At 69.6% G+C, this 55521-nt stretch carries 54 protein-coding genes (2 of these 54 running past the window's edge); 26 read left to right on the top strand and 28 right to left on the bottom strand.

Going from position 1 to position 55521, the window contains the following annotated elements; genetic code table 11:
* Positions 1-791: the 5' portion of a LysR family transcriptional regulator gene (locus ABIC63_RS07930; RefSeq protein WP_354319325.1), read on the bottom strand. 199 nt of this gene lie to the left of the window's left edge; only the first 791 of its 990 coding nucleotides appear in the window; the start codon lies at positions 789-791; its stop codon lies off the left edge, out of view.
* 122 nt (positions 792-913) lie between these two features.
* Between ABIC63_RS07930 and ABIC63_RS07935 the strand changes: the two genes are divergently transcribed.
* The 4 genes from ABIC63_RS07935 (at position 914) to ABIC63_RS07950 (ending at position 5334) form a co-directional block, all read left to right on the top strand.
* Positions 914-1879 (top strand): Bug family tripartite tricarboxylate transporter substrate binding protein, encoded by a 966-nt coding sequence (locus tag ABIC63_RS07935; protein WP_354319326.1) that lies wholly within the window; start codon positions 914-916, stop codon positions 1877-1879.
* Positions 1880-1898: 19 nt separating this feature from the next.
* Positions 1899-2936 (top strand): zinc-dependent alcohol dehydrogenase, encoded by a 1038-nt coding sequence (locus ABIC63_RS07940; RefSeq protein ID WP_354319327.1) that lies wholly within the window; start codon positions 1899-1901, stop codon positions 2934-2936.
* Positions 2929-3501, top strand: a complete 573-nt coding sequence (locus ABIC63_RS07945; RefSeq protein ID WP_354319328.1) for a hypothetical protein — start codon at positions 2929-2931, stop codon at positions 3499-3501. The genes ABIC63_RS07940 and ABIC63_RS07945 overlap by 8 nt, the downstream gene beginning before the upstream one ends.
* 258 nt (positions 3502-3759) lie before the next feature.
* Positions 3760-5334 (top strand): TerC family protein, encoded by a 1575-nt coding sequence (locus ABIC63_RS07950; RefSeq protein WP_354319429.1) that lies wholly within the window; start codon positions 3760-3762, stop codon positions 5332-5334.
* Here the strand turns inward: ABIC63_RS07950 and ABIC63_RS07955 are convergent.
* The 3 genes from ABIC63_RS07955 to ABIC63_RS07965 all read right to left on the bottom strand — a co-directional run bounded on the left by ABIC63_RS07955 (position 5316) and on the right by ABIC63_RS07965 (position 8273).
* Positions 5316-6356, bottom strand: coding sequence for a lysylphosphatidylglycerol synthase domain-containing protein (locus ABIC63_RS07955; RefSeq protein ID WP_354319329.1), 1041 nt, complete (start codon positions 6354-6356; stop codon positions 5316-5318). The two genes, ABIC63_RS07950 and ABIC63_RS07955, sit on opposite strands and share 19 nt — an antisense overlap.
* A 249-nt stretch (positions 6357-6605) precedes the next feature.
* Positions 6606-7196: a DUF4142 domain-containing protein gene (locus ABIC63_RS07960; RefSeq protein WP_354319330.1), complete on the bottom strand. Its 591-nt coding sequence runs from the start codon at positions 7194-7196 to the stop codon at positions 6606-6608.
* 180 nt (positions 7197-7376) lie between these two features.
* Positions 7377-8273, bottom strand: coding sequence for a LysR family transcriptional regulator (locus ABIC63_RS07965; protein ID WP_354319331.1), 897 nt, complete (start codon positions 8271-8273; stop codon positions 7377-7379).
* Between the two features lie 266 nt (positions 8274-8539).
* On the opposite strand from ABIC63_RS07965, the gene ABIC63_RS07970 reads away from it, so the two are divergent.
* The 4 genes from ABIC63_RS07970 (at position 8540) to ABIC63_RS07985 (ending at position 13037) form a co-directional block, all read left to right on the top strand.
* On the top strand, positions 8540-9538 hold the full coding sequence (locus ABIC63_RS07970) for a Bug family tripartite tricarboxylate transporter substrate binding protein (protein ID WP_354319332.1): 999 nt from the start codon (positions 8540-8542) through the stop codon (positions 9536-9538).
* 46 nt (positions 9539-9584) lie between these two features.
* Positions 9585-11003, top strand: coding sequence for an FAD-binding oxidoreductase (locus ABIC63_RS07975; RefSeq protein WP_354319333.1), 1419 nt, complete (start codon positions 9585-9587; stop codon positions 11001-11003).
* Positions 11004-11066: 63 nt separating this feature from the next.
* On the top strand, positions 11067-12458 hold the full coding sequence (hglS, locus tag ABIC63_RS07980; protein WP_354319334.1) for a 2-oxoadipate dioxygenase/decarboxylase HglS: 1392 nt from the start codon (positions 11067-11069) through the stop codon (positions 12456-12458).
* A 111-nt stretch (positions 12459-12569) separates the two neighbouring features.
* Positions 12570-13037 carry a GFA family protein gene (locus tag ABIC63_RS07985; RefSeq protein ID WP_354319335.1) on the top strand — a complete coding sequence of 156 codons (468 nt, stop codon included), beginning with the start codon at positions 12570-12572 and terminating at the stop codon, positions 13035-13037.
* Positions 13038-13049: 12 nt separating this feature from the next.
* Here the strand turns inward: ABIC63_RS07985 and ABIC63_RS07990 are convergent, their stop codons facing one another.
* The 12 genes from ABIC63_RS07990 to ABIC63_RS08045 form a co-directional block, all read right to left on the bottom strand.
* Positions 13050-13883, bottom strand: a complete 834-nt coding sequence (locus tag ABIC63_RS07990; RefSeq protein ID WP_354319336.1) for a ChbG/HpnK family deacetylase — start codon at positions 13881-13883, stop codon at positions 13050-13052.
* Entirely contained in the window at positions 13880-15484 is a 1605-nt protein-coding gene (locus tag ABIC63_RS07995; protein ID WP_354319337.1) for an ArnT family glycosyltransferase, read from the bottom strand. Before ABIC63_RS07995 ends, ABIC63_RS07990 begins: the two co-directional genes overlap by 4 nt.
* The gene (locus tag ABIC63_RS08000) at positions 15481-16512 is read right to left on the bottom strand and encodes a glycosyltransferase family 2 protein (RefSeq protein WP_354319338.1); all 1032 of its coding nucleotides are present in this window, start codon (positions 16510-16512) and stop codon (positions 15481-15483) included. The genes ABIC63_RS07995 and ABIC63_RS08000 overlap by 4 nt, the downstream gene beginning before the upstream one ends.
* Complete coding sequence (locus ABIC63_RS08005; RefSeq protein WP_354319339.1) at positions 16509-17099, bottom strand: phosphatase PAP2 family protein; 591 nt, start codon at positions 17097-17099, stop codon at positions 16509-16511. The genes ABIC63_RS08000 and ABIC63_RS08005 overlap by 4 nt, the downstream gene beginning before the upstream one ends.
* A gap of 198 nt (positions 17100-17297) precedes the next feature.
* Entirely contained in the window at positions 17298-18266 is a 969-nt protein-coding gene (locus ABIC63_RS08010) for a Bug family tripartite tricarboxylate transporter substrate binding protein (protein ID WP_354319340.1), read from the bottom strand.
* 139 nt (positions 18267-18405) lie between these two features.
* Complete coding sequence (locus ABIC63_RS08015) at positions 18406-19125, bottom strand: nitroreductase (RefSeq protein WP_354319341.1); 720 nt, start codon at positions 19123-19125, stop codon at positions 18406-18408.
* A 36-nt stretch (positions 19126-19161) separates the two neighbouring features.
* Positions 19162-19617, bottom strand: coding sequence for a Zn-ribbon domain-containing OB-fold protein (locus ABIC63_RS08020; RefSeq protein WP_294376164.1), 456 nt, complete (start codon positions 19615-19617; stop codon positions 19162-19164).
* Positions 19614-20837, bottom strand: coding sequence for a thiolase C-terminal domain-containing protein (locus ABIC63_RS08025; protein ID WP_354319342.1), 1224 nt, complete (start codon positions 20835-20837; stop codon positions 19614-19616). Before ABIC63_RS08025 ends, ABIC63_RS08020 begins: the two co-directional genes overlap by 4 nt.
* Positions 20838-20848: 11 nt before the next feature.
* A complete protein-coding gene (locus tag ABIC63_RS08030; RefSeq protein ID WP_354319343.1) occupies positions 20849-21826 on the bottom strand; it encodes a Bug family tripartite tricarboxylate transporter substrate binding protein in 978 nt (325 codons plus the stop codon).
* Positions 21823-22629: a FadR/GntR family transcriptional regulator gene (locus ABIC63_RS08035; RefSeq protein ID WP_354319344.1), complete on the bottom strand. Its 807-nt coding sequence runs from the start codon at positions 22627-22629 to the stop codon at positions 21823-21825. Before ABIC63_RS08035 ends, ABIC63_RS08030 begins: the two co-directional genes overlap by 4 nt.
* A gap of 9 nt (positions 22630-22638) precedes the next feature.
* Positions 22639-23955: a Rieske 2Fe-2S domain-containing protein gene (locus ABIC63_RS08040; RefSeq protein WP_295381243.1), complete on the bottom strand. Its 1317-nt coding sequence runs from the start codon at positions 23953-23955 to the stop codon at positions 22639-22641.
* 156 nt (positions 23956-24111) lie between these two features.
* Entirely contained in the window at positions 24112-25806 is a 1695-nt protein-coding gene (locus tag ABIC63_RS08045) for an FAD-dependent oxidoreductase (protein WP_354319345.1), read from the bottom strand.
* A gap of 94 nt (positions 25807-25900) precedes the next feature.
* On the opposite strand from ABIC63_RS08045, the gene ABIC63_RS08050 reads away from it, so the two are divergent.
* From ABIC63_RS08050 to ABIC63_RS08095, 10 genes are all read left to right on the top strand, one after another.
* The gene (locus ABIC63_RS08050) at positions 25901-27157 is read left to right on the top strand and encodes a CaiB/BaiF CoA transferase family protein (RefSeq protein WP_354319346.1); all 1257 of its coding nucleotides are present in this window, start codon (positions 25901-25903) and stop codon (positions 27155-27157) included.
* A 58-nt stretch (positions 27158-27215) separates the two neighbouring features.
* Complete coding sequence (locus ABIC63_RS08055; protein WP_354319347.1) at positions 27216-28409, top strand: thiolase family protein; 1194 nt, start codon at positions 27216-27218, stop codon at positions 28407-28409.
* Positions 28406-28837, top strand: coding sequence for a Zn-ribbon domain-containing OB-fold protein (locus tag ABIC63_RS08060; protein ID WP_354319348.1), 432 nt, complete (start codon positions 28406-28408; stop codon positions 28835-28837). Before ABIC63_RS08055 ends, ABIC63_RS08060 begins: the two co-directional genes overlap by 4 nt.
* 48 nt (positions 28838-28885) lie before the next feature.
* A complete protein-coding gene (locus ABIC63_RS08065) occupies positions 28886-30046 on the top strand; it encodes an acyl-CoA dehydrogenase family protein (RefSeq protein ID WP_354319349.1) in 1161 nt (386 codons plus the stop codon).
* Between the two features lie 243 nt (positions 30047-30289).
* Positions 30290-31501 carry an ABC transporter substrate-binding protein gene (locus ABIC63_RS08070; RefSeq protein ID WP_354319350.1) on the top strand — a complete coding sequence of 404 codons (1212 nt, stop codon included), beginning with the start codon at positions 30290-30292 and terminating at the stop codon, positions 31499-31501.
* Positions 31502-31512: 11 nt separating this feature from the next.
* The gene (locus ABIC63_RS08075) at positions 31513-32328 is read left to right on the top strand and encodes an SDR family NAD(P)-dependent oxidoreductase (protein WP_354319351.1); all 816 of its coding nucleotides are present in this window, start codon (positions 31513-31515) and stop codon (positions 32326-32328) included.
* Between the two features lie 102 nt (positions 32329-32430).
* Positions 32431-33129, top strand: a complete 699-nt coding sequence (locus ABIC63_RS08080) for an ABC transporter ATP-binding protein (protein WP_354319352.1) — start codon at positions 32431-32433, stop codon at positions 33127-33129.
* A 37-nt stretch (positions 33130-33166) separates the two neighbouring features.
* The gene (locus ABIC63_RS08085) at positions 33167-34039 is read left to right on the top strand and encodes a branched-chain amino acid ABC transporter permease (protein ID WP_354319353.1); all 873 of its coding nucleotides are present in this window, start codon (positions 33167-33169) and stop codon (positions 34037-34039) included.
* Positions 34039-35082 carry a branched-chain amino acid ABC transporter permease gene (locus ABIC63_RS08090; RefSeq protein WP_354319354.1) on the top strand — a complete coding sequence of 348 codons (1044 nt, stop codon included), beginning with the start codon at positions 34039-34041 and terminating at the stop codon, positions 35080-35082. The genes ABIC63_RS08085 and ABIC63_RS08090 overlap by 1 nt, the downstream gene beginning before the upstream one ends.
* Positions 35079-35774, top strand: coding sequence for an ABC transporter ATP-binding protein (locus ABIC63_RS08095; RefSeq protein ID WP_354319355.1), 696 nt, complete (start codon positions 35079-35081; stop codon positions 35772-35774). Before ABIC63_RS08090 ends, ABIC63_RS08095 begins: the two co-directional genes overlap by 4 nt.
* A 28-nt stretch (positions 35775-35802) precedes the next feature.
* Here the strand turns inward: ABIC63_RS08095 and ABIC63_RS08100 are convergent, their stop codons facing one another.
* The 3 genes from ABIC63_RS08100 to ABIC63_RS08110 are packed head-to-tail and all read right to left on the bottom strand — an operon-like array spanning position 35803 to position 38226.
* Positions 35803-36363, bottom strand: coding sequence for a cupin domain-containing protein (locus tag ABIC63_RS08100; RefSeq protein WP_354319356.1), 561 nt, complete (start codon positions 36361-36363; stop codon positions 35803-35805).
* Between the two features lie 16 nt (positions 36364-36379).
* Entirely contained in the window at positions 36380-37324 is a 945-nt protein-coding gene (locus ABIC63_RS08105) for a zinc-dependent alcohol dehydrogenase (protein WP_354319357.1), read from the bottom strand.
* Positions 37321-38226 carry an alpha/beta fold hydrolase gene (locus tag ABIC63_RS08110; RefSeq protein ID WP_354319358.1) on the bottom strand — a complete coding sequence of 302 codons (906 nt, stop codon included), beginning with the start codon at positions 38224-38226 and terminating at the stop codon, positions 37321-37323. Before ABIC63_RS08110 ends, ABIC63_RS08105 begins: the two co-directional genes overlap by 4 nt.
* Before the next feature lie 344 nt (positions 38227-38570).
* Here ABIC63_RS08110 and ABIC63_RS08115 point away from each other — a divergent pair, with 344 nt between their 5' ends.
* The 6 genes from ABIC63_RS08115 to ABIC63_RS08140 all read left to right on the top strand — a co-directional run bounded on the left by ABIC63_RS08115 (position 38571) and on the right by ABIC63_RS08140 (position 45031).
* Complete coding sequence (locus ABIC63_RS08115) at positions 38571-39734, top strand: acyl-CoA dehydrogenase family protein (RefSeq protein WP_354319359.1); 1164 nt, start codon at positions 38571-38573, stop codon at positions 39732-39734.
* Positions 39735-39747: 13 nt separating this feature from the next.
* Positions 39748-40884, top strand: coding sequence for an acyl-CoA dehydrogenase family protein (locus ABIC63_RS08120; protein WP_354319360.1), 1137 nt, complete (start codon positions 39748-39750; stop codon positions 40882-40884).
* Positions 40881-42485, top strand: coding sequence for an acyl-CoA synthetase (locus tag ABIC63_RS08125; RefSeq protein ID WP_354319361.1), 1605 nt, complete (start codon positions 40881-40883; stop codon positions 42483-42485). Before ABIC63_RS08120 ends, ABIC63_RS08125 begins: the two co-directional genes overlap by 4 nt.
* The gene (locus tag ABIC63_RS08130) at positions 42485-43516 is read left to right on the top strand and encodes a phosphotransferase family protein (RefSeq protein WP_354319362.1); all 1032 of its coding nucleotides are present in this window, start codon (positions 42485-42487) and stop codon (positions 43514-43516) included. The genes ABIC63_RS08125 and ABIC63_RS08130 overlap by 1 nt, the downstream gene beginning before the upstream one ends.
* Positions 43513-43944, top strand: a complete 432-nt coding sequence (locus ABIC63_RS08135) for a DUF6285 domain-containing protein (protein WP_354319363.1) — start codon at positions 43513-43515, stop codon at positions 43942-43944. The genes ABIC63_RS08130 and ABIC63_RS08135 overlap by 4 nt, the downstream gene beginning before the upstream one ends.
* A 121-nt stretch (positions 43945-44065) precedes the next feature.
* Positions 44066-45031: a Bug family tripartite tricarboxylate transporter substrate binding protein gene (locus tag ABIC63_RS08140; protein WP_354319364.1), complete on the top strand. Its 966-nt coding sequence runs from the start codon at positions 44066-44068 to the stop codon at positions 45029-45031.
* Between the two features lie 61 nt (positions 45032-45092).
* Here the strand turns inward: ABIC63_RS08140 and ABIC63_RS08145 are convergent, their stop codons facing one another.
* From ABIC63_RS08145 to ABIC63_RS08185, 9 genes are all read right to left on the bottom strand, one after another.
* Positions 45093-45980: a crotonase/enoyl-CoA hydratase family protein gene (locus ABIC63_RS08145; RefSeq protein WP_354319365.1), complete on the bottom strand. Its 888-nt coding sequence runs from the start codon at positions 45978-45980 to the stop codon at positions 45093-45095.
* Entirely contained in the window at positions 45980-47770 is a 1791-nt protein-coding gene (locus ABIC63_RS08150; RefSeq protein WP_354319366.1) for an FAD-dependent oxidoreductase, read from the bottom strand. Before ABIC63_RS08150 ends, ABIC63_RS08145 begins: the two co-directional genes overlap by 1 nt.
* Entirely contained in the window at positions 47767-48741 is a 975-nt protein-coding gene (locus ABIC63_RS08155) for a Bug family tripartite tricarboxylate transporter substrate binding protein (protein ID WP_354319367.1), read from the bottom strand. The genes ABIC63_RS08150 and ABIC63_RS08155 overlap by 4 nt, the downstream gene beginning before the upstream one ends.
* Before the next feature lie 133 nt (positions 48742-48874).
* The gene (locus tag ABIC63_RS08160) at positions 48875-49381 is read right to left on the bottom strand and encodes a MaoC/PaaZ C-terminal domain-containing protein (protein WP_354319368.1); all 507 of its coding nucleotides are present in this window, start codon (positions 49379-49381) and stop codon (positions 48875-48877) included.
* Between the two features lie 147 nt (positions 49382-49528).
* The gene (locus ABIC63_RS08165; RefSeq protein WP_354319369.1) at positions 49529-50365 is read right to left on the bottom strand and encodes a FadR/GntR family transcriptional regulator; all 837 of its coding nucleotides are present in this window, start codon (positions 50363-50365) and stop codon (positions 49529-49531) included.
* 20 nt (positions 50366-50385) lie between these two features.
* A complete protein-coding gene (locus tag ABIC63_RS08170; RefSeq protein ID WP_354319370.1) occupies positions 50386-51213 on the bottom strand; it encodes a FadR/GntR family transcriptional regulator in 828 nt (275 codons plus the stop codon).
* A gap of 78 nt (positions 51214-51291) precedes the next feature.
* Entirely contained in the window at positions 51292-52086 is a 795-nt protein-coding gene (locus ABIC63_RS08175; protein ID WP_354319371.1) for an enoyl-CoA hydratase/isomerase family protein, read from the bottom strand.
* An 11-nt stretch (positions 52087-52097) separates the two neighbouring features.
* Positions 52098-52496, bottom strand: a complete 399-nt coding sequence (locus ABIC63_RS08180) for a Zn-ribbon domain-containing OB-fold protein (RefSeq protein ID WP_354319372.1) — start codon at positions 52494-52496, stop codon at positions 52098-52100.
* Positions 52497-52500: 4 nt separating this feature from the next.
* Positions 52501-53676 carry a thiolase family protein gene (locus ABIC63_RS08185; RefSeq protein WP_354319373.1) on the bottom strand — a complete coding sequence of 392 codons (1176 nt, stop codon included), beginning with the start codon at positions 53674-53676 and terminating at the stop codon, positions 52501-52503.
* A gap of 174 nt (positions 53677-53850) precedes the next feature.
* Here ABIC63_RS08185 and ABIC63_RS08190 point away from each other — a divergent pair, with 174 nt between their 5' ends.
* Together ABIC63_RS08190 and ABIC63_RS08195 are read left to right on the top strand one after the other, a co-directional pair.
* Positions 53851-54624 (top strand): SDR family NAD(P)-dependent oxidoreductase, encoded by a 774-nt coding sequence (locus ABIC63_RS08190; protein WP_354319374.1) that lies wholly within the window; start codon positions 53851-53853, stop codon positions 54622-54624.
* Positions 54621-55521, top strand: the 5' portion of a protein-coding gene (locus ABIC63_RS08195) for a phosphotransferase (protein ID WP_354319375.1). Its footprint extends 161 nt past the window's final position; 901 of the gene's 1062 nt are visible here — the first part of the coding sequence; its start codon is at positions 54621-54623; its stop codon lies off the right edge, out of view. Before ABIC63_RS08190 ends, ABIC63_RS08195 begins: the two co-directional genes overlap by 4 nt.

Genomic DNA, 55521 nt, shown 5'->3' on the forward strand with positions numbered 1-55521 from the left:
TTCTGGGTCATGGCGAGCGGACGCAGCCGCACCCGCGGCGCGGCCAGCAACACGCAGCTCGCGGGCACCAGTGCCACGCCCAGTCCGGCACCCACAAGGTCGAGCACGCCGTGCACCGTGCTGGCCTCGTAACGGATGCGCGGCGAGAAGCCCGCCTGCGCGCACAGGTGGATCGCCTGGTCGAAGTAGGCCGGGCCGCGGTGGCGCGTGAAGGCCACGAAGTCCGCTTCGGCGTATTCCCGCAGGTCTGCCGTGCCGCCGCGCGGCGTGCGATGCGCAGCAGCCACGGCGACGCAGAAGGGGTCGAGGATGCGGGCCACGGTCGCGATGCGCGGGTGGCGGGTGTCGGCGCGCGCGATGCCCAGGTCGATCTGGCCGCTGGCCAGGGCATCGATCTGCTCGCTGCTGATCATCTCGCGCAGCGCGAACTGCAGGCCGGGGTCGTCTGCACGCAGCGCGGCCAGCAACTGCGGCAGCACGGTGCTGCCGGCCGATGGCACGAAGCCCAGCGAAAGCCGGCGGGTCGGCGTGGCGCCGGCGATCCATGCCCGTAGTCCACCGACGCGGTCCACCAGCGCCCGCGCCTCGGGCAGTAGCGCTTCGCCGGCCTCGGTCAGGTGCACGCCCTTGGGGTGACGAACGAAGAGGGGTGTGCCCAGTGCCGCTTCCAGCTGGCGGATCTGCACCGAGAGCGGCGGCTGCGCGATGAACAGCTTCTGCGCCGCGCGGCTGAGGTTGCCGGCCTCGGCCACGGCGATGAAGTAGCGCAGATGGCGCATCTCGATGTTCATGGTGTCTCCATACCTGGCAGGTATGGGCAGCATAGCGAATCGGTGCTGGACGTATTGCCGGGCGGCACCAAGAATCCGGCCGACGCTGCTCGTTGCGAAGCGGCCCGAACGGAGACACCCCGATGACCATGAAGCGAATCCTCGCCCTCGCGCTCTTTCCCTTGTTGACGCTGCATGCCGCAGCCCAGTCCTGGCCCACCAAGCCCGTGAAGGTGGTGGTGCCCGCGCCCGCCGGCAGCTCGCTGGACTTCATCGTGCGCACACTCGGCAACCGCCTGAGCACCCGCTGGGGCCAGCCGGTGATCGTGGACAACAAGCCGGGTGCCGGCGGCATGCTGGGCATGTCCGCCGTGGCCAAGGCCGCACCCGATGGCTACACGCTGGGCATCGGCTTCAACGGGCCCATCGCCTTCGCGCCCTTCATGTACAAGCAGATGGCCTACGACCCGGTCAAGGACCTGGCGCCCATCGTGATGACCTCGTCGCAGCCGAACGTGCTGGCCGTGCCGGCCAGCCATCCGGCCAGGACGGTGCAGGAGTTCGTGAGCTGGGCGCGTGCCCAGCCCAATGGCGTGGCCTATGGTTCTGTCGGTGCGGGCAGTTCCTCGCACCTGACCATGGAGCTGCTGCGCACCACGGCGGGCTTCGAGGCCACGCATGTGCCCTTCAACGGCTCGCCGCCCGCGGGCATCTCCCTGGCCTCGGGCGAGACGCAGGCCCTGTTCACCGTGGCGCCGGCCCTGTTGCCGCTGGTGGCCAGCGGGCGCATCCGGCTGCTGGCCGTCACCAGCGCCAAGCGCATGGAAGGCATGGAGCAGCTGCCCACCATCGCCGAGTCCGGCTATCCCGGCTTCGAGGCGCTGGCGTGGAACGGCCTGTTCAGTGCGGCCGGCACCCCCGCTGCCGTCGTCGCCAAGGTCAATGCCGATGTCAACGCCACCTTGAAGGAGCCCGAGGTGCAGGCCGCCTTCGCCAAGCAGGGCCTGGTGCCGGGCGGCGGCACGCCCCAGGCGCTCGCCAGCTTCATGGCGCAAGAGCGCAGCAAGTGGGGCGCCATCATCCAGAAGACCGGCATCCGCCTCGACTGATGCCAAGGAACCCCCGACCATGCAAGCCCTGAGAAAGACCCGCGCTGCGGCCGGACTCGAACTGGTGGAGGTGCCCGCGCCACAGCCCGCCGATGTGCGGGACGGCGAGGTGCTGGTGCGCGTGCACGCCACCGGCATCTGTGGCAGCGACCTGCACGTCGACGACTGGACCTCCAGCTACACCTTCATCGCACCCTCGCTGCCCGTGACCATCGGCCACGAGTTCGTGGGCGTGGCACAGGCCGGGCCGCTCGCCGGCCGCCGCGTGGTGGTGCGGCCTTCGGTGACCTGCGGCGTGTGCGCGGACTGCACCGCCGGCGAGTTCGACCGCTGCGAGCAGCGCCGCGGCATCGGCATGACGCGCGACGGCGCCTTCGCGGCCTGGGTGCGCGTTCCGCAGCGCAACTGCGTGTCCGTGCCCGATGGCGTGAGCGACGAACTGGCCGCGCTGACGGAGCCGCTCACCATCTCGATGCAGGCCCTGCGCATCGCCGGCGACGTGAAGGGTGCGCGCGTGCTGGTGATGGGCCCGGGCACCATCGGCCAGGGCATCGCCGCACTGGCGCGGCGGGCCGGCGCGGCGCAGGTGGTGGTCAGTGGCTTCGACGATGCCGTGCGCCTGGAGGCGCTGCAGCGCATGGGCTTCACCCAGCAGGTGGACGTGGCCCGCGGCAGCCTGGCCAACGGCGTCGCTGCATTCATGGACGGCCAGCGCTTCGACGTGGTGTTCGAAGCCACCGGTGTGCCCGAGACCATCCAGGACGCGTTGCCGCTGCTGCGCCGCAATGGCGTGGTCGTGGTCACGGGCATCCATGCCCGCCCGCTGTCTCTGGACCTCACCCCGCTGGTGCGCAACCAGCACCAGCTGCGGGGATCGTTCCGGCCTCCGGAGTCGGACTGGCCGCTCGCCCTCGAGCTGATGCAGGAGCTCGCCCCGGTCCTCGCGCCGATGGTCAGCCATGTGCTGCCCCTGTCGCGTGCTGCCGAAGGCTTTGCGCTGGCGCATGGCAAGAAGGCCTGCAAGGTGCTGCTGGCGCCGGAGCCCTCGGATGGCTGATTGGCTCGCAGGGGCGGGCGCAGTGCTGGCGCTGTGGAACGACATCGATCCAGCGCTCGAGGCCGAGTACGAGGACTGGCATGCCAATGAGCATGTGCCCGAGCGGCTGACGGTGCCCGGCATCCTGGATGCCCGGCGCTACGCCGCCATGGCGCCCGCAACGCGGCCGCGCTATCTCACGCTGTACGCGCTGGCCGCGGCCGAGGTGCTCGATGGCCCCGCGTACCGGCATCTGCTGGCGAATCCCACGCCGACCAGCGCGCGCATGCGTCCGCACCTGCGCCATGTCGCGCGTTGGGTGTGTCGCGTTCGACACGCAGTCCCCGTCTGGGCTGGCGGACCGATACATGTCCGTACGTGGGGCGATGGTGCGGCCCCTCCTTCGGAAGGGCCGGCGCCCATGCTGCTTGCCGAGCATCTGCCGCAGGCCCAGGGCCTGCCCTGGATGGCCTCGGACCAGACGCGCGCGGTCGACGGGCGCTGGCTCTCGGTGCATGATGGAGCGGGCCGGCCGTTGCCTCCCGATGCGGACTGCTGCCGCCCATTGCCGATACGTCGCGCGTGAATAGCGCAACGGAGCGCACGCGCGTCAAATGCCCTTGGACGGCGCCGGCTTTGTGGAGGGTGCCACTCGACGCTCGCTAGACTGCCCGGAGATGTCCAGCGACTCTTCCGAGCCTCCCAGTCCGAGGCTGGCCTTCGCCAGCCCTTGCGCGTGCGCCGCGCGTCCCTTCCCCGACCCCGAGATCCCCGTGCGCAGTATGTCGCCCACGGCGCGACTTGCTGCGCACCCGCGCTGCCTCGGCGAAAGGGGGCACCGATGATCGAGCTTTTCAGCGACCCGGCAGTCTGGGCCGGCTTGCTCACGCTCGTGGTGCTGGAGATCGTCCTCGGCATCGACAACCTGATCTTCATCGCCATCCTGGCCGAGAAGCTGCCGCCGCATCAGCGGGATCGGGCGCGCGTCATCGGTCTGTCGCTGGCCCTGTTCATGCGCCTGGGGCTGTTGTCGGTGATCTCGTGGATGGTCACGCTCACACGGCCGCTGTTCTCCCTGGGGCCGCTGTCGTTTTCGGGCCGCGACCTGATCCTGCTGTTCGGCGGCCTGTTTCTTCTGTTCAAGGCCACCTCCGAGCTGCACGAGCGGCTCGAAGGCGCCGAGCATCAGACGGCGACCAATCCCGCCTACGCCGGCTTCTGGCTGGTCGTCGCCCAGATCGTGGTGCTCGACGCCGTGTTCTCGCTCGACGCGGTGATCACCGCCGTCGGCATGGTCAACGACCTGCCGGTGATGATGGCGGCGGTCGTCATCTCCATCGGCGTGATGCTGCTGGCGGCCAAGCCACTCACGCGCTTCGTCAATGCACATCCCACGGTGGTGGTGCTGTGCCTGAGCTTCCTGCTCATGATCGGCCTCAGCCTGGTGGCAGAAGGCTTCGGCTTCCACCTGCCCAAGGGTTATCTGTACGCAGCCATCGGCTTCTCGATCCTGATCGAGCTGCTCAACCAGTTGGCGCGTCGCAATCAGGCCCGCCAGCAGGCGCTGCGGCCGCTGCGGGAACGGACTGCCGAGTCGGTGCTGCGCCTTCTTGGCGGTGGCCGGCGCCTGCAGATGGCCGCTGACGCCGACGGAAATACCCACGCGCCGGTCGACGCCCCTGCGTTTGCGCCGGAAGAGCGCCACATGGTCAGCGGCGTACTCTCGCTTGCGGAGCGCACTGCGCGCAGCATCATGACGCCGCGTTCGGATGTGTCGTGGGTCGATCTCGAGGAATCGCCCGACGCCGTTCGTGAGCGTCTGTTGGGCTCGCCGCACAGCCTTCTGCCGGTATGCCGCGGAAGTCTGGACCAGGTCGTCGGCGTCGGGCGCGCGACTGAACTGCTGGCCGCGTTGGTGACGCACGGCCGCATCGATGAGCAGGGTGCCCACATGCGGGTGCCGCTGTACCTGCCGGAGAGTGCCAGCGTCACCCACACCATCGACGTCTTGCGCAAGGCCAAGGGTCAGCTCGTGCTCGTCAACGACGAGTACGGGCTCCTCAAGGGTCTGCTCACGCCCTTCGACGTGCTCGAAGCCATTGCCGGCGAGTTTCCGGACGAGGACGAAGTGCCGGAGATCGAACGTCTGGAAGCTGGCGGCTGGCGTGTTGCCGGTACGGCGGACATCCACCAGGTGGAGCGCATGCTGGAGACCGAAGGCCTGGTCAGCGAAGACGACAGCTACACCTCCCTGGCGGGATATCTGCTCTCACGCCTGGGTCGGATGCCGGCATCAGGAGAGACGCTGGTGCACGATGGCTGGCAGATCCAGGTGCTGGATGTGGAAGGTCAACGCATCCGGTCGGTGCGCATCCAGCCGGCTGCAGCCGATTCCACGTCTCACACGGAATCCGCCTGAGCAGCCGTTGGATCGGCCGTCTTCTCAAGGTACGCATAGAGACCCAGCGCGATGGCCAGCGGCAGCAGGTAGTACAGCGCGCGGTAGGCCAGCACGGCGCCCATCAGCTTGCCTTGGGGCACCGTGCCCGACAGCAGTGCGAGGTAGACGGCTTCCAGCACGCCGAGTCCGGCAGGAATGGGCATGCACACGCCCACCACGGAGGCCGCCAACAGAACGCCAAGCACATGTGCATAAGGAACGCTTCCGCCCAGCAGCAGGTACATGAGCGTGCCCATCAGACACCAGTTGCTGGTCGACAGGGCCAGCTGCACCAAAGCGAGGCGCGGCGTCGGCAGATGGACCGATTTGCCGCGCACCTTCCATGTCGCTCCCTGCCAGCGAAAACACGCAAGCAGATAGGCGGCAGGCAACAGCATCAGTCCGACGCCGATGATCTGCAGCATGCCGTTCGACAATGGCACCGAATCTGGCAGCTCGAGCATGCCGGAGGAGAACAATCCGCCGGCGACCAGTCCATAACCAAGCCAGTTGGTGCTCAGGCTCATGGCGATGATCTGGCCGACCTTGGTTTCGTCCAGCCCGGCTCGTGCATAAAGCCGGGCCCGCAGGGCCACGCCACCGACCAGGGAGCCCAGGTTGAGGTTGAACCCGTAGCTCGCCACCGCAATGGCCCAGGTTCGCATCGCAGGAAGGCCGTGCTTCGTGTGGTGCCGGCCCGTGAGGTCGAAGCAGCCATAGAGCGCATGGCTGGCCAGCGCGAGCACCGCGGCTTCCAGCAGCACGGTGCCGGGGTAGCGCTTGAGTGCCGCCCAGGCACCGGCCCAATCCACCTTGTGCGCATGTGAAATGAGCATGGCCAGCACGAGCAGGCCGAGCACGGGGACCGCCCACCGCCTGACCACGGGCCACATCCGCCCCCACCGCGAAGGATGGCTCGGCGTGCCATGGGATTCCACGTCGCGGCCCGCGCTGCGGGAGGAAGAGCTGTCGATCAGCACGGGCGCCTCGGTGTCTTGCATTGGCCGATGTTGATCAGCACGCCCGTCGAAGAACGTCGGCGCCCGGCATCGGCCGATGTAGGCGCCCGCGGATGGATGCGCGCAAGCTGGCGCGGATCCTGCTTGGATTCAGCGGTCTCCTCGCAGCACCCTTGCTGCGACTTCGCCCGGCGGCTCATTGGCCGACCGGGCTTTTTCGTGGGTGGATCTGCGGGCGCAACGGCGGTGCGGGGGCGGGGCGCCGTGCACCTGCCAGAGGCGGCAAAAGCGTCAACGGCGCGGTGCGGCCTTGTCCAGCCCCTGGAGCAAAGCCCGTCGATCATCCGCGGCGCGTCGCGCCAGGGCGGCCACTTCCTGGTGCTCGGCCTTCTCGGCGGAATCCGTGAATACACGCACCTGCTCTTCCAGCAGAGCCCGTGCGGTGCGCACCATGTCCCGGTCGAAAGCGGCGCCCTTGCTTTCGGCGACGCGGTCGACCATGCGCCGGGACACCTCCGACATGTCCAGCGGCAGGTTCGTCTTGTGGCGCTCGGCGTAGTCGGTCATGTCCCGATAGAGCGCGTCGGACTTCTTTTCCAGAGACGCAGCCCATTCGCGCAAGGCCGGCTTCTGAAACCGGCGCTGACCCAGTTTGCCGATCTCTCGGTCACGCACGACGAGGCCGCCGGCCGAGCGCAGGAACACACGATCGCCATTGCTCATGTCGCCGCGAAGGGTGGCATCGTCGGGATCCTTGCTGTTGGGCTGGGCCTGCGCCAGCGAGGTACCCAGCGCCGTGCAGCCCGCGAGCAGCGTCGACAGGAGCAGCCGGCGGTTGACGGATTGGGCGGCGGGAGAAAGTAGGGCGGAGCGCTGACGCATGGGGCGGTTGGGACGGTGTGGCATTGAATGCCGCGAGCATCGACCCTGACGCGGCGACGCTGCCTGCGGCTTCTCGCCCAAGATGCGTAGGACCGTTCAGCACGCGCCCCGTGATCTCGTCCGACGCACCGCCGTGCCTGCTGCAAAATCACGACGCGCAGCGATGTCGGAGCCGCGCGCTCAAGGTGGTGCCGTGGCCGCCTGCACGCCAAGCCACTCGCGGAACGCGCGAAGCGGCGGGTAGCGCAACTGGCTGCTGGCGCACGCGAGGTAGTAACTGCCTGCGCTGCCGCAGCGCCGGGCGACGGCCGGGACCAGCTCGCCGCGCTCCAGCTCGGAGCGGATCAGGAACTCGGGCAGCAGCGCCACACCCAGCCCTGCGGAAGCCGCCTGGGTGACGGTGGCGAACTGGTCGATGCGGGTGCCTGCCTCCTCGCCGGGTGCCAGGCCCTGCGCCGCGAACCAGTCGATCCAGGCCTGTGGGCGCGAGTTGAGGTGCAGCAGCGGAGCGACCTGGAGGTCGGCCGCCGCCGCAAAACCGTAGCGCGCCTTGAGTGCGGGCGAGCAGGCCGGAACGACCGTCTCGCCGAACAGAAGATCGAGTTCGGCCTGCGGCCATTGGGCAGCGCCGTAGTGGATCGCTGCATGCACGCCCTCCGCGTCGAGGTCAAAGGGATCCAGTCGCGTCACCAGGTTGAGCGTGATGCCGGGGTTGGCGCGCATGAAGTCCGGCAGCAAAGGTGCCAGCCAGCGCGTGCCCAGGGTCGGCAGGATGGCCAGCGTCAAGGTGCCGGCCCCCGGGTCGACGCGCAGTTGTACGGTGGCATTGGCGATGGCTCGCAGCGCATCGCGGATCTCGAGTGCGTACATCTCGCCCGCGGGGGTGAGCCGCACAGTCTGCCGGTCGCGCGTGAAGAGCGCCACACCGACAGCTTCCTCCAGGGCACGGATCTGGCGGCTGATCGCACTCTGGGTCAGATGGAGTTCGTGCGCCGCGGCGGTGAATTTCTGCAGGCGCGCACAGGCCTCGAACGCGACCAGCAGGCCCATGGAGGGAAGATATTTACGGGAATTCATGGGCATGCGTGAAAGGCCGGAAAGCGCGCACCGCGCTGTGTGCCCCTCGTCGAGAGAGCACAAGAAAAAATCGGGCCCCCTGAGCGCCGAGGTCATTCTCAAACGGAATGACCATCTTCCAAAACATTGATTGACGTCAAGGTGCGGTTTTCAAGACCATGCGCCCCCGACCTGCCCGCACGCCGCAGGCGCCATGCACCGCATGCGCCGCACCGGCCGCCGGGGCCTTGCGCCCCGTCGACGTGCCCGAACATGGAGACTCCCTCTTGACCCGCATCCTTTCGCGCAAGCATTTCCTGGGCGCTGCCGCACTGGCCGCCACGACCCTTCTGTTGCCCACCTGGGCCCAGGCGCAGGCGGGCGGCTATCCCGCCCGGCCGATCCGCCTCGTGGTGCCTTTCGCGCCTGGCGGCAACACCGACATCCTGGCCCGCATGGTGGGCCAGGGCCTGTCCGAAAGCCTGGGCCAGCCGGTGGTCGTGGACAACGTATCGGGGGCCAACGGCTCCATCGGTGCCAGTCGTGTCGCCACGTCGGCGGCCGATGGCTACACGCTGCTGTTCGGCACAGCGGGCACGCAGGCCATCAACCAGAGCCTGTACAAGAACCTGAGCGAGAAGAACCTCGACGACTACGAGTACGTCGCCATGGTCACCTCGATCCCCAACGTGCTGGTGGTCAGCGACAACAAGGGCGCACCGAAGACCGTCGCCGATCTGGCTGCCAGCGAGAAGGCGCGGCGCGAAGGCCTGAACTACGGCTCGCCCGGCACCGGGTCCACCGTGCACCTGTCCGGTGAACTCTTCAAGACCGCGACGAAGCTCAACCTCGTGCACGTGCCCTACAAGGGCAGCTCCCTGGCGCTCACCGACCTCATGGGTGGGCAGATCGACTTCATCTTCGAGAACGTGACACCGGCGCTGCCTTTCATCCAGGGCGGCAAGCTGCGTGCCCTGGCCGTGACCTCGGCGGAGCGCATTCCCGTGCTGTCCGACGTGCCCACCATGAAGGAGCTGGGCTATGCCAACTTCGTGACCGCCACCTGGAACGGCGTGCTGGCCCCCAAGGGCACGCCGGCCGCCATCGTCAAGCGCCTGGAAGAGGCCACGCTCAAGGTCGCGGCCAGCCCGGAGTTCAAGGAGCGTGTCAACGCGCTGGGCGGCGAAGTGAAGCCCCTGGCCGGCCCCGCCTTCCGCGACTTCACCCGCAGCGAATACCGCCACTGGGGCGCCATCATCAAGGACGCCAGCGTTCCGCGGCAGTGAATCGCGGCGAGCCCATCGACACCGACACGCAGGACGACGCCGACGCATGACGACGCTCACCGACACCCTGGCCGCCATCGTGGGCTCTGCCCATGTGCTCACCGGCGCCGACCTCGACAGCTATGAACAGGACTGGCGCGGCCGCGTGCGCGGCCGTGCCCTGTGCGTGGTGCGCCCTGCCAGCGCCGACGAAGTGGCGCGCGTGGTGCGCGCCTGCGCCGCCGCCGGCACCAGCCTCGTGCCACAGGGCGGCAACACTGGCCTGGTGGCGGGCTCCACGCCCGACGACAGCGGCACGCAGGTGGTGCTGAGCCTGCGCCGCATGAATGCCGTGCGGGCCATCGATCCGCAGAACATGACCCTCACCGTCGAGGCGGGTTGCATCCTGCAGACCCTGCAGCAGGCGGCGGATGAGGCCGGCTTCCTGTTTCCGTTGAGCCTGGGCGCCGAAGGCAGCTGCACCATCGGCGGCAACCTGGCCACCAATGCCGGCGGTACGCAGGTGGTGCGCTACGGCAATGCCCGCGAGCTGTGCCTGGGCCTGGAGGTGGTGACGGCACAGGGCGAGCTGTGGGACGGCCTCTCGGGCCTGCGCAAGGACAACACCGGCTACGACCTGCGCGACCTCTTCATCGGCAGCGAGGGCACGCTGGGCATCATCACTGCGGCCACGCTCAAGCTCCATCCGCGGCCTGCGGTGCAGCTCACGGCCTGGGTGGCACTGGCGTCGCTCGAAGACGCCACGGCACTGCTGGGCCTGGCGCACCAGCACCTGGCCGCCGGACTCACGGGCTTCGAGGTGATGAACCAGTTCGCGCTCGGCCTCGTCGACCGGCACTATCCGCAGCTGCGCGTGCCGATGTGGCGCGAGCATGCGTGGTGCGTGCTCATCGAGCTGTCGGACAACGAATCCGAGGACCATGCGCGCGTGCAGTTCGAGCGGCTGCTCGAAACCGCGTTCGAACAGGGCCTGGCGGCCGACGCCATCGTGGCCGAGAGCCTCAAGCAGGCCCACGACCTCTGGCACATCCGCGAGAGCATCACGCTGGCGCAGGCGGAGGAGGGCGTCAACGTCAAGCACGACATCTCGATCCCGGTGTCGCGCATTCCCGATTTCGTGCGCGAAGCCGATGCCGCGCTCGCTGCGGGCGTGCCGGGCGTCCGCTTCGTCAACTTCGGCCACCTGGGCGACGGCAACCTGCACTACAACATCCAGGCACCGGCCGAGGGCGATGCCCGGGCCTTCGTGGCCGCGCACGAGTCGACGATCAGCACCATCGTCTACGACACCGTCAGCCGCTTCGGCGGCTCGATCTCCGCCGAGCATGGCGTGGGCGAGCTCAAGCGCGAGAAGCTGCCCCACCACAAGTCGCCCGTGGCGCTGCAGCTGATGCAGGCCATCAAGCAGGCGCTCGATCCGCAGCAGCTGCTCAACCCGGGCCGCGTGCTGGCCCGCACGCCCTGAGAAGGTGTGAGCGCCGGCGCCCTCCGCATTTCCGCATTCCCCCGCTTTCCAGACGCTTCCACCATGTCCTCCTTCGTCAGTCCGGACCAGGTCCGCGACCGCTTCTCGCAGTCCATGTCGGCCATGTACAAGACCGAGGTGCCGCAGTACGGCGCCCTGCTCGAACTCGTGGCGCAGATCAACCAGGCCACGCTCGACGCGCAGCCCGCGCTGCGGCAGTCGCTCACGGAGGCCGGCGAGCTGCACCGCCTCGACGTGGAGCGCCACGGCGCCATCCGCCTTGGCACGCCCGAGGAGCTGGCGACCATGCGGCGCATCTTCCGCGTGATGGGCATGTTCCCGGTCGGCTACTACGACCTCTCCGTCGCCGGCGTGCCCGTGCACGCGACCGCCTTCCGGCCCGTGAGCGACGAGGCGCTGCGGCTCAACCCCTTCCGTGTGTTCACCTCGCTGCTGCGGCTGGAGCTCATCGCCGACGCAGGCCTGCGCGAGCAGGCGCGCGACATCCTCGCGAAGCGCCGCATCTTCACGGACGAGGCCCTGGCACTCACGGCGCGCTTCGAGTCCGAGGGCGGGCTGAGCGAAGCGCAGGCCGACGCCTTCGTGCGCGAGGTGACCGAAACCTTCCGCTGGCACAGCGAGGCCACCGTGAGCCTCGACACCTACCGCCAGCTGCATGCCGCGCACCGCCTGGTGGCGGACGTGGTGTCGTTCAAGGGACCGCACATCAACCATCTCACGCCGCGCACGCTCGACATCGATGCGGCCCAGGCCGAGATGCCACGCCGCGGCCTGGCCGCCAAGGACGTGGTCGAAGGTCCGCCGCGCCGCCGACATCCGATTCTGCTGCGCCAGACCAGTTTCAAGGCGCTGGAAGAGACCATCGTCTTTGCACAGGGCGCCGACGCCGGTTCGCACACCGCGCGCTTCGGCGAGATCGAGCAGCGCGGCATGGCGCTCACCCGCAAGGGCCGTGCGCTCTACGACCAGCTGCTGGCACAGGTGCGGTCGATGGAAGGCGCCGGCAGCGCCGCGGCCGACTATGGGCAGCGGCTGGCTTCGGCCTTCGTGGACTTCCCGGACGAGCTGGATGTGCTGCTGGACCAGGCGCTGGCCTTCTTCCGCCACCATGTGGCGGACGAGGCGGCTTTCGCGGCCCGCGCGGCCAGCGGCGCGGCCTTCGATCTCGCCGCTCTGCGCCGCGACGGCATCGTGGGCGCACGGCCGATCGTCTACGAAGACTTCCTGCCGGTGAGCGCGGCCGGCATCTTCCAGTCCAACCTGGGCGGGGAGGAGCAGAAGAGCTATGCCGCCAACGCCGCACAGGCCGCCTTCGAGCAGGCCCTGGGCGCGTCCGTGGCCGACGAGATCGCGCTGTACGAGGCCAGTCAGGACGCCGCCGTGGAGGCGCTGCGCATCCGCTACGCCGAACTGTGCCGCGCGCCGGCCCACTGAGGCGGAAGGAGGGCCGCTGCCTACAGCAGACTCGGCCATCTGCCTGGGGCATCGCCTACAGGGGCGCGCTAGGGTGGACATTTCTGCTGTGTTTTGCCAGGAGTCCAGCCCATGCATCTCGAAGGATCGTGCCATTGCGGGCGCGTGCGCTTCAGTGTGGAGTCGACGGAGCCCGTCCCGTTCATGCGATGCTACTGCTCGATCTGCCGAAAAACCGCCGGCACCGGTGGCTACGCCATCAACCTGGGAGCGGATGCCCGGACCTTCCAGCTGCACAGCGGACAGGATGCGGTGCGCGTCTATCGCGCGCGCATCGACGGCAAGGAAAGCACCGGCCAGCGCCACTTTTGCAGCCATTGCGGCACGGCGCTTTGGCTCTATGACAAGAGTTGGCCGGATCTGATCCATCCGCATGCGGGCGCCATCGACACGCCGCTGCCGGTGCCACCGGAGAACGTGCACATGCTGCTGGATTCGAAGGCCGCCTGGGTCCAGGTGGAAGGCGGACCGGGCGACGCGCACTTCGAGCACTTTCCAGAAGAGTCACTCGCGCAGTGGCATCGCCGCCACGGCTTCTGAGCCGTCCGGCGATCAGCGCGTGGCGCGTAAGGGTTGCGGCGAAAGCCGTACGCCCCAGCCCTGTTCCACCAGCGCGGGACTCAGTGCGCTGAGCGCCTCGAACTCGATCTGACGTGCAGCGGCAATGCCGTCATAAGGCGTCGACCCGATGGCGGGGTGACACATGAGGACGTCGCCGTCCTGGCACTGGGCGATCCATTCTTCCAGCGATCGCGCGTAGGCCTGCACGTCCAGGTCGAAACCGTAGACACCCAGGAGCCGGTGGCTCAGGGGAATGGACCTGCGGCGCGCGAGACGTCGCGTGCCCGGGCCGCCAAGACGGTGGATGAGGAGCTGCTTGAAGGCGACAGCGCCCGAGGCAGGGCCGGGCCGTGTGCCGCGCAGCCAGGGCAGGGCACGGCCGTAGCGCTGGTTCAGCAACTCGGCCAACGCCTCGCGCACGCCGGGAAGCTGGTGCACGTGCCGGTGACCATCCACATGACTGGGCGGGCGGCCCATCGCGTCCTCGAAGCGGTCCAGCTGCTGCCGCAGGATGGGCAGCCAGTGTTCGCGTCGCAGTGGCATGAGCATGCTGCGTGCAGCCAGTGGAGCGAGGCCCGCTTCGCGTGCGGTGCCGTCCACGTTAGTGAGGTCGATGTGCAGACCCACGTCGACACCGGCACCCGGACGGTTGCGCAGCTGCGGGGCATCGATCTCCCAGGCCTGGCGCAGCACCATGCAGCTGGTCGCGGTGACCACGCCCTGATCGATCAGCGCCAGGATCGCGCGGTCGATGGCCGCGCTCAGGCCGAAGTCGTCGGCACACACGCACAGGCGGCGCAGGAAGACTGGGTGCGGTGCGCTCATGAGCCACCGCTCCAGGCCGGCAGCGCGCCCGGGGTGCCATGGCCCGACAGGCAGTCCGGTCCCTCGCCCGCACGGCCATCGTGGCGCCAGACTGCGATTTCGCTGTTGAAGGCGACCAGCTTCATGCCCAGCACCCAGGGGGCGACGAGCTGCGCGTTGGAGGGCCCGATCACCCAGGTGCGGCCTGGGGCGCAGATCCGCGCCGGTTGGGCGTCGACGCCCTGCAGCCACGTGGCCCGGGTCGCGGGCTCGAAGGCGCCGGCGTCGGCCAGTTCCTTGCGCCAGTTGTCGCTGGCCTCGGCCACGGCTGGCCGCCAATCGGACGCCACGGTGACGGGGCCGGGAAGCTGCCAGTAGAAGGGCAATTCGTAGAAGTAGTGGTCGAGCATCACCACGCGATCCCCGGGCCGCACGGACTCGCCCGCGGGCAGCTGCAGCCGGGCGTCGGGAGGGGTGCCGTAATGCCCGGCCGCCGCCACGCCCCCCACGCACAGCAGGGCGGCGAGCGCGCCGGTGGCGCCCAGCACCTTGGCGCGCCGCGGCGAGCCTGCCAGGGCGCGCTCCAGGCCCAGCGCGACGAGGGCAGCCAGGGGCGGCAGGGCTGGCAGCACGTAGCCCACCAGCTTGGAGCGCGGCAGCGAGAAGAACACCACCACCACGCCCATCCACACCAGCATCAGCAGCGGCAGGCCCTGGGCGCCGCGCGAGGGCGCCGGCGCGGCCTTGCGCCACCACAGCAGCAGCCATGCCGTCCAGGGCAGGCACAGGCCCAGCACCACGGGTGCATAGAACCAGAACGGATGCTCGTTGTTGAAGCCGCTGGCCGCGAAGCGGCGGAAGTGCTGCGTGATGACGAAGTAGTCGAAGAACTCCGGGTAGCGCAGCTGCATGGCGACGAACCACGGTCCGGCGACGAGCGCCATCAGCAGCCAGCCCGGCCACCACACGGCCATGCGCAGCGCCACGCGGGTGCGGCGTGTGAGCAGGGCCCACAGCACGATCACGCCGCCCGGCAGCACCACGCCGATCAGCCCCTTGGCCAGCAGGCCCAGCCCCGCCGAGGCGAAGGCCAGCGCCAGGGCGGCGCGCCAGGGGCGCTCCTCGTCCAGGCACAGCAGTGCATCCGCGGCGCAGGCGATGGTGGCGGTGATGCAGCCGGCCACCAGCATGTCGAGGTTGGCGAACTGGGCGCCGACGAAGAAGAAGGGGCTGGTGCACAGCACCAGGGTGGCCCAACGCGCCTGGCGCAGCTCGGCATGTCGCCGCAGAAAGGTGTAGAGCGACGCGGCCGCCAGCCAGGCGCCGAGCACCGAAGGCAGGCGGGCGGCCCACTCGTGCATGCCGAAGACCCGCATGGCGCCCGCACCGATCCAGTAGAACAGCGGCGGCTTGTGGAAGAAGGGCAGGCCGTTGAGCCGCGGCACCAGCCAGTCCCCCGATGTCAGCATGGCCCGTGCCACGCCTGCATAGCGGCCTTCGTCGGGCGCGGTCAGCGGACGCAGGCCGGCCGTCCATGCCAGCCATGCGCCCACCATGAACAAGAAGGCGGCATGGCCCTGCCACCAAGACGACGTGCCGCGCGCGTGCGCGGCGGTGCTCACGGCGTGCGCTCCGCGAGCCCGTGGCCGTGCTCCTCGCGCACCAGGAACAGCGGCCGGGCCTTGACCTCTTCGAAGATGCGGCCCACGTACTCGCCCACGATGCCCACCGACACCAGCTGGATGCCCATGAAGAACATGAGGCTCACGACGATGGTGGACCAGCCTGGCACGTCGCTGCCCGAAATGAAATGGCTCAACACCAGGAAGACGCCATAGCCGAGCGCCGGCACGGCCAGCAGCAGTCCGATCACGCTGATCAGCCGCAGCGGCCAGGTGGTGAAGGATGTGATGCCGTCGAGCGCCAGGTTGAGCAGACGAAGTGCGCCGAAGCGGCTCTGGCCTTCGGCCCGCGGCGCCGGGGTGTAGGGCAGGGCCACGGTCTTGAAGCCGACCCAGGCGTACAGGCCCTTCATGAAGCGGTTGCGCTCGGGCAGCGCCAGCAGGGCGTCGACCACCTTGCGGTCCATCAGCCGGAAGTCGCCCGCGTCCTCGGGCAGCGGCGTGCGGCTGGAGATGTTCACGGCCCGATAGAAGAGCCGCGTGCCCACGCGCTTGAGCGCACCCTCGTCGGCCCGGTTCTCGCGCACGGCGTAGACCACCTCCGCGCCGCTTCGCCACTGCTCGACCATCTTGCCGATGAGCTGCGGCGAATGCTGCAGGTCGCCGTCGAGCAGCACCACGGCATCGCCGCGAGCGGCCTTGAGTCCGGCGCTCAGCGCGGCCTCCTTGCCGAAGTTGCGCGACAGTCGCACCAGCCGGAAGCCCGCCAGCTGGCACCAGGTGCGCGCCACGTCGGAGGTGTCGTCGCTGCTGCCGTCGTCCACCACGATGACCTCCCAGCGCAGGCCGATGCCTTGCAGCAACTGCTCCAGAAGCGGCAGAAGCAGGCGCAGGTTGGCCGCCTCGTTGAAGCAGGGGATGACGCAGGAAATGGCCGCCGCGGCGAGCTGGACGGGCGGTTGGGCGACGACCGCGTCGGTCTCGACGACCTTCAGGTGGGCGATGGATGCATGCACGGCGGCGTTCATGGCAGCGTCTTTTCTCGATGCGAAGGGGCGATGGCCGGCGAATGGGGTGTCGGCAGGTGCGGCGCGGCGGCCCGGGTTCCCAGCCGGATGCGCAGTTGCCATTGCAGGGCCAGGAAGCCGGTCAGCAGTGCAGCAGCGAGCCCCAGGCCCGCTACAACGTCCAGCGGGAAGTGCACGCCGACATGGATCCGGGCCCAACCGGTGGCAAAAGCCAGGATCAGGGCTGCAGCACCGTAAGGGCGCAAAGGCCGGCGTACCAGCATGCCGAACGCGACCAGTCCCATCACGGTCGCATGGGTGCTGGGCAGTCCGTCGCTGCCGCCATGCGCCAGATGGCTGGGCGCCAGGCCCAGCATGAAGGGGCGGGGATAGCCGAGGCTGCTGGCCAGGGCGTGGGAGACAAGGGAGCCGATCGCCGCCATGCACAGCAGTGCGAGAAGGTAGCCGCGCTCCTCCGGCTGGCGGAGACTGGCTGCGAGCATCACGACAGCGCTGAGCCAGGGTCCGAAGCGGGCGAGCGCGCTGGCGACGGACAGCAGCCAGGGCGTGGGCGAGTTGCCGGCCGTCATCGCGAGGAAGAGGGCCATGTCGGGGCGGATCAGCATGCGACCCCCCCGCTGCCGGCGCAGCAGCAGTCACGGCGCCGGCGCGTGAACGCTGGATGAACGGGCGCCCGGGAATGGTTGGTCAGCATGGCGGCGGATGCTAGGAGTCCGCCGTGAATCCTTCCTGACCGTGCGTTTCAGACGCCGTTCAGGCTGGCCGGCGCGGGCCGGCCGCCACGCTCACTCTTCCTTCATGCCGGTGGCCTTGACCACCGCGCCCAGGCGGTCCCGCTCCTCGTCGACGAACTTGACGAAGCTGGCGCGCGTGCCGCCGATGGGTTCGATGCCCATGCCCTTGAGGCGCTGCACGGTGGCCGGGTCCTTCATGGCCTTGTCCACGGCCTCGGCCATCCTGTCGAGGATGGCCGGCGGCGTGCCTGCCGGTGCATGCACGCCGGCCCAGTGAGCGATGCGGATGTCCTTGAAGCCCAGCTCCACCGCGGTCGGCAGCTCGGGGTAGGCCGAGATGCGCTGCGTCCAGGTGGTGGCGAGCGCCTTGAGCTTGCCCGCCTTGATGTAGGGCAGCACCACGATGCTGGCCTCGGAGGTCGCGTCGACCTGGCCGCTGAGCACGGCGGTGATCGACTCGGAGCCGCTCTTGTAGGGCACCACATCCAGCTTGGCGCCGTAGTTCTTCTCCAGCAGGCCTTCGACGAAATGCGGCGTGCTGCCCGTCCCTGCGGTGGCGAAGTGCAGGCCCTGACCCTGCTTGGACTTGTTCACGAAGTCGTTCAGGTCTTTGTAGGGCGAGTTGGCAGGCGCCACGATCACCGAAGGTGCCAGGCCGATCATGGCCACGGGCACCAGGTCGCTGTCCTTGTAGGGCACCTTGCGGATCATGCTGTTGGAGACCACACCTGCGGCGCTGATCAGGAAGGTGTAGCCGTCCGGTGCACTCTTGGCGACCACGTCGGTGCCCAGCATGGCACCGGCGCCGGGCTTGTTGTCCACCACCACCGGCTGGCCCAGCGCCGTGGAGACGCCGTCGGCCGCCGCGCGGCCCATCAGGTCATTGGCCCCACCGGCGGAGAAGGGCACGACGAAGTGGATCGGCTTGGTGGGCCATTGCTGCGCCGAGGCGCCGGCGGCCAGCAGGCCGGTGGAGAGGGCGACGAGCAGCGCACGGCGGCGCGAAGGGGCGAGAGTCATGGCGAGGGTCCTGTCTGTCTAGGTGTTGGAATGCTTCAGGAACCGGCCGGAGGCCGGGCCGGGATCATGCCACCCGGCCCACGCCCTGCCATGAGGGGAGACCGCAGCACAAGGCGCCCTGGCCTGTGCCCGCAGGCGCTCAGCTTTCTACCCAGGTCAGCACTTCGTCCAAGCCCGCGCGCGTGGTGCGGAAGCCGTTGGCCGGATGCGTGTCGTCCGCAAAGCCGAAGGAGATGCCGCAGACCACGCGCCGGTCGGCCGCCAGGCCCAGCTGCGCGCGCAACACGTCGGCGCGCGAGGCCAGCGCCGCCTGCGGTACGGTGGCCACGCCCAGGCTGGTGGCGGCCAGCATGAAATTGGAGACGAAGGCGCCGCAGTCCACCGCGCCGTACACGCCCAGCGCCTCGTCGCTGGTCACGATGGCCACATGCGGTGCGCCGAAGAAGCGGAAGTTCTCCAGCGCCTGCCGGGCCGAGGCCTCGCGGTCGCCCTTGGCGACGCCCACGGCGTCGTACAGCGCGAGGCCGCATTCGCGGCGCCGTGCCTGGTAGACGCCGTGGTATTCGCGCGGCCAGGGAAAGTCGGGCTGGGGCGGCTGGGCCTGCGCCGCGAGCAGCGCCTCGCGCAGGCGCTCGGTGGCCGCACCGCGGGTTACCACCACCTGCCAGGGCTGGGCGTTGCACCACGAGGCGGTGCGCTGCGACAGTTGGAGGATGCGCTCGATGATGGTGCGGGGCACCTCCTGCGGCAGGAAGCCGCGGCAGCTGTAGCGCTGGTCGAGCAGGGCCTGGAGGGCCAGGGCGGGCTCGGCGGCGGCGGGCGCAGGCTCGCCACGAGTGGAGGCTGGGTCGATGGGCATGGAGAGATGTTGCAGTGAAGGGGCAGGGTTCGGTGACTACCGCTCGCACAGCCGCCAGTGCAGCAGCGAGAACGCAGGTTGCGCGTCGCGATGGTGCGCGAAAACGCCCTGCACCGCAGCACCGATGGCGACATCCTGCATCGGGTCACCCAGCAGGTTGCCCACCATGCGCACGCCGCCAGCGTGCGGCAGCGCGACCAGCACCACGCGATAGGGGCCGTGCCCGCGCAGGGCCGCGTGCGCCGGATGCCACACCCGCGTCCAGCTGTGGATGACGCCCTGCGGCGGCACCTCGGTCCACGCCGGGTCGAAGGCATGGCAGTGGTGGCAGATCCATTCGGGGCCGAACTGCCACGTGCCGCAGTGCGTGCAGCGCTGCACGCGCAGCCGCTCTTCGCACAGACCCTGCCAGTACGGGGCCGAGAGGCCGTCCGGCTCCGACACGGGAATCGGCAGGCCGGCGGGCAGCGGCGGGATCGAGGTCTCGCTCACAGCGTGGCCTCCGATCCCAACAGAAGGTTGCTCACCGGCGACACCATGGGCGCCCCGATCACCAGCGCGGCATCGCGCCGCGGTGCCTGGCTGGTGGAGGTGCCGCGCACCTGCCGCACCGCCTCCAGCACCAGTTCGAGGCCGTGCATGTAGCACTCGGCCAGGTTGCCGCCGCTGGTGTTCAGGGGCAGCCGGCCATGGGGGCTGACGAGGTTGTCGAGGGTGAGGAAGTCGTTGGCCTCCTCGGGCCGGAAGAAGCCGTGTTCCGCCAGCGCCATGACCACGCCGCCGGTGAAGTTCTCGTAGCTTTGCACCGAGCCCACGTCCGAGGGCCCCAGGCCGGCCATGCGCCACAGGTCTTCGGCGACGGCGGCGTAGCCGGCGCTGCCGTAATCGGGCGCGTTGTGGGCCGTGGCTGCGGCGCGGTGCGGTGCGCCGGCCGCGGCGCCGAGCAGGTAGACCGGCTCGGCCGCGAAGTCGCGTGCGCGCTCTGCCGCGACCAGCACCAGCGCCGCGGCCCCGTCGTTCTCCATGCAGCAGTCGAAGAGGTGGAAGGGCTCGGTGATCCAGCGCGAAGCGTCGTACCGGGTGGCATCGAGCGGCCGCCCGTGCATGAGCGCGCGCGGATTGGCCTGTGCATGGTGGTAGCAGGCCAGGGCGATGGCGCGCAGCGCCGCCTGCTGCACTCCGTGCTCGTGCATGAAGCGTTGCACCCGCATGGCGAAGCGCTGCGGCGGGGCCAGCACGCCGTAGGGCATCAGGTAGGCCTTCTCGCCCGAGATGGTCGACACGCCCGACACCTGGCCGAAGCGCCCGTGCTCGCCCTGGGCCAGGGCCCGGAAGACCACCACGCAGTCGGCCATGCCGGCCGTGATGGCGGCGGCGGCATTGGCCACCGCGGCGCAGCAGCCGCCACCGCCGCCGCCCCACTGCATCGTGGCCGAGCGCAGGCGGTGGATGCCCAGGGCCGTCGCCAGCCGCGAGGCGTCGTTGCGGTCGTCGCCATACGAGGCAAAGCCGTCGATGTCCCGCGGGTCCAGACTGGCGTCCTGGCAGGCGGCCAGGATGGCCTTGAGGGCCAGCTTGAATTCGGGGTCGGGCGACTGGCCATGGCGCCAGTAGCCGCCCTCGCCGATGCCGATGACCGCCACCTGCCCGCGCAGCGTGCGGGTGGCGCGCGCCGCAGCGGTGGCGCCGGCCCGGCGCGTGTGCGCTTGCATGGGGGTGCCGCTCACATCTGGATGTTGGCCTTGCGCACCACCGGGCCCCACTGCGCCGCCTCCTTGCGGATCAGTTGCTCCAGCTGCTCGGGCGTGCTGCTGCGCGCCTCGACCTTGCGCTCGGCGAACAGGCGCCGCACCTCGGGTCGTTCCACCGCCGCCCGCACGGCCGCGTTCAGCCGCGCCGCCACGTCGTCGGGGATGTTCCGTGGGGCCAGCACCCCGAACCAGGCCACGCTCTCGAAGCCGGGAACGACCTCGGCGATGGGCGGCAGCTCGGGCACCGCCTCGCTGCGCTGCGTGGTGCCCACGGCCAGGTAGCGCACGCGGCCCGAGGCCAGCAGCGTCGCGCCATCCAGGCCCGTGACGAAGGCTGCCTGGATCTGCCCACCGACGAAGGCGGTGGTCATGGGCGCGCCGCCGTTGTAGGGAACGTGCTGCATCTGCGTGCCTGCCAGCTCGTTGAAGTAGGCGCCGGTGAGGTGCGACAGCGATCCGTTGCCCACCGAGCCGAAGTTGAGCGCCGGGCCCTCCTTGCGCGCGTAGGCGATGAAGTCCTTCAGCGTGCGTGCCGGGCTGTCGGTGGGCACGGCCAGGATCATGGGCGTGATCGCCACGGTGGAGATCGGCCGCAGGTCCTTGAGCTCGTCGTAGGGCACCTTGCGCATGAGCGAGACGATGGCGTTGGGGCCGCTGTTGCCGAAGACCAGCGTGTAGCCGTCCGGCGCTGCCTTGGCGACGCTGTCCACGCCGATGGTGCCGCCGGCGCCGGGCTTGTTGTCGACGATCACCGGCTGGCCCAGGAACTCGCTCATCGGCTGCTGGATGGCCCGCGCCAGCTGGTCGGTGCTGCCCCCGGCGGCATAGGGCACGACGATGCGGATCGGCTTGCTGGGATAGGGCTGCGCGAAGGCCGCGCCGACGGCGAGCAGGCTGACGGCGGCCAGGGCTGCGCGGCGGCTGAATCGGCTGGAAGGGGCGAGGGTCATGGGGCGTCTCCGGAATGTTCTTGGGATGAAGGGGCCGGCGCGGCATCGGCCAGCCGGTCGGTCCAGTAGCGTCGGGCACGCTGCATGTGGCGCAGGATCAGGGCCTGGGCCTTGGGTGCGCTGCGCGCGCGCAGGTGGCTCAGCATCTGGCGGTGGTCCTGCTCCGAGGCCTGGCCCTGCGCCAGGTCACGGAACAGGGCCTCGCGCCGCAATGCGGTGAAACGGTAGAAGGCGTTGAGCACGCGCACCAGCACCGAGTTGTGCGTCGCCTCGACCAGGGCAAGATGGAACTCGCTGTCGGCCTCGGCGATGTTGCCGCCACCCGCCAGGATCCCGCGGGTGCGGGCCAGGATGCCTTCCATGCGCTGCAGGTCGTCCTCGGTGCGGCGCTCGCAGGCCAGGCCGGCGGCCAGCAGTTCGAGATGGGCGCGCACCTCCATCGTCTCGGCCACCTCGGTGGGTGTGGGCGTGGCGCCCATGTCGGCCAGCATCACCAGCGCCTCGAAGCTGCTGTCGCGGCCCATGTGGCGCAGGTAGACGCCCGAGTTGGGGCGGCAGTCCACCACCCGCAGCGTGCCGAGGATGGCCAGGGCCTCGCGCACCGCATTGCGTCCCACGGCCAGGCTCTCCGCCAGGTCGCGTTCCGAAGGCAGGCGGTCGCCCGGCTGCAGCCTGCGTTCGCGCAGATAGGCCAGCACGCCGGAGATCACCGTGCCGATCTGGCCGCCGCCGTCGCGTGGGCGCGCGGGTGCCTGGGGTCCACGCGCGTGCATGGGCTCGATGGCGGTGCGCGGGTCGGGCATGAGGACGGCTCAGGGCGTGTAGCCGAAGTCCTTGCCCAGTTCGGCACGCATGTGATCGCCGCCGAGCGTCATCCAGTCGCCGCCGGCGGGAATGGTGATGGACACCGCGCGCTTCATGAACAGCCCGGGCTCTGCCGCCGACACGGGCGGCGTGCCGGCCTTCAGCTGGCGCACGCCCTCCAGCAGCACGCGCCGGGTGCGCGCGATGCCGCTGTCGCTGGTGCCCAGGTGCTCCTGGCTGCGGTCGTAGATGGGCTGCACGCCCGATTGGCAGGCCGCGTCCTGGATCCACAGCCCCGGCATGCCCGCGTTGTACTTGCTGACCTGCTGCGCGTAGTCGAAGTGGTAGGCATTGCCGCGGTTGAAGCGGCTCCAGTAGGTGTGATACGGCTCGGTCACCGGCCGCTTCTCGTAGGCGCCCTCGGAGTGATGGCCGGTCTCGCGGCCGGCATGCCCGTTCTTGAAGACCTGACGCGTCTTTTCGTAGAACGGCTGGGCCGGCGTGTACGAGAACATCACGCACAGCGTGTGCTCGTCGTCGATGGGCACCCAGGCATGGCCGCTGAGGTCGGGGAACTGGGCCTGCGGCGGAACCAGCGTCCAGAAGGGCAGCATGAACTGGTTGACGCGCACGTAGTTCTGGCCGTCCGGCGTCTTGCGGCGCGCGGCGATGCTCACGCCGGCATCGTGTTGCACGCATTCGAAGGTGGGCGTGAGGTCGGCGCCCTGCTTCCACTGGTTGATGGTGCCGCCGACATCGACGCGGCCGTGCAGGATGGCGGCATGGGCGGAGTCGATCTCGCCTTCGAGGGCCTGCAGCCAGTTGCACTCCTGGACACGCATGGAGATGGCCACCTGCGTTTCGGGCACCAGGTTCCATTCCACGGCGGGCAGCTCGGGCGGGTTCTCCTGGTCGGGGCCCATGTAGGCCCACAGCATGCCGTTGCGCTCGCGCACCGCATAGGCGGTCACGCGCATGCGCTTGCACATCGGACTGCCGGCCGGCTCGACGGGGATGTCGAGGCAGCGGCCGTCCACGCCGAACTTCCAGCCGTGATAGACGCAGCGCAGTCCGTCGGCCTCATTGCGGCCGAAGACCAGCGGCGCGCCGCGGTGCGGGCAGGCCTGGGCCACCAGGCCCACGCGGCCGCTGCTGTCGCGGAAGGCGACGAGCTCCTCGCCCAGCAGACGCACCCGGTAGGGCTGGCCGTCGGGCGCGACGTCCGAGGACTTGAGGAAGGGAATCCAGTACAGCCGCATGAACTGGCCCATGGGCGTCTGGGGACCGACACGGACGAGGGTTTCGTTGTCTTCTCGGGAGAGCATGGCGTTCGTGGGCCGGGGTAGGGTGGCCGGATTAGATTGGTTGATCCAAATTGGTAGAACCAATTCTATGGAACTCGTTTGGCACGTCAAGCGCCTCGGCGCGAGGCGCGCAGAAGGAGCGCGGGCCGGCACCTTGTGCGGGCCCCGGCCCCCGCCTCAACTGCTGCCGCGGCGCGCTGCGCTGGCGTGGAGCGCGATGCGATAGGCCTGGGCCATGCCTGGTCCCAGCGTCGTGCCGGGGCCGGGATAGTGGCCCCGCATCGGCGAGGCCGCATCGTTGCCGCAGGCATAGAGCCCACCGATGGGGCGAGCGTGCGTGTCGAGCACGCAGCCCTGGGCGTCGGTGGCCAGTCCGGCGCTCGACGCCGAATCCCCGGGCCATACCGCCATGGCGGCATACGGTCCCGGCCCTACCGGCCCGACACAGGGATTGGGTGCATGCGCCGGATCGCCGTTGAAGCGGTCGAACACCGAGGCACCCTTGTGGAAATCCGGGTCCTCGCCAAGCCGGGCCCAGTGGTCGTGGCGCTGTACGGTGTCGGCCAGGGTGGCGGCCGGCAGGCCCAGTGCCTGCGCCAGCGCATCGAGCGTCGGCGCCACCACCAGCGCGCGGCGCGCCACCCAAGGTCGCAGGTCACGCGTGCCGGGCGCAATGGCGCCCAGCCCGTGGCGCTGGATGAAGGCGGTGCTGCACACCAGCTGGGCGGGCACCGCGCCCGCACGCACCATGCCTTCGACGAAATGGTGGTACGAGGCCGCTTCGTCCACAAAGCGGCGGCCCTGGCCGTCCACGGCGATCAGGCCGGGCTTGGCCCGGTCCAGGAACAGGTGCGGAAAGAGCCCGGTCGAACCATCCTTGCGGTGCACCACCGACACCGGCTGCCAGAGGAATGGCCGCTCCAGGCAGGTGAGAGCCGCCCCGGCTGCGCGACCCGCACCCAGTCCGTCGCCGCGCACCGCCTCGGCCGCGAGCGCGAGCATGGTCGGCCCCTGCGGCGCAAGAAGATGCCGCAAGGCCGCGTCATGGCCCACGCCGCCCGTCGCCAGCACGACGCCCCGGCGCGCACGCATCACCCGCGTCTGGCCATGTGCCTCCACGCGTGCGCCCACCACGCGCCCGCCTTCCATCTCGAGCCCGCGCAGCCGGGTGCCGAAGTGCAGCTCCACGCCCGCCGCACGCAGGCTGTGCAGCAGCCGGCCCACGAGGGCATTGCCCATCACCCATCGGGCCCCGCGCGGATGCCGGATGCGCTCGCGGACGTGGCGCAGCACCAGCCGCGCGCTGTGGACGAAGGCCCGCCATGAGCGGTAGCGGCCGACCAGGGCGGCGATGTCGGCCTTGCCGACCATCATGCCCCCCAGCACCATGAACTCGGCCAGGGGTGGGCGCACGCGTCCGAAGTCGGCGCCCAGCAGCCGCCCATCGAAGGGCAGGGGAGAGACGGCCCGGCCCGTGACGGCCGCGCCGGGCTGGTGCGGGAGGTAGTCCGGATGCATGCCGGCACTGGCGAACTTCACGGCCGTGCGCGCTTCGAGGTAGCGCAGCATGGCGGGTCCGCTGCCCAGAAAGGCCTCGCGCCGGCCGTCGTGGTCGGGCTCGCCGATCAATGCATCGAGGTAGGTGCGCGCAGCGTCCACCGTGTCCCCATGGCCCGCGGCGACGCCGTGCGGATTGCCCGGAATCCACAGCGTGCCGGCGGAAGTGGCGGTGGTGCCGCCCACCTGCTGCGTGGCCTCGCACAGCACAACGCGCAATCCCTCCAGCGCGGCGACGAGCGCGGCCGTCATGCCTGCGGCGCCGGCGCCGATCACCAGCAGGTCCGCTTCCGTCTCAGGGATGTCCAGGGTCATTTACCGATTGCCTCGCGGCGAGCTTGTGCAAGAATGGTAGAACCATACACATTTTCGAGGACGGACAGTGTTCGATCAAGCAAGAATCAACGCCTTGCCCGAGCAGCCGGTGCCCCCAGCGCGCACGCCGCAGGCGCTCGCGGGCATCCGGGTGGTGGACTTCACGCACTTCGTGGCCGGGCCGCTGGCCACCATGACGCTGGCCGACTTCGGTGCCGACGTCATCAAGATCGAGGCGCCGGTCAAGGGGGAGGACTTCCGCTACTACCCGCCCATGGATCCGGAGCTGCCGGCTCAGGGCGCGCCCTACATCTGGACCAACCGCAACAAGCGCAGCATCGGCGTGGACCTCAAGTCCGAGGCGGGCCGCGAGGTGGTGCGCGCCCTCATCGAGACGGCCGACGTGGTGGTGGAGAACTTCTCCACCGGCGTGATGGCGCGCTTCGGCTTCGACTACGACAGCTGCGCGCGGCTGAACCCGAAGCTCATCTACTGCTCGGTGTCGGCCTATGGCCGCACGGGGCCGCATGCCGACCGGCTGGGCTTCGATCCCATTGCCCAGGCCGAAAGCGGCTTCATCTCGATGAACGGCTATGCCGACCGCCAGGGCGTGCGCAGCGGGGCCGCGGTGATGGACGTGGCCACCGCCATGTCCGCCACCAATGCGATCCTGCTGGCGCTGATGGCGCGCACCCGCGACGGCCAGGGCCAGTTCGTGGAGGTGGCGCTGTTCGACACGGCAGTGCTGATGACTGGCTTCGGCGCCATGCAGCACCTGACCACCGGCTACGAGCCGCAGCGCAACGGCAACACCAGCCCGGACACCTGCCCTTCGGGCGTCTTCCAGTGCCAGGACATGCCCTTCTACATCAACTGCGGCAACGACGGCATCTTCGTGCGGCTCTTCGAGCAGGTGCTGGAGCGGCCGGACATCGCGCACGACCCCGTGCTCTCCAAGCGCGCCAACCGCCTGCAGCAGCGCGACTACCTGTTCGACGTCATGCAGGCCGAGTTCGGCAAGCATCCCTGGCGCCACTGGCAGCCGCGGCTGCGCGCGGCCGGCGTGCCGTCGGGCGAAGTGCGCACGCTGGCGCAGGCCCTGGCCTCCGAAGAGGCGCGCGACCGCCAGTTGGTCACGCGCATCCCGCATCCGGTGAAGGGTTGGGTACCCAACGTGGCTACGCCGCTGCGGCTGTCGCGCACGCCGGCCGTGGTCGAGCGGGCGGCACCGGCCGTGGGGGCGGACACCGAGGCCGTACTGGCAGACACGCTGGGCATGGACGAAGAACGCATCGAGGCGTTGCGCGCGGCCGGTGCCTTCGGCGCACCTGCCCTGGAGCCCCAAGCATGAGCGCGCTTCGTCGCACCCAGGCGCAAAGCCCGCAGCGCCTTGCGCGGGGGGCTTTCCCATGAGCCGCGCCGTCGCCATCGTCGGTGCCAGCGCCATTCCGGTCGGCCGCCACCAGACCGCGGACGACGTGGCTCTGCAGACGCTCGAGCACGAGATCATGACCCGCCTGGTGGTCGAGGCCGTGCGCGACGCCGGCGTCGACAAGCAGGACATCCAGAGCCTGGTCTTCACCCTGCCGCGGCCTTACACGCGCCAGAAGTACTTCCACACCTTCCTGATGGGCCAGTTGCGGCTGGCCTGCCGCGGCAATGTGATGGAGGTCATGGGCAATGGCATGACCGCGGCGCTGGCGTTCGACCAGGCCTGCAACGACATCCTGCTGGGCCGGGCCAATGTGGCGCTGGCCCTGGGCATCAACATGGAAAGCGCGGTGTCGGCCACCGAGCACATGATGAGCAGCATGCGCACCACCGGCGACGTGGACTTCCACACCTCCGCCGGCTTCACGCCCATTGCCTGGTACGCCATGGACGCCATGCGCTACATGCACGAGCACGGCGCGACACGCGAGCAGATCGCGTCGGTGGCGGTGAAGAACCGGCACCATGCCTCGCTCAACCCGCTGGCCCAGTTCCGCAAGCCGATCACGCTGGAGGAGGTGGTGGCCCAGCGCCCCATCGTCGAGCCGCTGGGGCTCTACGAGGTGCCGCCGCGCGGCGATGGCGCCGCCTGCCTGGTGCTGGCCAGCGAAGAGGTCGCCAGGTCGCTCGGCCGGCCCTACGTGCTCGTGCGTGGCCGCGGCTTCTGCCACGACGGCTCGCACCAGATCAGCGACGTGCCCAACGACATGATCGGCTTTACCGCGGCACGCCAGGCCGCGCAGGACGCCTTCCACCAGGCCGGGATCGGCCCGGAGCAGCTCGACCTGGCCGAGCTCTACGCGCCCTGCACGATCGTGGAGGTGCTGGTGAGCGAGGCCATCGGCCTGCTGCCGCGCGGGCAGGGCGCGCGGGCTGCGGCCGAGGGTCAGACGCGGCTGGGTGGGCGGATTCCCATCTCGACCTCGGGCGGCCTCACCTCCCGCGGGCATCCCGCCTATGTGACCTCGCTCTACAACTATGTCGAACTGGCCGAGCAGCTGCGCGGCCGGGCTGGCGAACGGCAGGTGAAGAACGCCCGCTTCGGCCTGGCCACCGGCGAGTTGGGCAACTACAACGCCGCCCTCATCCACATCATGGAGGCCGTGCAATGACGCCGCCGCTGCCCCAACTCCCCGTCGCCGAAGACCGGGCCTACCCGCCGCGCGAGTCCGAATTCACCGCCACCTTCTGGCAGGCGCTGCGCGAAGGCCGCTGGATGAGCACGCGCTGCAAGGCCTGCGAGCGCCAGACCTTTCCGCCCAAGCCGGTATGCCCGCACTGCTGGTCCACCGACGTGGCGTGGACGCCGCTGGGCCGCACCGGCACGCTCTATTCGTGGACGCGTATCCACGCCGCGCCCGCAGTGTTCGCGGCCGAGGCGCCCTATGCCTGCGGCATCGTCGACCTCCACGATGGTCTGCGCCTGGCCTGCCGCCTGGTCGAGGACCCGCAGCGGCCGCCGGCCATCGGCCAGGCCATGGAGATGGTGGTGCTGCAGTACCGGGACGGCCCACTGTTCGCAGCACGTCCGCTCGGCTGAGCACGGCCTTCACCGTCAACCCACTCGATACACAGGAGAAAGAAAGCCATGAGCTTGTTCAACACCACCGGCCTCACCGACGACCAGCGCATGATGCGCGAGGGCGTGCTCGATCTGCTGGGCCGCCACCTGCCCTGGGAGAAGATACGCAAGATGGACGAGGCGCGCGAGTTCCCGCTCGAAGCCTACGAGGCGCTGGCCGATGCCGGCTACATCGGCCTCTTCTATCCCGAAGAGCTGGGCGGCACCGGCGGCTCCTACCGCGACATCGCCATCTTCCTGGAGGCCATGGGCTACCACTACACGGGCATCGCCCAGGCCATCACCACCTCGGCCGTCTACGCGGGCATGCACATTGCCAAGTTCGGCTCGCCCGAGATGAAGAAGGAGCTGGTGCCCCGCATCATCGCGGGCAAGGCCAAGCTGGCGCTGTGTATGTCGGAGCCCGGCACCGGCTCGGATGTGGCCGGCGTCAAGACCTTCGCGCAGCGCGAGGGCGACGACTACATCCTCAACGGCAACAAGGTGTGGATCACCTGCGGCCATGTGGCGGACTACTTCGTCGTGATCACCCGCACCGACCGCGATGGCGCAAGCCGGCACCAGGGCATCAGTACGCTGCTGGTCGACGCCAAGGCGCCCGGTGTGACGGTGCGGCCCCTGCAGATGCTGGGCCGCCGCACCTCGCATGCCAACGAAGTGTTCTTCGAGAACGTGCGCGTGCCGGCGCAGAACCTTTTCGGCGGCGAAGGCCGTGCGTGGAAGAACATCATGAGCTGCCTGGGCCTGGAGCGCCTGGGCCTGGCCGCCATCTCGGCCGGACACTGCTTCAAGATCACCGAGTACGCCCGCGACTATGCTAAGGACCGCGTGCAGTTCGGCCAGCCCATCTCGCAGTTCCAGGTGATCCAGCACAAGCTGGCCGACATGCTCATCCTGTCGGAGACGGCCCGCCAGATGGTCTACCGCGCGGCCGACGTGCTGGACTCGGGCAGCCCGGCGGTGACCGAGGCCTCCATCGCCAAGATCGTCGCCACCGACAACAACTTCAAGTGCGCCGACATCGGCATGCAGATCATGGGCGGCGCGGGCTATTCGATGGAATACGACATGCAGATGTTCTTCCGCGACTCGCGCGTGGGGCCCATCGGTGGCGGCACCAACGAGATTCAGCGCAACATCCTGGCCAAGCAGATGGACCTGGCTTGAGAGCCTCGGCCTGGTCCATCACGAGGGGCGCACGCCCCTTTTTTTTCGCCTTGGACGCCCCGGCTCCGGGCAGGTTGAGCGGATCCGCCCCCGGCCCGTGCTGGCCCACGGCTTCTGCAAGCTTGTGTGGTCTTTCGCATCCGGCCAGTGGAGCTTCGGCAACTAGGGCCAACACCAATCCAATGGTCGAACCATTAATATAAAGTCCACGGCAATGAAGCCGGGGCAAAGAAATGCAGCGCGTTGCTGCTGAGCCTCTGTGAGGAGGTTCGGATGATCAGGAGACTTCTGCTGGGAGCCATGGCCGCGCTGGCATTCCACGGCGCAGTGCGTGCCGCCGACACCATCAAGGTCGGCGTCATGCTGGTGGACTCGGGCCCCCTGGCTTTCATCCAGCCGCTCTATACCGAGCCGGCCAAGCTTGCGGTGGAAATGATCAATGCGCAGGGCGGCGTGCTCGGGCGCAAGTTCGAGTTGGTGACGCGCTCGCATTCCGGCACGCCGGCCGGCGCGATTGCCACTGCGACCAAGCTGGTGCAGCAGGACGGCACCGCCTTCCTCACCGGCTTCAATACCAGCGCGGCCGTACTGGCGCTGGGGCCGAAACTAGGTGCGCTGGACGCCCTGCTGATCGACGCGACCACATCGAGCGACGACCAGACTGGCAAGAACTGCCAGGCTAACTACTTTCGGACCACCGTCAACGACAGCATGGCGGTCAACGTGCTGCGCCCTGCGGTAGCCAAGTCTGGCGGCAAGACCTGGAACCTGATCGTGCCGGACTACGCCTTCGGCCACAGTTTCGCCAAGCGCTTCAAGGCACTGGTCGAGGAGCAAGGCGGCACGCTGCAGACCCTGGTGTTCGCGCCAACGGCAACGGCCGACTTCGGGAGCATGATCAGTCAGTTGGCCGCCAAGCCGGCCGACGGTCTGGGCGTGGTCGTGCTGGGTAACGACGCCATCAGCTTCGCCAAGCAGCAGCAGCAATTCGGCCTGTTCGCCAAGTTCAAGACGGTGGTGGCGCTGCAGTTCACCAATGAAGTGGTGCTTGGCGCACAGGGCGATTCCACCGTGGGCACCTATGTCGCCCAGTCGTACCTGGCCTCGATGCCGGGAGAGCGCAATGCGGCCTTCGTGAAGGCCTTCGAGGCCCGCTTCAAGCGGCCGCCGTATTACATCGAAGCGGACCAGTACCAGGTCTATGAACTGCTGCGTGCCGCGATCGAGAAGGCGCAGTCCACCGATGTCGCCGCCGTCCGGGCGGCGCTGGCAAGCCTCAAGGCGAACACCATTCTTGGCAGTGTCGAAATGCGCGCGTCCGATCATCAGCTGTCGCGTCCCATGGTGCTCGCCCAGATCGTGCGCGGCGCCGATGGCCAAGCCGTCCCCGCGCTGCGGGCGGTGGAGCCCGCCTCGGTCGTCATGCCGCCACCCAGCCCGGAATGCAAGCTGTGAGCGCGCGGGCCATGAGGCGCTTCGACGGCCTGACGGCGTTGGTGACCGGCGGCGGCTCCGGCATCGGTGCCGCCGTGGTGCGCCGCCTGGCCGACGAAGGCGCCCGGGTGGCGGTGGTGGATCGCGACTCCGAGCAGGCGCGGGCAGTGAGCACCGAACTGGGTGGCCTTGGCCTGGCCCTGACCGCGGACGTTCGGGAGGAGGCCGCGGTCGCCCGCGCCGTGGCCGACGCGGTTGGCCATTTCGGTGGGGTGGACGTGGCCGTCAACGCGGCTGGCTATGGCGCCGCAGCCGAAGTGGTCGACATGACCCTGGAGCAGTGGCGCGGGGTAATGGATGTGGACCTCTCGGGCGTCTTCCTGTCCACCAAGCACCAGGCCCGGCAGATGTTGCGCCAGGGCCGCGGCGGCGTCATCGTCAACATCGCCTCGACCAACGCCGAACAGCCGGCGGAGGGGTTGGCCGCTTACTGCGCGGCCAAGGCCGGCGTCGTGATGTTCACCCAAGTGGCTGCGCTGGAGCTGGCGGCGCATGGCATCCGCGTCGTCGGCGTCGGGCCTGGCCTCACCGAGACGCCGGCCACGGCGGCCCTGTTGCAGACGTCGGGCGCGCTTGCCGCCTACCTCGACAACATCGCAGCCGGCCGTCCGGCGCAGGTGGCCGAGATCGCGGGCCTGGTCGCCTACCTGGCTTCGCCAGAGGCTGCTTACATCAGCGGCGAAACGGTTTACATCGACGGGGGGCTGCGTGCGCGCAGTTATCCGACGCTCCGGCAGCGGCGTGGCGAGGCGTACGCTGGATCGGCTTTCCTGAGGGGGCAGGCGTGAGCGAGAGGTCGGCGATGCATCAGCGTCTCATGGCCGCAGCCGCACCGCAGACCCGTAGCGCTGCGGCGCCGGCGCGTACGTTGCTGCAGGAACGGGCTCGGCATGCTGCGCGTTGATCGGCTGAGCGTGGCCTACGGCAGCTTCAAGGCCCTCGACGACGTCAGCCTGGAAGTGGCGCGCCGGGGAACGTTGCACGGCGTGATCGGCCCCAACGGCGCGGGCAAGTCCACGCTGATGGATGCGATCACGGGAAGGCGCCGGCCCACGGGCGGCCGGGTGCACGTGGACGGCCAGGACGTGACACACCGCTCGGTCGGCTGGCGCCGCAGGCACGGCATGTCGCGCTCGTTTCAGCGGACCAGCATTTTTCCCGACCTGCGGGTGGGCGAGCAGCTCGAACTGGTGGCTTCGCAACTGAACGAGCCGAACTTGAATGGCATCGTGGACACGCTGCAGCTTGGCGCGGTCTACGACGAGCGGGCGGACGGCATCGCCTACGGCGACCAGCGCCGCGTGGACATCGCTCTGGCGCTGGTGGGACGGCCCCGCCTGATGCTGTTGGACGAGCCCGCTGCGGGCCTTTCCACCGCCGAGACCGTGTCGCTGTTCGAGCACCTGGCGACGCTGGTTTGCGAACGCGAGGTGACGGCGGTGGTGGTGGAGCACGACGTGGACGCCGTGTTCCGCTTCTGCGATTCGATCACGGCTCTGGACCAGGGATGCCTGCTTGCCAGCGGCACACCCGCCGAGGTGCGCGCCGACCCTCGCGTCATCGCGGCTTACCTGGGCACGGCTGCATGAGCGGCGGCCGGCCCGCCCACCATCACCGGGAGCTTTCATGGACATCAGTCAATTCCTGAGCCTGCCGCAGTTGGCCAACGCACTGGCGCTGGCTTCGCTGCTAACCATCCTGTCGAGCGGGCTCGCGCTTATCTTCGGTCTGCGCGACATCATGAATTTCGGCCATGGCGCGCTGTACATGCTGGGTGCCTACCTTGCCTACAGCGTGAGTGCGCGGCTTGGCTTCTGGGCAGCGCTGCTGCTCGTGCCGCCGCTCCTGGCGCTGGTCGGCCTCGCTCTCGAATACGGCGTCCTGCGGCCTTTGCGTCGGCGCAGCCACATGGACCTGGCGCTGATCACCTTCGGCCTGGCTCTGATCCTTGGGCAGACTGTCATCTACTTTTGGGGCTCGGCGCCCTTGTCGATGTCGGCGCCTGCGTCCCTGGCGGGCACGGTCGCGCTTCTGGGTCAGCCCTATCCAGCCTACCGCCTGTTCCTGATCGTCGTCGGCTTCGGCACTTGTGCCGCGCTCGCGGGCTGGTTGCAATACACCCGCTCGGGCATGCATGTGCGTGCCGTCAGCAGCCAGCCGGAGGTGGCCCGCATGATGGGTGTGGACACCGACCGGCTGGGCGCGCTGGTGGTTTGCCTGGGCACGGGCTTCGCCGGCCTGGCGGGCGTGTTGGCGGGCCCCTACCTGTCGGTGGACCCGGGCATGGGCGCCTCGATTCTGGTGACCTGCCTCATCGTCGTGGTGGTCGGCGGGCTCGGCAGCATCGGGGGTGCGATCGGGGCTGCGGTGGTCTATGGTTTCGTACAGGTCATCGGTGGCGTGCTGTCGCCCACTCTGGCCGTCACGGCGCCGTACCTGCTGTTGTTCTTCGTGCTGCTTTGGCGACCACAGGGCTTCGGTCGCGGGAGGGTGGCGTGATGCAAACCCTTGCGACTCCCGCCGTGCCGGCCGTCAAGGTCCCCCTTGCGAACAGATCCGGGCCGTCGGCGCCAGGCGGCCTGGTGGCCCGGGCCTTGTCGGCTCTCGCGATCGCGGGCATCGTCGTGCTCGGTGCATTCCTCCCGCTGGTACTGTCCAGCAGCTTCCATCTGTCGCTGCTCATCCAGGCGGCCATCCTGGGTATTGCCGCGGTGGCCCTGGGCTTCCTGGCCCATCAGTGCGGGCTGGTCATGTTTGGCGTCGCCGGCTTCAGCGGCAGCGGCGCCTACCTGTTTGCCATCGCCGTCATGCAGTTCGGCTGGGGCGTGGGCGCTGCGGTCGTCTTCGCGCTGGCGGCGGCGGGCGGGCTGTCGGCCCTGATCGGGGCCTTGATCGTGCGTGCCCGGCCGCTGCCCTTCGCCATGCTGACGCTGGCGCTCGCGCAGATGTTGCACTCCATGGTCAAGCTGACCCAGTACCGCGACGTGACGGGCGGCGACGATGGCCTGCCGATGACACTGACCGGCAGCCTCTTCGGGATCAGTGCGGCCGAGCTCGCGCGGCCCGAGCGCTTCTGGCCCGTTGCGTGGCTCGCGTTGTGCGGCGTCATGCTGCTGGCATGGGCGGTCTCTCGATCGCGCACCGGTCAGGTGTTGCGCGCCATCCGTGCCAACGAGGAGCGAATGCGATTTTCCGGCTTCGGCACGTTCTGGCCGCGTCTCTTCGCTTTCACGCTCGCCGGCTTCATTGCCGCGGTGTCCGGTGTGCTCACGGCGCTGCATTCGGCCTTCACCTCGCCTGAACTACTGGACTTTGTCACCGGCGGCAATGCGTTGGTGGCCATGCTGGTCGGGGGCGCCAGCAGCGTGCTGGGGCCGGTGCTCGGCGCAGTGCTCTATGTGCTGGGCCAGGACGCCTTTGGCGCCAGCGGCCACTTGGAACTGCTAACGGGCATCGGTGTCGTGGCCGCGATCGTCGCCTTCCCTGACGGCGCCATCGGATTCCTGCGCAGGCTGCGCCAACCACGACGTGTCCGACCATGAGCTTCATCCAAATCGAAGGCTTGCATGCTGGCTATGGCCAGTCCGAGATCCTGCGGCGCATCGACCTCGGCATTGAGGAGGGCGAAGCGCTGGCGGTGGTCGGCAAGAACGGCGCTGGCAAGTCCACGCTTTTGATGTCCTTCTTCGGTGGGACTGTCATCCGCCGCGGCACCATCGAAGTGGACGGAGTGCCACTGCAGGGCCGGCCTGGCTACCTGGCCGCCCAGCACGGCGTGTCGATCTCGCCGCAAGGCCGCCTGATCCTGCCGCACTTGAGCGTGCGCGAGAACCTGCTGCTGGGCGCGGCCGGCGGCCGCCGCGGGCACTGGACGCTGGAGCGGATTTATGCGCTGTTTCCTGTGCTGCACGAGCGGCGGGAGCGCCCCGGGACGGCACTCAGCGGCGGGCAGCAACAGATGGTGGCCGTTGGCCGAGCACTGATGGCCAACCCGCGCGTGTTGCTGTTGGACGAGCCATCGGAAGGCCTGTCCCCGGTCATGGTGGACGAACTGGCGCGCATCTTCGTGGCGGTACGCGCCGCCGGCACCGGTCTGCTGATCGTCGAGCAACACCTGAGCCTCGTGCGGCGGGTAAGCGAGCGCTTCGTGGTGATGGCCAAGGGCGAGATCATCGCGCGCGGCGCAACCCGCGACATCGACGCCGAGCAGCACCGCGCAGCGCTCGCGTTCTGATCGAGGGCCTGCGCGCGCAGGGGCGGCTTCAGCCGATGCCCAGGGACTCGCGCGTTGGCGGCGCTTCGGTCTGCCAGTGCTCGAACTGCGAGCGGCAGATGGCCGCTGCTGCCTCCCACCGTGCGGGGCTGCTGGGACGTATCACGAAGTCAAACTGTGCTGCCTGACGGAACTCCAGCACCTCCACGCCCTGCGGACCCGCCACATAGGCATAGGGCGCGTTGGCCGGCACCATCAGCCCATCTCCAGCCTTCAGTGTCTCGCGGCCGAAGCGCAGTTCGCCCGCAACCACGTAGTACAGGCAGTCGCTGTCGTGCGAGTGCACGGGCAGGGGGTAGCCGCTTTTGAACCAGGCATAGACCAGGCTGAAGCCGCCGGGGCGATCGTCGCGGAACAGCACCCGACCGTGGGTGCCGAGTTCCGCAGCGCGGCGAAACGTGTCGGCCAGCGGCGCGCGCTCGGGTGGCGGGGGCTGCATGGCCATGATGCCCGACTCGAACAGCTCCGGTGCGTCGATGGCCCGGAAGATCCGGACCGGGCCGGCTGGTTTGCGCTCCGCGGAGGAAGCGGGCGTGGATGTCTGATTCATGGCAGTCTCCGTGGGATCAGTGGACGAACTGGAACAGAGTCTTGATGCGGCCGGCCGGCGCCTTGCCGGCCAGCAGATCGCGCACGGCCTGAGGCGCGCCAGCGAAGTCGATACGCTCGGCCCAGGGGGTGTCGAGCGTGGCGGCCAGTCCTACCGCTTCGCGGAACTCGGGCTCGCTGTAGGCGAAGCAGCCAGCCAGCGTACGGTCGCCGACGACGACTGCGCTGGCGGAGACCGCCAGGGTGTCGTCGTGCAAGCCGACCAACGCTACGCTACCCCCCGGCAAGGTGCAGTCCAGCGCCGATTGCCGTGTGGTGGCCGTGCCAGCGCAGTCGAACACCGCCTCGAAGCGGCCTTCGAGCCGCGTGGCTACGCGCCCCGCCCCGGCCGCCTCTGCGTGGCTGAGCCGCGAAGGCACCGGGTCGACCACCGTGATGTCTTCGAGTCCGCGGCTGCGCAGGACATGGAGCAGGCAAATGCCGAGGGAGCCGCACCCTACGATGGCCACCGGGCCGTCGGGCCGTCCGGCGCGGTGCCAGGCATGAACACCATTGGCCAAGGGCTCGACGAGCGCTGCCTGTACCGCGCTCAAGCCCTCGGCCGCAACGGCATTGCGCGCGGGCACCACGACCTCCTGGGCGAAGCCGCCGGGTCGACGGAAGCCCAACACCCGACGCTGCGGGCAGATATGCGTATCGCCGCGGGCGCACCAGGCGCATTCACCGCAGCCGAGCATGGGGTTGATCGTGTAGAACCGGCCGTGGGCGTCGGTGGCGCCGAATTCGTGGCCCAGAACCAGAGGCAGCGGCACCGAGGCCCGGCCGCTGGCGATGACCTGCATGTCCGAGCCGCAAAGGCCCGCAATCGCCACTTGCAGACGCATTTCGTCCGGCTCGTCCGGGAGGCCGGGGTGCTCCTCAACGCGCAGGTCGCCCGCGCCATGCAGGACGAGTGCCTTCATGCCGTTGCCTCTCGCGCTTCGGCTTCGGTTGGTGCGGGCGCTGGCGCGTTGCGCGTGTCTGCCAGGAAGCCGAGCAGCAGCCTGGTGACCTCGGCCGGCCGGTCCAACTGCAACCAGTGGCCGGCGCCCACGAGTCGTTCATAGCGCCAAGGGCCGGTCACGAATTCCGGGGTGCGCACCACCTGCGCCTCGCCGAGATAGACGTCCCCGGTGCTCCACATGGACAGCGTCGGCACGGCGACCGGCGGCACCATCGCCGGGGCATCGAGCCAGCGGCGCGGATGCTGGTTGGCCCGGTACCAGTTGAGGGCGGCGGTGAGCGCACCGGGGCGCGAGAGGTCGGAAATCCACTGCTCGACTTCAGGATGGTGACCGCCCCAGTCGCGCAGCAACGCCCAGTCCTGCCGCTCCAACAACTGCTCCGCCAATTCCTCGAACTGGAACAGCAGCATGTACCACGACATGGCTCGCTGGTCGGGGCCCGCGAGCCTCATCGCGTTGAGATGCCCGACCGACATGGCTACCAGGCTGATGACGCGCTGCGGCTGGGAGGCCGCCAACAGCCACCCTACGGCTGCGCCGAAGTCGTGACAGACCACATGGGCGCGCCCCACGCCCAGGTGGTCGAGCAGGGCGATCAGGTCCTGCACCGATTGCATGAGGCCGTACGCCTCCACCCCCTCGGGCCGGTCGGAGGCGCCGAAGCCGCGCAGGTCAGGGGCGATGACCCGCCACCCGGCCTCCAGCAGTGCGGGAATCTGGTGGCGCCATACGCGGTGGCTGTCCGGAAATCCGTGGATCAGCAGAACGGCCTCGCCTTCGCCCTCGTCCAGCACGTTCAAGTGCAGTCCGTGGACGGCAATGCGGCGCGTGGGCAGGGTGGCGATGGGGCTTTGGTTCATTCGATGAGCACTCGAAGTCGGATCGCTCGATGGGCGCTTGCCCAGATCGCAGAAGACATTTCCCCATTATGGTTAAACCATTAAAGTCTGCAAGCAAGATGGCATGGCGAGGCGGTGTGGCGACGCGCGCCGCAATGGTGGTGCCAGACGTCGTGATGGCTGGGCGGTCCAGTCGTAGTCGTGCGGCGTGAGCTGCGGCCGAGCCGCCGGTGAGCGGCCCGGCAGCTCGCGGGCGGCCAGCGCCGGTTGCGCCGACAGCGGCTGGACACCATTGCCAGCAATTATTGGTTGAACCATAATTTTCCTGGGCTGCTTCTTCAGGCTGGCCCCATCGAGAGGACTGGATGGATCTGGAGTTCACACCGGCGCAGCGCGCCTTCCGTGCCGAGGTACGGGCCTTCATCGACGAGCGGCTGCCGGCAGACATTCGCGCGCGCCTTCGCGCCGGCCACCCTCCGCGCAAGCAGGACACCGTGACGTGGCAGCGCATCCTCAACGAGCGCGGCTGGGCCGCACCCCACTGGCCGGCGCGCTATGGCGGCGCCGAGCTGGGGCAGATGGAGCGGCTGATCCTCATGGACGAGCTCTACCGCGCGCCGGCACCGTTGCCGCAGGTGTTCAACCTCACCATGCTCGGCCCGGTGCTGATGAAGTTCGGCACGCCGGCACAGTGCGACTATTTCCTGCCGCGGCTCGCCAACCTCGACCTGTGGTTCTGCCAGGGCTTCTCGGAACCGGGCGCCGGCTCGGATCTGGCTTCATTGCGCACCCGGGCCGAGCGCCGGGGCGATCACTATGTGGTCAATGGGCAGAAGATCTGGACCACCACCGCCCACCTCGCCGACTGGGTGTTCGCACTGGTGCGCACCGACCCCGAGGCCCGCAAGCAGGCCGGCATCTCCTTCCTGCTGATCGACCTGAAGTCGCCCGGCATCACCATCCGCCCCATCCAATCCATCGACGGCGGCCACCATCTCAACGAGGTCTTCTTCGACGACGTGCAGGTGCCCGTGGCCAACCTGGTGGGCGAGGAGAACAAGGGTTGGGACTGCGCCAAGTTCCTGCTCGGCAACGAACGCACCGGCATCGCCAACGTCGGGCTTTGCCGCGAGCGGCTGGACCTTGCGCGCCACATGGCGGCCCGGGCGCTGCCGCAAGGCGGGCGGCTGATCGACGACGCCGGGCTGCGCGCCGAGATGGCGGCCCTGGATGCGGAGATCCGTGCACTCGAGCTGACCAACTACCGCTTCCTGCTCACCCCCGCCGAGCAGCAGGCGCTGCCGGCCTTCGCGTCGGTGCTCAAGCTCAAGGGCGTGGCGCTGCAGCAGGCGGTAAATGCGCTGCTGGCACGGCTCGCCGGCCCGGCCGGCCTGGAGCGGCGCGACGGCGACGAGGATCTCGTGCACGGCCCGCTCGTGCCGCGCTACTTCTACTCGCGCGCCGCCAGCATCTATGGCGGCACCAGCGAGGTCCAGAAGGACATTCTGGCCAAGGCCATCCTGGGATGAGACAGGGAACCCGATGAATTTCGAACTCGACGATGAACAGCGTGCGCTGCAGGACAGCCTGACACGCCTGATGGCCGAGCGCTACGGCTTCGAGCAGCGCCGCGTCCATGCCGCCAGCGAGGGCGGGCAGGATCCGCAGACCTGGCAGCACTTGGCCGAGCTGGGCGTCACCGCGCTGGCGGTGCCGTCGGCGCATGGAGGCTTCGACGGCGGCGCCCGCGCCTTGCTGCCGGTGATGCAGGCCCTCGGTGGCGCCCTATGCCTGGAACCGCTGCTGCCCCAGGTGCTGGCGGCGACGGCCTTGCGCCTGGGCGCCGACGAGGCGCTGTGCGCCGAGCGGCTGCCCGCCCTGGCCGACGGCAGCGCGCGCGCAGCCTGGGCCCACGACGAAGTCGCCGGCCGCCACGCCCCCTGCTGGATCGAGACTCGCGCCACGCGTCGCGACGGGGGCTGGGTGCTCGATGGCGCCAAGGCCCATGTGCTCGGCGCGGGCCTGGCCGACCATGTGGTGGTCAGCGCACGCACCGGCGGCAGCGCGGACAGCCCGGCCGGCCGTGCACTCTTCCTCGTCGATGCCGGCGCGTCCGGGCTGCAATGGCGGTCCTACCGCCTGGTGGACGACACGCCGGCCGCCGAACTGCAACTGGCGGCCGTGCCGGCCCGTCCCCTGGCCGATCCTTCCGACGGCGATGCGGGTGGCCGTGCCATCGACGGCGTGGTCGCCATGGGCATCGCCCTGGCCTGCGCCGACATGCTGGGCGCGGCCGAGACAGCCAACCGGCTCGCGGTCGATTACCTTCACACCCGCAAGCAGTTCGGCCGGGCCATTGGTGAGAACCAGGCGCTGCGCCATCGGGTGGCCGAAATGCGCGTGGACCTCGAGATGGTCCGCAGCATGGCGATGGCGGCCGCCATCGCGGTCGACCTGCCCGAGGGCGACGAGGCGGGCCTCGACCTGCATCGCGCCAAGCTGTGCATCGGTCGCCATGCGCGCGAGGTGGCGCATGGCGCCATCCAGCTGCACGGGGGCATCGGCATGACCGAGGAATACGCCGTCGGCCACTGCCTGCGCCGCATCCACGTGATGGACCAGCTGTTCGGCGACAGTGGTGCCCACGCGGCACGGCTGGCGACGGCGCTGGCGGCGTGACGGGGTGCCGACAGGCGCTCCCGCAAGAGACGACGAGAGATGACGAGAGACAACGAGCAGGTAAGACGACGATGAACGAAGCCATGATCTATCTGGACGACCAGGGCCTGCCCCGGTCGCAGGTGCAACTGCGGGCCCGGCGTGCAGCCTCCGGCCTGGCCGAAGTGGGGGTGGCCGAGGGCGACTGCGTGGCGCTGCTGCTGCGCAACGATTTCGCCTTCTTCGAAGTGCAGCAGGCGGCGGCCGCCATCGGTGCCTACGCGGTCCCGCTGAACTGGCACGGCAAGGCCGAGGAGCTGCTCTACATCCTGGAGGACGCCCGTCCCAAGGTGCTGGTGGCCCATGCCGATCTGCTGGCGCCGCTGCGCGGCCGGCTGCCGGCCGGGCTCGACGTGCGCGTGGTGCCCACGCCGCCGCAGGTGCTGGCGCGCTACGGCATCGACGCCGCGCAGGCCCGGCCCGCGCCGGACGACGTGCTCTGGCCGCAGTGGTGCGAGCGCTCCGCGCCCTGGGATGCGCCGCCGCGGCCGAGCCGGGCCACCATGATCTACACCTCGGGCACGACCGGGCATCCCAAGGGCGTGCGGCGCCATCCCTCCACGCCTGAACAGGCGCAGGCCTATCGGGAGATCATCGAGCGGGTGTACGGCCTCGTGCCCGGCGTGCGGGCGCTGATCACCGGGCCGCTGTACCACGCCTCGCCCAATGCCTACGGCCGCCAGGCCTTCGGCGCCGCCGAGGTGCTGGTCATGCAGTCCAAGTTCGACGCCGAGGAGACCCTGGCGCTGATCGCCAGGCACCGCATCACCCATGCGGTGATGGTGCCCACCATGTTCGTTCGCCTGCTCAAGCTGCCGGCGGAGGTGCGCGCGCGCTACGACGTGGGCTCGCTGCAGTGGGTCACGCACACCGGTGCACCGTGCCCGCGCGAAGTCAAGCAGGCCCTGATGGACTGGTGGGGTCCGGTGGTCTACGAGACCTACGGCGGCACCGAGGTGGGCACGGCCACGCTGTCCACGCCGCAGGACTGGCTGGCGCATCCCGGCTCGGTCGGCACGCCCACGCCAGGCACGCGCGTCGCCTTCTACGGCGAGGACGGCCGGCCGGTGCCCGAGGGCGAGATCGGCGAGATCTACATGCGCGTGTCCGCCTATCCCGACTTCACGTACCTCAACAACGACGCCAAGCGCCGCAGCGTCGAGCGCGACGGCCTGATCAGCGTGGGCGACGTCGGCTACCTCAAGGATGGCCGGCTGTACCTGTGCGACCGACGTTCGGACATGGTGATCTTCGGCGGCACCAACGTGTATCCCGCCGAGATCGAGATGGTGCTGGCCCAGTGCCCGGGCGTGCGCGACTGCGCCGTCTTCGGCATTCCGGACGAGGACTTCGGCGAGTCGCTGGCGGCTGCCGTGGAGCGCGAGCCCGGCGCGCAGCTCACGGAGGTGGAGATCCGGCATTACCTGGAAGCCCGCCTGGCCCGCTACAAGGTGCCGCGGCGCATCGACTTTCATGCCGCCCTGCCGCGCGAGGACAGCGGCAAGATATTCAAGCGCCGGCTGCGCGATCCTTTCTGGCAGAACACGGGCCGGCAGATCTGATGGCCGCGTCGCCGAGCGACGAAGTCGCGGCCGCGCTGGGCGGCATGCTGGCGCGCCGCTCCGGTTCGTCCGGCGAGGTGCGCGGCCTGCAGCGGCTGACGGCCGGCGGGACCAAGGCCACCTGGTCCTTCGACTGGGCCGTGCCGGGTGCGCCGCCGCAGCCGCTGATCCTGCAGCAGACACCCCCACTCGGCGCCGCCGCCGGCCAGGTGCCCAAGCTGAGCGGCCCGCAGGAGGCGGCGCTGATGCAGGCCGCGCGTGCCGCCGGCACGCCCGCGCCCGTGGTGGAGGCGGTGCTCGCGCCCGAGGACGGCCTGGGCGAGGGCTACGTCACCCGCCGCGTGGCCGGCGAGACGTTGGGCCGTCGCATCCTGCGCGACGAGGCCTTCGCCGCCGCCCGCACCCGCATGGCGGGCCAGTGCGGTGAGATCCTCGCCACGATCCATCGCACGCCCACTGGCGGGCTGACCTTCCTGCAGGCCTTCACGCCGGCGCAGGAACTGGCGGCCTACCGCGCCCTGCTCGATGGCTGCGGCGTGCGCCATGCCGCGCTCGACCATGCCGTGGCCTGGATCGGCCGCCACCTGCCGCCGCCGGTGCCGCCGGCGCTGGTGCATGCCGACTTCCGCACCGGCAACCTCGTCGTCGGGCCGGAAGGCGTGCGCTGTGTGCTGGACTGGGAGATCGCCCGCATCGGCGATCCCATGCAGGACCTGGGCGTGCTGTGCATGCGCACTTGGCGATTCGGCGGCCCGGGGGAGGTGGGCGGCTTCGGCGCGCGCGAGGCGCTCTATGCCGCCTACGAGTCGGCTTCCGGGCAGGCCGTCGACCCACGGCGGGTGCGCTTCTGGGAGGCCTTCGCCAATCTCAAGTGGGCCATCGCCTGCGCCCGTCGCGGCAGCCAGAAGCGGCCCGACGGCCGCCCCGCCAGCCTGGAACTGGCCGCCATCGGCCGCCGCATGGAGGAGCCGCTGTGGGACTTTCTCTACCTGGTCGCGCCACTGAAGTCGGCACTGGGGATGGTGCAGTGAGTGCTCCCGCAGCAGGCGGGGCCGAAGGCCGCCCCGTGCCCGCACGGGTGCCGCCGGCCGAGGTGCTGCTGGACGCCGCAGCCGCCTACCTCGACGTGGAACTGCGTCCTTTGCTGGACGGCTATCACGCGTTCCAGCTGCGGGTGTGCGTCAACGTGCTGCGGCTGGTGGCCCGTGAGTTGCGCCTGGGTCCCGCGGCCGATGCCCGGGCGCGCGCCAGCCTGGCCGCGCTGCTCGGCGCGGAGCCGGGCGCAGAGGCGCAGGCGGACGCCCCGGCACCGGACGAGGCCCTGCGCGCCGCGATCGCCTCCGGCCGGTTGCCGCTCGATTCGCCAGCGCTGCTGGCGCATCTTCGCGATGGGCTGCGGGACGCGCTTGCCATCAACAACCCCCGTTGGGTGGAACCGGGCGGCGACAGCCGCGGCTAGCCGGTCGAGCGGTGCATGCGGTGCCCGCCAAGGTGCACCGGGCCACCTTCGCGTTATTCCCGAGCGCAACGTGTCGGCGTCCTGTTAATGTAGATGGTTCAACCAATCAAAGAGAGACACCATGGAATTCTCCCGGCGACAGGTGCTGGCGGCCGGCCTGGCCACCCTGGGCGGCGCCACCACCACGGCGGCCCGCGCGCAGGGCTATCCCAACAACGTCATCCGCTTCATCATTCCGACGCCGCCGGGTGGCGGCCACGACATCATGATGCGGCTGGTCGGCCAGAAGCTCACCGAGCGGCTGGGGCAGCCGGTGATCGTGGAGTCCAAGCCGGGCGCCACCGGTGCCATCGCCGCCCAGACCGTGGCCCGGGCCGCCCCCGACGGCTACACGCTGCTGCTGGCCTACAGCGCCTTCCTCAGCAACCTGCTGCTGATGTCCAAGCCGGGTTACCGGCAGGAGGACTTCAGCACCGTGGGCATGCTCGCGCTCACGCCCATCGCCCTGGGCATCAGCGAGAACCTGGCGGCCTCCACGCTGCGGCAGTACGTGGCGCTGGCCAAGACCCGGCCGGGGCAGATCGCCTATGGCTCCTACGGCCAGGGCTCGGGCGGGCATTTCGTCGGCGAGCTGTTCAACGTGGCTGCGGGCATCGAGACCATCCACGTGCCCTACAAGGGCGAGGCGCCCGCGCTGCAGGACGTGATCGGCGGCCAGGTGCAGGCCGTGTGCGCCTCCATCGGGGGCACCAAGCGCTACCCGGGCCGCATCCGCACGCTGGCCGTGGCCTCGGCCGAGCGCTCGCCCAGCTATCCCGACGTGCCCACCTTCGCCGAACTCGGCTATCCCGGCGTGGACATGCCGGGCTGGGCGGCGCTGATGGCACCCGCCGGCACGCCCAAGGCCGTGGTGGACCTGCTCACGAAGGAGGTCAACGAGATCGTGCTGCTGCCCGACGTCAAGGCCAAGATTGCCGAGCTGGGCTTCGACTCGGTCGGCTGGGCGCCGGATCGTACGCACGCCTTCTTCAAGGAGCAGCTGGCGAGTTCGGAGAAGCTGGTGCGCTCGGGGCGCGTCAAGCTCTGAGAAGAGTGATGCCGGGGCTCCCGGGGGCCTGGAGCCACGGCGCCTGCGGGCGCCGCAGACCTCACCAACTGGGCCGCACCGTGCCGTCGCCGAAGGGTTCGTCCCGTCGGCGCGCGGCGGCCTTGAAGCCCATCGCCGCCACGTCGGCATCGAACTCCCGCTTGGCCCGGCTCAGGTGCGCACGGCTGTCCATCTCGGCGGCCAGGCGGGCGATGGTGCCGGCGCCCGCGAGTTCCAGCGCGATGTTGACGATGCGCTTGTTGGTTGCCAGCAGTTCTGCATCGATGGTGGCGAGGCGGCGGGCCAGGGTCATCACCTCTTCCTCCAGCGATTCGGCCGGTGCGCTGGCCACGGCCAGGCCGATTCGCGCCGCATCGGCGCCGCTGACCACGTCGCCGCTCAGCAGCAGCCGCTTGGCCCATTGCGGTCCCACGTTGTAGAACCACATGTGGTTGGGCGGCGAGCCCATGGCGCGCGTGGCCGGGAAGCCGATACGCGCGTCGTCCGCGGCGATCACCATGTCGCAGTACAGCGCCAGGTCGGTGCCACCGGCCACGCAATGGCCATGCACCTTGGCGATCACCGGCTTGTGCAGCGTGAAGGGCGTGCGCAGCAGTTCCTGGAAGCGCTCGAGCTTCCAGGCATCGTCATCGAAGGAGCCGCTGCCGCTGCGGTAGATGTCTGCGCCGCCCTCGCCGGCGGATTCGCTGGCATAGCGCGCGTAGGCCGACTGCATGTCGTAGCCGGCGCAGAAGTCGGGCCCTGCGCCTTCGAGCACGATGACGTGCACCGCCCGCAGGTCGTCGGCCTCGAGCAGCGCGGCCCGCAGCTCGACCAGCATGTCCCACGACAGGGCGTTGCGGCGTGCCGGATGGTCGAGGGTGACGCGTGCGACCCCGGCGTCGACCGTCAGGCCGACGAAGCGCGCTTCGGTTCGCCACTTGCCCATCAGGCCACCTGCACCCGGCGCTCGGCCGCAACGCTCGGCATCGGCTGTCCGCCCTGCATGGGCGCTGCCGCCTTCGCCACCTGCTGCGTCTGGTCGGCAATGTGATTGGCCGTGAGATAGGCGAAGGCCATGTTGGGCCCGTGCGTGATGCCGGCGGCCGGGTAGTTGCCGCCCATCACGCTGGCGCGGTCGTTGCCGGCGGCATAGAGACCGGGGATCGCGCTGCCGTCGCGGCGCAGCACTTCGCCGGTGACGGCGGTACTCAGGCCGTCGAAGGTGCCCAGGTCGCCCATCAGCAGCTTGATGGCATAGAAGGGGCCCTGGGCGAGCGGCGCCACGCAGGGGTTGGGCCCATGATCGGGGTCGGCCAGGTAGCGGTTGAAGCTGGTGCTGCCGCGATGGAAGGCCGGGTCCTCGCCACGCACCGCGTGCTGGTTGTAGTCGGCCACGGTGCGGGCCAGACCTTCGGGATCGATGCCGGCGTTGCTGGCCAGCTCTTCCAGCGTGCGGCCGCGCAGGAGATAGCCATTGCGCAGCAGCGCGCCATGCGGAATCGGCGCCGGCTTGACGTAGCCCAGGCCGTACTTGCTGAGCGCGGCCTGGTCGCAGACCAGCCACATGGCCGTCTCGGGCATGTCCGCGCAGGCCCGGTGCAGGGCGGCGCCGACGTCGTGGTAGGAGTTGGATTCGTTGGTGAAGCGCCGGCCGTTGGCCAGCACGCCGATCACGCCGGGCTTGTAGCGGTCCAGCAGATGCGGGAACACGCCGGTCTGGCCGCCGCCGAAGTCCACGTGGGTGACGGGCATCCAGGCGGCGGGCTCCTCGAAGCGGATCTCCACCACGCCGCCGGCCGCTTCGGCCATGGCGCAGCCGTCGCCGGTGTTGCTCTGCGGCGTGGGCGACAGGTGGCGGTGGCCGCGCCGAAGGTGCGGATAGGCCTGTGCGATCCGGCGGGTGTCGTGCGGAAAGCCGCCGCAGGCAAGGATTACCCCATGCCGTGCCCGCAGCGTGCGCTCGGCCCCGTCCGGTCCGGCCACCACGCCGGCGACGCGGCCGTCCTCCACCAGCAGACGTTGTGCCGGCATGCCGGTCAGGATGGGAATGCCCAGGTCGAGCGCGGACTGGGCCAGCCGTGCCGCCAGTGCATTGCCGCTGGTGACCTGCACGGCGCGGCGGTAGAGCAGCAGCTCCTTGAGGTGGTTGGCCAGGCGCCGCGCCACGTAGAAGAAGGAGGCGAGCGACTTGGTGGCCCGGAAGAAGTGCTTCAGGTCGGCGTTGGACGAGTTGAACATCATCCCCATGAAGGTGATGCTGCGCAGCGGCGGCTTGAGCCGGGCCATGTCCTTGCCCAGGCCGCGGATGTCGTAGGGCTTGGCCAGGATCGAGCGGCCGACGTCGGCGCCACCCGGCGCGGTAGGGTGGTAGTCGGGGTAGAGCGTGGGCACGAACTGCATGGCCGTCTCGCGCTCCAGGAAGTCCACCATGCGCGGGCCGTTCTCGATGAAGGCGTTCACGGCGGCTGCGTCGTAGAACCGGCCGGTCTCGGCCTGCATGAAGGTGCGTACCTGCTCGGCGGTGTCGGCCGGGTTCTGCCGCAGGCCGTGGTGGGTCAGCGGAATCCACAGCACGCCGCCCGACAGTGCCGTGGTGCCGCCGAAGACGGGCTCCTTTTCGAGTACCACCACATCCAGCCCGCGTTTGCGGGCCGTGATCGCGGCGGTCAGGCCGGCCGCGCCGGAGCCGACGACCACCAGGTCGTGCTCCGCCGCTTCTGGGGCGAGCGCGTTCATTCCGCCTTGATGTTGAACTGGGTGACGATCTCGCGCAGCTGATCGGACTCGGTCTTCATCATCTGGGCGAATTCGGCCGGGCTGGTGGTGCGGGCCACGGCACCGGTGGCCAGCAGCCGGGTCTTGAGCCCGTCGTCGGCCATGACCTTGCGGAAGGCGGCGTTGAGCCGTTCCACCACGGCGTCGGGCGCTCCTGCCGGTGCCATGACGCCGAACCAGGCCTGGGCCTCGTAGCCGGGCACGGCGCGGTTCAGGGGCGGGGTGCCCGGTACCACGCTGGAGGGTTCCCGGGTGCCGACGCCCAGCAGCTTCAGATTGCCCTGCTGCACCTGGCCCAGCATGGCGGAGGAGGGCGTGGTCACCAGCATCTGCACCTCGCCCGTGCGCGCCGCCATGGTGGAGGCCGCCTCGCCCTTGTAGGGAATGTGTTCGGCCTCGATGCCCGACAGCTGGACGAGGCGGGCCGTGGAGAGATGGCCGTAGGAGGCCGTGCCGGCCGAGGCGTACATGACGCCCTTGGGCTGCTTGCGCGCCCATTCGAAGAAGGACTTGGCGTCGTCCGCAGGCACGGCCTTGTTGACCACCAGCACCATGGGCACCACCGAGGTCAGCGTCACGGGCCGCAAGTCTTTGAAGGCGTCGTAGCCGGCCTTGTCGTTGAGCAGCGGCGTGGTCAGCACACCGTTGTTGGGATAGAGCAGGGTGTAGCCGTCGGGCCGTGCGCGCGCCACCAACTGGGCGGCGATGGCGCCCGAGGCGCCCGGGCGGTTGTCCACCACGATGGGCTGGCCCAGTTCCTTGCCCAGCGCCTCCTGGAACATGCGCACCTGGCCGTCGCTGGTGCCGCCGGCCGCATAGGGCACGACGATGGTGATGGGCCGAGTCGGATACGCCTCCTGGGCGGCGGCAAGTGCCGGCGCCGCGGCGGCGAGGGCCAGGCAGAGGATTCGGGCGGCGGTCGGGCGGTGCATGGGCTGTCTCTCGGTGTTGGTGTGAAATCAATGGTTGGGCCAATAAGATTGTGATCCGTCACCCGGCGGCTGTCCAACTAGGGCTTGACCGGAGGCAGTCCCGACTGTGGCCCGCGTCCGGCCGCCGCTCCGGTCAGGCGGCCGTCGGCCGGCAGCGGTACATGTTGCCGATCACCATGGTGTGCACCGTCTCGCCGCGCTGGTTCTTGACGATGCGTTCGCAGGTCACGATGCCCTTCGTGCCGCTGCTGGTGAGCTTCTTCTCCACCGGCGTGATCAGCGCATGGATGGTGTCGCCCGCCTTCACCGGCAGGTGCATGCGCCACTGGTCCAGGCCCGTCATGGCGATGATGGTGCCGTCGTTGATGCCGGTGAGGCACTGCAGGCCGCCCACGATGGCCAGCACCAGCGGCCCGTGCGCGATGGGCTCGCCATAGGACTGGGTCTTGCAGAACTCGTGGTCGATGTGCGGCGCGTTGTGGTCGCCCGACAGGCAGGCGAAGTTGACGATGTCGGTCAGCGTGACCGTGCGCCGCGAGGTGACGATGGTCTGGCCGATCTCGAAATCCTCGAAATACATCCCGCGCGGGGTGCGCTCGTAGGTGTAGGACATGGTGGTGGCCGCACGGCTGCAGGCCATGCGTTTGTCAATGGTAGAGCCATTCTATGTCCGGGACACACGCGCACGCAACGCGGCCGCACCGGGCAGGCGGCCGGGAGCATCCGCCTTCGCCGACGGCGAGGCGGGAAAGACAGGAGAAAGGAAGCGGGCGCGACCCCGCGGCGCTCAGCGCTTCTTCGCCGGCGCGCGGCTGCGGGGCGGGGGCGCCGACGCGGCGTCATCGGTCGCCAGGTGCGAGAGGTAGCCCTTCTGCAGGCGCTTGAGGCTGGCCTCCATCTCGGCCACGGCGGCGTCGGCGTCGCGCGCCTCCATGTGCTTGAGGAAGCGCTTGCGCGAGGGCAGCACAAAGGCGTTCTCGTACTCGCCCAGGGTCTGGATGAAACGGCTGAGCACGGCCATCAGGCTGTCCATCATCAGCACCATGAGCGGGTTGCCGGTCATGCGCGCCAGGATGCGGTGGAAGTCCAGGTGCATCTCGGCGCGGCGCTGGAAGTCGCCGTCCTTCGTGGCCTGGGCGGCGGCCTCGACGTTGTTGCGCAGCGCCTCCAGGTCCGCGGGCGTGGCGCGGCTGCAGGCCTCGCGCACGATCACCGATTCGAGCCAGATGCGCGCCTCGGTCAGGTGTGCGGGCGTGATGGTGCCGATGTGGTACAGGTCCATCAGGCTGGTGGTGATGGCCAGGCCCGAGCCTTCGCTGATGAAGGCACCGCCGCTGGCGCCTTTCTGCAGCCGCACCAGGCCGCCGTGTTCCAGCGAGCGCAGCGCCTCGCGCAGCGTGTTGCGCGACACGCCGAACTGCACCGCCAGGGCCCGTTCGGCCGGCAGGCGGCTGCCCACCTTCAGCCGGCCCTCGGCCAGTTCGGTGCGGATCTGGTCGGCGATCTCCTCGAAGGCGCGGGCCGAGCGCACGGCCTGGAAGCGCACGGCCGGCGCCGCCGGGTCGGGCTGCGGCGCGGCGGAGAGAGCGGAGGGAGCGGAGGGAGACGAAGTCTTGGTTGCCATGGGTCTGGAGAGCTGGGGCGTCAAGCGGCCCGCCGGGCAGCGGCGCGCTTGGTCGCAGCCTTCTTGCTTTCGCTTTCGAGGTAGTCGCTGATGAGCTTGAGATGCGCCGTCATGGCCGCCGCCGCGGCCGTGGCATCTCGGGCGCGCAGGTGTGTGAGTACCTTGCGGCGCACCTGCATGAAGTCCTTGCGTGGACGCGGGTCCACCTGAGCCAACAGGCCACGAATGATCTCCGACAGCGCATCGACCATGGCCGTGAACACCTCGTTGTGCGTGGCCTCGGCGATGAGCTGGTAGAAGCGGATCACCGAATGGGTGTTGCGCGAGCCGTGACCTTGCCGGAACAGGTCGGTGTGGTAGTCGATGTCGGCCTCGATGGCGTCGATCTCCTCTTCGGTCGCCCGCTCGCAGGCCAGGCGGATGGCCACGGCCATCAGCTCGATCCGTGCCTCGGTGACGTGGGCGATCGACGCCTGCTGCAGCGACACCATGTCGCGCACCGACTGGGTCAGGCTGGTCGGCTTGCCGTTGCGGATGAAGAAGCCGCCGTTAAGGCCGGTGAGGGCCTCCACCACGCCCGCCGACTCCAGGCTGCGCAGCGCTTCGCGCACGGCGCTTCGGCTGACGTCGAACTGCTCTGCCAGGTCCTTCTCGGCGGGCAACCGGTCGCCGGGGCGCAGCTCGCCGCGGGCCAGCTGTTCGCGGATCTGACTGGCGACCGCCTCGAAGGTGCGGCGCGTGCGCACCGGCTGGAACAGCGGCGTGACGGCCGGTTCTGCGAGGGCGGCTGTGGCGCCGGGGCCGGCCTTGGCGCGCGGAATGGACGGGGAGATGCGCTTCGTCGGCATTGGATGAACCTCTTTGGGCAATCGTAATACAGCGACGATGCGTCCCCGGGCCCCGGCAGGACGCTCTGGCGATCGCGCTCAGGCGGCTGGCGGGAAGCCGCGGTACGGCGGTGGCCGCCGTGCCAGCATGGCCTCGATGGCCTCGCGCGGCTCGGGCGCGGCGAAGGCGGCGGCCTGGCTGCCCGCCTCCATGCTGAACAGGGTCTGCTGGTCCGCATCGAGCGAGGCATTGAGCGCGGCCTTGGTCAGGGCCAGGGCCGTGGGCGCGGCCTGGGTGAGGCTGCGCGCGATGGCGGCGGCACGTGCCTCCAGCGCTTCGCTCGGATGCACCTCCATCGCGATGCCCAGGCGTTGCGCCTCGTGCCCGTCGATGTCGCGGGTCGAGAAGATCAGCTCCTTGGCCCGCTGCACGCCCACCGCGCGCGGCAGCAGGTACATCGCGCCCAGATCGGGCACCAGTCCCAGCCGCAGGTAGGCCATGCAGAAGCGCGCACGCTCGGACGCCAGCACGATGTCGGCCGTGAGGGCCAGCGCGAAACCTGCGCCCATGGCCGGGCCGTCCACGGCGGCGATGACCGGCCGCCCCAGGTTCAGCATGTCCTGGACGAATCGCAGCCCGCCGCGGATGCGCTGCTGCCAATAAGCCGGCCCGGAATCCATTTGCGCCTTGAGTAGATGCAAGTTGCCGCCGGCACAGAAGGTGCCGGGCGTGGCGGTGAGCACCAGCACGCGGATGCCGGGGTCGTCGCGGGCCTGCTCCAGCACGGTCATCAGGTCGGCGCGCAGATCGGCGTCGAAGGGGTTGTGGATGGCGGGACGGGACAGGCGCACCCAGCCGACCTGGTCCCGGACCTCGAACTGCAAGGTGTCCATGGCGGCGCCTTTCAGCTGGGCGTGAACATGGGCACCAGCGTGCCGTCTTCGGCAGGCTTGAAGCGCACCTGCACGTGCTGGCCGATGTGCAGCGAATCGAGGTCGCAATCCACGATGTTGGTCAGCATGGTGATGCCCTCCTCCAGCGTCACATAGGCGATGGCATAGGCCACTGGACCTGCGCGGCGCGTCACGCTGACGCTGTAGATCGTGCCCTTGCCCGACAGGCTGCGCCACTCGGTGTCGCCCTGGCAGAAGGGGCAGACCGGCCGCGGGTACCAGTGGGGCTTGTGGCAGCTTGTGCACTGGCGCGTCAGCAGCAGGTGATCGGCCGTGCCGGCCCAGAAGCGCTCGGTGGCGGCATCGTGCGGCAGTGTGGTGAGGGGGCGTTCGATGTACGGGGTCGCCATGATGTCATTCCCTTTCCATGATGAGCGTGGCGCTGCCGTGGCGCGAGCCGAGCAGGCCGCCCGTGCCCTGCGCCAGCGCCAGCCGGCAGTCGGGCACCTGCACCTTGGGATGGGCCTCGCCGCGCAGTTGGCGCACCGCCTCGATCACCTTGGTGATGCCGCCCCGGTTGGCCGGGTGGTTGTTGCACAGGCCACCGCCGTCGGTGTTGAAGGGCAGCCTGCCCACACCGGAGATCAGATTGCCGTCGGCCACGAAGCGGCCGCCCTGGCCCTTGGGGCAGAAGCCCAGGTCCTCCAGCTGCATCAGCACCGTGATGGTGAAGCTGTCGTAGATCGAGGCGTACTGGATGTCGGCCGGCTTCACGCCGGCCTCGGCAAAAGCGGCCGGGCCGGACACGGCAGCGCCTGACCAGGTGAGGTCCACCGCGCCGCCCAGCTGGCCCTTAATGGTTTCGCCGGCACCCAGCACCCGCACCACCGGCCGCTTCAGGCGGCGTGCGATCTCGGGCCGCACTACCACCAGGGCGCCGCCGCCGTCGCTCACCACGCAGCAGTCGAGCTTGTGCAGCGGGTCGGCGATCAGCGGCGAGGCCAGCACCTCCTCTACCGTCACGGTCTCCCGCAGCATCGCATGCGGGTTGTGCTGGGCATGCTGCGAGGCGGCCACCTTGATCCAGGCCAGCTGTTCGCTGGTCGTGCCGTACTCGTGCATGTGGCGCGCGGCGGCCAGGGCGTACATGTTGACCGTGACCGGCGAATACGGCATCTCCCACGCCGCATCGGGCGTGGCGGCCGTCACCAGCCGGGCACCGACGCCGACACCGCTGCCGCCCTCGGTACGCGGCCGCCCGGCCAGGGTGATCAACGCCACGTCGCACTTGCCGGCGGCGATGGCCTGGGCGGCATGCGACACATGGATGAGGTAGGCCGAGCCGCCGGTGTCCGTGGTGTCGAGATGGCGCAGGCGGGTCAGGCCGAGGTAGTCGGCCATGCTGTTGGCGCCCAGCCCGGGCGCGTCCCCGGCGCAGAAGTAGCCGTCCACGTCCTGAAGCGTCAGACCGGCATCGGCCAGGGCACCCCTGGCGCATTCGGCATGCAGCTGGGCCACGGTCTTGTCCGGCGCCTTGCGCGTCGGATGCTCGAAGGCCCCTGCGATGCAGGCCTTGCCCTTGATGGTCATCGGCGTTTCTCCTGTGAACCTTGAAAGATGGTCGCCGCCATAATATTGGTTCAACCAAAAGTGGGCGAGACACGGACGCGACAGATGCGCGGGGCGGCCACCGGATCGACCGTTGACGTCCGAATCGGCCACCATCTAACATTGGTTCAACCAAACAAAATGGAGCAGCGACTCATGAACCCTCTCGTCACTCTGCAGGACCGCACGGTCGTCGTCACCGGTGCCGGCCAGGGCATCGGCAAGGCGCTGACCGAGCTGATCGTTCAGCTCGATGGCCGCGTGGTGGCGGTGGACATGAACGGCGACGGCCTGCGCTCCGCCATGGCCGAGCTGCCCGCCGACCGGGTGATGACGGTGGTCGGCAGCGTGACCGACGCTGCGCTGGCCAGCCGCGCCGTGGACGAGGCGGTGGAGCGCTTCGGCGCGCTGCACGGCCTGGTCAACAACGCCGGCATCACGCGCCCGGCCATGATCGAGAAGATGACCGACCAGCAATGGAAAGACGTGATCGACGTGCACCTCACCGGCAGCTTCTACTGGCTGCAGGCCGTGGGCCGGCACATGGTGGCGCGGTCGCGAGGCGGCGATACCCGCGGCGGATCGATCATCAACATCTCATCCGACGCTGGCCGCAAGGGCTCCATCGGCCAGATCAACTACGCGGCCGCCAAGGCCGGCCTGCTGGGCATGACGATGACCGCCGCCCGCGAATGGGGCCGCTACAACATCCGTACCAACTCCATCTGCTTCGGCGTGGTGGAAACGCCCATGACCGAAGTGGTGCGCGGCGAGAAGTTCAAGGACGGCATGCTGGCGCAGATTCCCCTGGGCCGCTGGTCCACCGCCGAGGAGGCAGTGCGCATGCTGGCCTTCCTGCTGTCCGATGCAGGCAGCTACATGACCGGCCAGCACATCGGCGTCAACGGCGGCTTCCACATCAGCCTATGAGCGGCATGGACGTCGCGCGGCTCGCCGCCTGTCTGCGCGTGCACCTGGGTCCCTTCGAAGGTCCGCTGGCCGTGCGCGCCGTAGAGGGCGGGCAGTCCAATCCCACTTTCCTCGTCGATGCGGGCGCAGCGCGCTATGTGCTGCGCCGCAAGCCGACGGGCTCGCTGCTGCCCTCCGCCCATGCCGTCGAGCGCGAATACCGCGTCATGCAGGCGCTGGAGGGCTCGGCGGTGCCGGTGCCGCGCGTCCGGCTGCTTTGCGAGGACGCCGAGGTCATCGGCAGTGCCTTCTACCTGATGGACTTCGTCGAGGGCCGCATCCTCACCGACCAGACGCTGCCGGGCATGGCGCCGTCCAAGCGCCGAGCGCATTACGACGCGCTGAACCGCACGATCGCGGCACTGCACGGCATCGCGCCCGAATCCGTGGGCTTGGGCGACTACGGCCGCGGCACGCAATATGTGCAGCGGCAGATCGCGCGCTGGACGCGCCAGTACCGCAGTGCCCAGACGCAGCGCATCGAGGCCATGGAGTCGCTCATCGAGTGGCTGCCCGTGCGGGTGCCGCCACAGGCGGGTACGGGCCTCGTCCATGGCGACTTCCGGCTGGACAACGTGATCTTTCATCCGTCCGAGCCGCGCATCGTCGCTGTGCTGGACTGGGAGCTGTCGACACTGGGCGACCCGTTGGCGGACTTTGCCTACCACTGCCTCAACTGGCGCATCGGCCTGGGCGTCCATCGCACGCTGGCGGGATTGGACGATGCGCAGTTGCGCGCCCTGGGCATCCCGACCGAGGCCGAGCATCTGGTCGCGTACTGCGCCCGCACGGGTCTGGGGACAGACGAGGCCATCGCGCACTGGCCCTTCTACCTCGCCTTCAACCTGTTCCGGCTGG

Origin of the sequence: Pseudacidovorax sp. 1753 (assembly GCF_040544975.1) — a bacterium.
Lineage (GTDB): Bacteria > Pseudomonadota > Gammaproteobacteria > Burkholderiales > Burkholderiaceae_C > Xenophilus.

Bases quoted from the DNA above. Each gene is read 5' to 3' on its own strand.
- ABIC63_RS07935 (WP_354319326.1), top strand. From the start codon at position 914: ATGACCATGAAGCGAATCCTCGCCCTCGCGCTCTTTCCCTTGTTGACG.
- ABIC63_RS07940 (WP_354319327.1), top strand. From the start codon at position 1,899: ATGCAAGCCCTGAGAAAGACCCGCGCTGCGGCCGGACTCGAACTGGTG.
- ABIC63_RS07945 (WP_354319328.1), top strand. From the start codon at position 2,929: ATGGCTGATTGGCTCGCAGGGGCGGGCGCAGTGCTGGCGCTGTGGAAC.
- ABIC63_RS07955 (WP_354319329.1), bottom strand. From the start codon at position 6,356: ATGCAAGACACCGAGGCGCCCGTGCTGATCGACAGCTCTTCCTCCCGC.
- ABIC63_RS07960 (WP_354319330.1), bottom strand. From the start codon at position 7,196: ATGCGTCAGCGCTCCGCCCTACTTTCTCCCGCCGCCCAATCCGTCAAC.
- ABIC63_RS07965 (WP_354319331.1), bottom strand. From the start codon at position 8,273: ATGAATTCCCGTAAATATCTTCCCTCCATGGGCCTGCTGGTCGCGTTC.
- ABIC63_RS07975 (WP_354319333.1), top strand. From the start codon at position 9,585: ATGACGACGCTCACCGACACCCTGGCCGCCATCGTGGGCTCTGCCCAT.
- hglS (WP_354319334.1), top strand. From the start codon at position 11,067: ATGTCCTCCTTCGTCAGTCCGGACCAGGTCCGCGACCGCTTCTCGCAG.
- ABIC63_RS07985 (WP_354319335.1), top strand. From the start codon at position 12,570: ATGCATCTCGAAGGATCGTGCCATTGCGGGCGCGTGCGCTTCAGTGTG.
- ABIC63_RS07990 (WP_354319336.1), bottom strand. From the start codon at position 13,883: ATGAGCGCACCGCACCCAGTCTTCCTGCGCCGCCTGTGCGTGTGTGCC.
- ABIC63_RS08000 (WP_354319338.1), bottom strand. From the start codon at position 16,512: ATGAACGCCGCCGTGCATGCATCCATCGCCCACCTGAAGGTCGTCGAG.
- ABIC63_RS08005 (WP_354319339.1), bottom strand. From the start codon at position 17,099: ATGGCCCTCTTCCTCGCGATGACGGCCGGCAACTCGCCCACGCCCTGG.
- ABIC63_RS08010 (WP_354319340.1), bottom strand. From the start codon at position 18,266: ATGACTCTCGCCCCTTCGCGCCGCCGTGCGCTGCTCGTCGCCCTCTCC.
- ABIC63_RS08015 (WP_354319341.1), bottom strand. From the start codon at position 19,125: ATGCCCATCGACCCAGCCTCCACTCGTGGCGAGCCTGCGCCCGCCGCC.
- ABIC63_RS08025 (WP_354319342.1), bottom strand. From the start codon at position 20,837: ATGCAAGCGCACACGCGCCGGGCCGGCGCCACCGCTGCGGCGCGCGCC.
- ABIC63_RS08030 (WP_354319343.1), bottom strand. From the start codon at position 21,826: ATGACCCTCGCCCCTTCCAGCCGATTCAGCCGCCGCGCAGCCCTGGCC.
- ABIC63_RS08035 (WP_354319344.1), bottom strand. From the start codon at position 22,629: ATGCCCGACCCGCGCACCGCCATCGAGCCCATGCACGCGCGTGGACCC.
- ABIC63_RS08040 (WP_295381243.1), bottom strand. From the start codon at position 23,955: ATGCTCTCCCGAGAAGACAACGAAACCCTCGTCCGTGTCGGTCCCCAG.
- ABIC63_RS08045 (WP_354319345.1), bottom strand. From the start codon at position 25,806: ATGACCCTGGACATCCCTGAGACGGAAGCGGACCTGCTGGTGATCGGC.
- ABIC63_RS08055 (WP_354319347.1), top strand. From the start codon at position 27,216: ATGAGCCGCGCCGTCGCCATCGTCGGTGCCAGCGCCATTCCGGTCGGC.
- ABIC63_RS08060 (WP_354319348.1), top strand. From the start codon at position 28,406: ATGACGCCGCCGCTGCCCCAACTCCCCGTCGCCGAAGACCGGGCCTAC.
- ABIC63_RS08065 (WP_354319349.1), top strand. From the start codon at position 28,886: ATGAGCTTGTTCAACACCACCGGCCTCACCGACGACCAGCGCATGATG.
- ABIC63_RS08075 (WP_354319351.1), top strand. From the start codon at position 31,513: ATGAGGCGCTTCGACGGCCTGACGGCGTTGGTGACCGGCGGCGGCTCC.
- ABIC63_RS08080 (WP_354319352.1), top strand. From the start codon at position 32,431: ATGCTGCGCGTTGATCGGCTGAGCGTGGCCTACGGCAGCTTCAAGGCC.
- ABIC63_RS08085 (WP_354319353.1), top strand. From the start codon at position 33,167: ATGGACATCAGTCAATTCCTGAGCCTGCCGCAGTTGGCCAACGCACTG.
- ABIC63_RS08090 (WP_354319354.1), top strand. From the start codon at position 34,039: ATGCAAACCCTTGCGACTCCCGCCGTGCCGGCCGTCAAGGTCCCCCTT.
- ABIC63_RS08095 (WP_354319355.1), top strand. From the start codon at position 35,079: ATGAGCTTCATCCAAATCGAAGGCTTGCATGCTGGCTATGGCCAGTCC.
- ABIC63_RS08100 (WP_354319356.1), bottom strand. From the start codon at position 36,363: ATGAATCAGACATCCACGCCCGCTTCCTCCGCGGAGCGCAAACCAGCC.
- ABIC63_RS08105 (WP_354319357.1), bottom strand. From the start codon at position 37,324: ATGAAGGCACTCGTCCTGCATGGCGCGGGCGACCTGCGCGTTGAGGAG.
- ABIC63_RS08110 (WP_354319358.1), bottom strand. From the start codon at position 38,226: ATGAACCAAAGCCCCATCGCCACCCTGCCCACGCGCCGCATTGCCGTC.
- ABIC63_RS08115 (WP_354319359.1), top strand. From the start codon at position 38,571: ATGGATCTGGAGTTCACACCGGCGCAGCGCGCCTTCCGTGCCGAGGTA.
- ABIC63_RS08120 (WP_354319360.1), top strand. From the start codon at position 39,748: ATGAATTTCGAACTCGACGATGAACAGCGTGCGCTGCAGGACAGCCTG.
- ABIC63_RS08130 (WP_354319362.1), top strand. From the start codon at position 42,485: ATGGCCGCGTCGCCGAGCGACGAAGTCGCGGCCGCGCTGGGCGGCATG.
- ABIC63_RS08140 (WP_354319364.1), top strand. From the start codon at position 44,066: ATGGAATTCTCCCGGCGACAGGTGCTGGCGGCCGGCCTGGCCACCCTG.
- ABIC63_RS08145 (WP_354319365.1), bottom strand. From the start codon at position 45,980: ATGGGCAAGTGGCGAACCGAAGCGCGCTTCGTCGGCCTGACGGTCGAC.
- ABIC63_RS08150 (WP_354319366.1), bottom strand. From the start codon at position 47,770: ATGAACGCGCTCGCCCCAGAAGCGGCGGAGCACGACCTGGTGGTCGTC.
- ABIC63_RS08155 (WP_354319367.1), bottom strand. From the start codon at position 48,741: ATGCACCGCCCGACCGCCGCCCGAATCCTCTGCCTGGCCCTCGCCGCC.
- ABIC63_RS08160 (WP_354319368.1), bottom strand. From the start codon at position 49,381: ATGGCCTGCAGCCGTGCGGCCACCACCATGTCCTACACCTACGAGCGC.
- ABIC63_RS08165 (WP_354319369.1), bottom strand. From the start codon at position 50,365: ATGGCAACCAAGACTTCGTCTCCCTCCGCTCCCTCCGCTCTCTCCGCC.
- ABIC63_RS08170 (WP_354319370.1), bottom strand. From the start codon at position 51,213: ATGCCGACGAAGCGCATCTCCCCGTCCATTCCGCGCGCCAAGGCCGGC.
- ABIC63_RS08175 (WP_354319371.1), bottom strand. From the start codon at position 52,086: ATGGACACCTTGCAGTTCGAGGTCCGGGACCAGGTCGGCTGGGTGCGC.
- ABIC63_RS08180 (WP_354319372.1), bottom strand. From the start codon at position 52,496: ATGGCGACCCCGTACATCGAACGCCCCCTCACCACACTGCCGCACGAT.
- ABIC63_RS08185 (WP_354319373.1), bottom strand. From the start codon at position 53,676: ATGACCATCAAGGGCAAGGCCTGCATCGCAGGGGCCTTCGAGCATCCG.
- ABIC63_RS08190 (WP_354319374.1), top strand. From the start codon at position 53,851: ATGAACCCTCTCGTCACTCTGCAGGACCGCACGGTCGTCGTCACCGGT.